The 55,475-nt window shown below is 72.3% G+C and carries 56 protein-coding genes (2 of these 56 running past the window's edge); 16 read left to right on the top strand and 40 right to left on the bottom strand.

What is annotated here, in order from left to right; genetic code table 11:
* The 5 genes from ACTWPP_RS37730 to infC all read right to left on the bottom strand — a co-directional run.
* Nucleotides 1-296, bottom strand: partial view of an STAS domain-containing protein gene (locus ACTWPP_RS37730; protein ID WP_443109227.1) — the 5' portion only. 208 nt of this gene lie to the left of the window's left edge; 296 of the gene's 504 nt are visible here — the first part of the coding sequence; its start codon is at nt 294-296; the stop codon falls past the left edge of the window.
* A 287-nt stretch (nt 297-583) separates the two neighbouring features.
* Nucleotides 584-1,399 (bottom strand): TrmH family RNA methyltransferase, encoded by an 816-nt coding sequence (locus ACTWPP_RS37725; protein ID WP_443109226.1) that lies wholly within the window; start codon nt 1,397-1,399, stop codon nt 584-586.
* 34 nt (nt 1,400-1,433) lie between these two features.
* Complete coding sequence (gene rplT / locus ACTWPP_RS37720; RefSeq protein WP_443109225.1) at nt 1,434-1,811, bottom strand: 50S ribosomal protein L20; 378 nt, start codon at nt 1,809-1,811, stop codon at nt 1,434-1,436.
* A 70-nt stretch (nt 1,812-1,881) separates the two neighbouring features.
* Nucleotides 1,882-2,076, bottom strand: a complete 195-nt coding sequence (gene rpmI / locus ACTWPP_RS37715; protein WP_443109224.1) for a 50S ribosomal protein L35 — start codon at nt 2,074-2,076, stop codon at nt 1,882-1,884.
* Nucleotides 2,077-2,268: 192 nt separating this feature from the next.
* On the bottom strand, nt 2,269-2,799 hold the full coding sequence (gene infC, locus ACTWPP_RS37710) for a translation initiation factor IF-3 (RefSeq protein ID WP_443109248.1): 531 nt from the start codon (nt 2,797-2,799) through the stop codon (nt 2,269-2,271).
* Nucleotides 2,800-3,379: 580 nt separating this feature from the next.
* On the opposite strand from infC, the gene ACTWPP_RS37705 reads away from it, so the two are divergent.
* Together ACTWPP_RS37705 and ACTWPP_RS37700 are read left to right on the top strand one after the other, a co-directional pair.
* A complete protein-coding gene (locus ACTWPP_RS37705) occupies nt 3,380-3,892 on the top strand; it encodes an NUDIX domain-containing protein (protein ID WP_443109223.1) in 513 nt (170 codons plus the stop codon).
* A 12-nt stretch (nt 3,893-3,904) separates the two neighbouring features.
* A complete protein-coding gene (locus tag ACTWPP_RS37700; RefSeq protein ID WP_443109222.1) occupies nt 3,905-4,843 on the top strand; it encodes a PfkB family carbohydrate kinase in 939 nt (312 codons plus the stop codon).
* On the opposite strand, the gene ACTWPP_RS37695 is transcribed toward ACTWPP_RS37700, so the two are convergent.
* Complete coding sequence (locus tag ACTWPP_RS37695; protein ID WP_443109221.1) at nt 4,819-5,535, bottom strand: hypothetical protein; 717 nt, start codon at nt 5,533-5,535, stop codon at nt 4,819-4,821. The genes ACTWPP_RS37700 and ACTWPP_RS37695 overlap by 25 nt on opposite strands.
* A 151-nt stretch (nt 5,536-5,686) precedes the next feature.
* Between ACTWPP_RS37695 and ACTWPP_RS37690 the strand changes: the two genes are divergently transcribed.
* Nucleotides 5,687-7,072 carry a prenyltransferase/squalene oxidase repeat-containing protein gene (locus tag ACTWPP_RS37690; RefSeq protein WP_443109220.1) on the top strand — a complete coding sequence of 462 codons (1,386 nt, stop codon included), beginning with the start codon at nt 5,687-5,689 and terminating at the stop codon, nt 7,070-7,072.
* 33 nt (nt 7,073-7,105) lie between these two features.
* Here ACTWPP_RS37690 and ACTWPP_RS37685 read toward each other — a convergent pair whose 3' ends face one another.
* The 7 genes from ACTWPP_RS37685 to ACTWPP_RS37655 all read right to left on the bottom strand — a co-directional run bounded on the left by ACTWPP_RS37685 (nt 7,106) and on the right by ACTWPP_RS37655 (nt 14,486).
* The gene (locus tag ACTWPP_RS37685) at nt 7,106-7,954 is read right to left on the bottom strand and encodes a shikimate dehydrogenase (protein ID WP_443109219.1); all 849 of its coding nucleotides are present in this window, start codon (nt 7,952-7,954) and stop codon (nt 7,106-7,108) included.
* Nucleotides 7,955-8,041: 87 nt separating this feature from the next.
* A complete protein-coding gene (gene mltG, locus ACTWPP_RS37680; protein ID WP_443109218.1) occupies nt 8,042-9,205 on the bottom strand; it encodes an endolytic transglycosylase MltG in 1,164 nt (387 codons plus the stop codon).
* Nucleotides 9,202-9,660 (bottom strand): Holliday junction resolvase RuvX, encoded by a 459-nt coding sequence (ruvX, locus tag ACTWPP_RS37675; protein ID WP_443109217.1) that lies wholly within the window; start codon nt 9,658-9,660, stop codon nt 9,202-9,204. The genes mltG and ruvX overlap by 4 nt, the downstream gene beginning before the upstream one ends.
* 37 nt (nt 9,661-9,697) lie before the next feature.
* Nucleotides 9,698-12,367 (bottom strand): alanine--tRNA ligase, encoded by a 2,670-nt coding sequence (gene alaS / locus ACTWPP_RS37670; RefSeq protein WP_443109216.1) that lies wholly within the window; start codon nt 12,365-12,367, stop codon nt 9,698-9,700.
* A gap of 1 nt (nt 12,368) precedes the next feature.
* Nucleotides 12,369-12,704, bottom strand: a complete 336-nt coding sequence (locus ACTWPP_RS37665) for a hypothetical protein (protein ID WP_443109215.1) — start codon at nt 12,702-12,704, stop codon at nt 12,369-12,371.
* Nucleotides 12,701-13,117 carry a DUF948 domain-containing protein gene (locus ACTWPP_RS37660; protein ID WP_443109214.1) on the bottom strand — a complete coding sequence of 139 codons (417 nt, stop codon included), beginning with the start codon at nt 13,115-13,117 and terminating at the stop codon, nt 12,701-12,703. The genes ACTWPP_RS37665 and ACTWPP_RS37660 overlap by 4 nt, the downstream gene beginning before the upstream one ends.
* Nucleotides 13,118-13,223: 106 nt before the next feature.
* Nucleotides 13,224-14,486 carry a replication-associated recombination protein A gene (locus ACTWPP_RS37655; RefSeq protein ID WP_443109247.1) on the bottom strand — a complete coding sequence of 421 codons (1,263 nt, stop codon included), beginning with the start codon at nt 14,484-14,486 and terminating at the stop codon, nt 13,224-13,226.
* 270 nt (nt 14,487-14,756) lie between these two features.
* Here ACTWPP_RS37655 and ACTWPP_RS37650 point away from each other — a divergent pair, with 270 nt between their 5' ends.
* The 4 genes from ACTWPP_RS37650 to ACTWPP_RS37635 all read left to right on the top strand — a co-directional run bounded on the left by ACTWPP_RS37650 (nt 14,757) and on the right by ACTWPP_RS37635 (nt 17,159).
* The gene (locus tag ACTWPP_RS37650) at nt 14,757-15,200 is read left to right on the top strand and encodes a hypothetical protein (protein WP_443109213.1); all 444 of its coding nucleotides are present in this window, start codon (nt 14,757-14,759) and stop codon (nt 15,198-15,200) included.
* Nucleotides 15,201-15,296: 96 nt separating this feature from the next.
* Nucleotides 15,297-15,914 carry a DUF3105 domain-containing protein gene (locus ACTWPP_RS37645; RefSeq protein WP_443109212.1) on the top strand — a complete coding sequence of 206 codons (618 nt, stop codon included), beginning with the start codon at nt 15,297-15,299 and terminating at the stop codon, nt 15,912-15,914.
* Complete coding sequence (locus tag ACTWPP_RS37640) at nt 15,911-16,522, top strand: DUF305 domain-containing protein (protein WP_443109211.1); 612 nt, start codon at nt 15,911-15,913, stop codon at nt 16,520-16,522. Before ACTWPP_RS37645 ends, ACTWPP_RS37640 begins: the two co-directional genes overlap by 4 nt.
* 67 nt (nt 16,523-16,589) lie before the next feature.
* Entirely contained in the window at nt 16,590-17,159 is a 570-nt protein-coding gene (locus ACTWPP_RS37635; protein WP_443109210.1) for a TIGR03086 family metal-binding protein, read from the top strand.
* 102 nt (nt 17,160-17,261) lie between these two features.
* Here ACTWPP_RS37635 and ACTWPP_RS37630 read toward each other — a convergent pair whose 3' ends face one another.
* Nucleotides 17,262-18,497, bottom strand: coding sequence for a DUF349 domain-containing protein (locus ACTWPP_RS37630; protein ID WP_443109209.1), 1,236 nt, complete (start codon nt 18,495-18,497; stop codon nt 17,262-17,264).
* Between the two features lie 73 nt (nt 18,498-18,570).
* Nucleotides 18,571-19,356, bottom strand: coding sequence for a peptidylprolyl isomerase (locus tag ACTWPP_RS37625; RefSeq protein ID WP_443109208.1), 786 nt, complete (start codon nt 19,354-19,356; stop codon nt 18,571-18,573).
* A 208-nt stretch (nt 19,357-19,564) separates the two neighbouring features.
* On the opposite strand from ACTWPP_RS37625, the gene ACTWPP_RS37620 reads away from it, so the two are divergent.
* The 3 genes from ACTWPP_RS37620 to aspS are packed head-to-tail and all read left to right on the top strand — an operon-like array spanning nt 19,565 to nt 23,391.
* A complete protein-coding gene (locus tag ACTWPP_RS37620; RefSeq protein ID WP_443109207.1) occupies nt 19,565-20,305 on the top strand; it encodes an MBL fold metallo-hydrolase in 741 nt (246 codons plus the stop codon).
* Between the two features lie 12 nt (nt 20,306-20,317).
* A complete protein-coding gene (gene hisS / locus ACTWPP_RS37615; RefSeq protein ID WP_443109206.1) occupies nt 20,318-21,598 on the top strand; it encodes a histidine--tRNA ligase in 1,281 nt (426 codons plus the stop codon).
* Complete coding sequence (gene aspS / locus ACTWPP_RS37610) at nt 21,595-23,391, top strand: aspartate--tRNA ligase (protein WP_443109205.1); 1,797 nt, start codon at nt 21,595-21,597, stop codon at nt 23,389-23,391. Before hisS ends, aspS begins: the two co-directional genes overlap by 4 nt.
* A 22-nt stretch (nt 23,392-23,413) precedes the next feature.
* Here the strand turns inward: aspS and ACTWPP_RS37605 are convergent, their stop codons facing one another.
* The 18 genes from ACTWPP_RS37605 to pgsA all read right to left on the bottom strand — a co-directional run bounded on the left by ACTWPP_RS37605 (nt 23,414) and on the right by pgsA (nt 41,951).
* Nucleotides 23,414-25,588 carry a RelA/SpoT family protein gene (locus ACTWPP_RS37605; RefSeq protein ID WP_443109246.1) on the bottom strand — a complete coding sequence of 725 codons (2,175 nt, stop codon included), beginning with the start codon at nt 25,586-25,588 and terminating at the stop codon, nt 23,414-23,416.
* 629 nt (nt 25,589-26,217) lie between these two features.
* On the bottom strand, nt 26,218-26,742 hold the full coding sequence (locus tag ACTWPP_RS37600) for an adenine phosphoribosyltransferase (protein WP_443109204.1): 525 nt from the start codon (nt 26,740-26,742) through the stop codon (nt 26,218-26,220).
* Between the two features lie 8 nt (nt 26,743-26,750).
* Nucleotides 26,751-27,914 carry a protein translocase subunit SecF gene (gene secF, locus ACTWPP_RS37595; protein ID WP_443109203.1) on the bottom strand — a complete coding sequence of 388 codons (1,164 nt, stop codon included), beginning with the start codon at nt 27,912-27,914 and terminating at the stop codon, nt 26,751-26,753.
* Between the two features lies 1 nt (nt 27,915).
* Nucleotides 27,916-29,673, bottom strand: coding sequence for a protein translocase subunit SecD (secD, locus tag ACTWPP_RS37590; protein WP_443109202.1), 1,758 nt, complete (start codon nt 29,671-29,673; stop codon nt 27,916-27,918).
* Between the two features lie 102 nt (nt 29,674-29,775).
* Nucleotides 29,776-30,309 (bottom strand): preprotein translocase subunit YajC, encoded by a 534-nt coding sequence (gene yajC / locus ACTWPP_RS37585; protein ID WP_443109201.1) that lies wholly within the window; start codon nt 30,307-30,309, stop codon nt 29,776-29,778.
* A 178-nt stretch (nt 30,310-30,487) separates the two neighbouring features.
* Complete coding sequence (gene ruvB / locus ACTWPP_RS37580) at nt 30,488-31,552, bottom strand: Holliday junction branch migration DNA helicase RuvB (protein ID WP_443109200.1); 1,065 nt, start codon at nt 31,550-31,552, stop codon at nt 30,488-30,490.
* 124 nt (nt 31,553-31,676) lie between these two features.
* Entirely contained in the window at nt 31,677-32,291 is a 615-nt protein-coding gene (ruvA, locus tag ACTWPP_RS37575) for a Holliday junction branch migration protein RuvA (RefSeq protein ID WP_443109199.1), read from the bottom strand.
* Nucleotides 32,288-32,878: a crossover junction endodeoxyribonuclease RuvC gene (ruvC, locus tag ACTWPP_RS37570; RefSeq protein ID WP_443109198.1), complete on the bottom strand. Its 591-nt coding sequence runs from the start codon at nt 32,876-32,878 to the stop codon at nt 32,288-32,290. The genes ruvA and ruvC overlap by 4 nt, the downstream gene beginning before the upstream one ends.
* Nucleotides 32,879-32,970: 92 nt before the next feature.
* On the bottom strand, nt 32,971-34,122 hold the full coding sequence (locus ACTWPP_RS37565) for a GNAT family N-acetyltransferase (protein ID WP_443109197.1): 1,152 nt from the start codon (nt 34,120-34,122) through the stop codon (nt 32,971-32,973).
* Nucleotides 34,123-34,182: 60 nt separating this feature from the next.
* On the bottom strand, nt 34,183-34,935 hold the full coding sequence (locus ACTWPP_RS37560; RefSeq protein ID WP_443109196.1) for a YebC/PmpR family DNA-binding transcriptional regulator: 753 nt from the start codon (nt 34,933-34,935) through the stop codon (nt 34,183-34,185).
* A gap of 3 nt (nt 34,936-34,938) precedes the next feature.
* Nucleotides 34,939-35,556 carry a pyridoxal 5'-phosphate synthase glutaminase subunit PdxT gene (gene pdxT, locus ACTWPP_RS37555; protein ID WP_443109195.1) on the bottom strand — a complete coding sequence of 206 codons (618 nt, stop codon included), beginning with the start codon at nt 35,554-35,556 and terminating at the stop codon, nt 34,939-34,941.
* 127 nt (nt 35,557-35,683) lie between these two features.
* Nucleotides 35,684-36,298, bottom strand: a complete 615-nt coding sequence (locus ACTWPP_RS37550; RefSeq protein WP_443109194.1) for a DUF6928 family protein — start codon at nt 36,296-36,298, stop codon at nt 35,684-35,686.
* 143 nt (nt 36,299-36,441) lie between these two features.
* On the bottom strand, nt 36,442-37,365 hold the full coding sequence (gene pdxS, locus ACTWPP_RS37545) for a pyridoxal 5'-phosphate synthase lyase subunit PdxS (protein WP_443109193.1): 924 nt from the start codon (nt 37,363-37,365) through the stop codon (nt 36,442-36,444).
* Between the two features lie 135 nt (nt 37,366-37,500).
* Nucleotides 37,501-38,538, bottom strand: coding sequence for a DUF3048 domain-containing protein (locus ACTWPP_RS37540; protein WP_443109192.1), 1,038 nt, complete (start codon nt 38,536-38,538; stop codon nt 37,501-37,503).
* A 108-nt stretch (nt 38,539-38,646) separates the two neighbouring features.
* Entirely contained in the window at nt 38,647-39,186 is a 540-nt protein-coding gene (locus ACTWPP_RS37535) for a hypothetical protein (RefSeq protein ID WP_443109191.1), read from the bottom strand.
* 10 nt (nt 39,187-39,196) lie between these two features.
* Nucleotides 39,197-40,372, bottom strand: a complete 1,176-nt coding sequence (locus ACTWPP_RS37530) for a glycosyltransferase family 4 protein (RefSeq protein WP_443109190.1) — start codon at nt 40,370-40,372, stop codon at nt 39,197-39,199.
* Complete coding sequence (locus ACTWPP_RS37525; protein WP_443109189.1) at nt 40,369-41,331, bottom strand: phosphatidylinositol mannoside acyltransferase; 963 nt, start codon at nt 41,329-41,331, stop codon at nt 40,369-40,371. The genes ACTWPP_RS37530 and ACTWPP_RS37525 overlap by 4 nt, the downstream gene beginning before the upstream one ends.
* Nucleotides 41,328-41,951 (bottom strand): phosphatidylinositol phosphate synthase, encoded by a 624-nt coding sequence (pgsA, locus tag ACTWPP_RS37520; RefSeq protein ID WP_443109188.1) that lies wholly within the window; start codon nt 41,949-41,951, stop codon nt 41,328-41,330. Before pgsA ends, ACTWPP_RS37525 begins: the two co-directional genes overlap by 4 nt.
* A gap of 322 nt (nt 41,952-42,273) precedes the next feature.
* On the opposite strand from pgsA, the gene ACTWPP_RS37515 reads away from it, so the two are divergent.
* From ACTWPP_RS37515 to ACTWPP_RS37505, 3 genes are read left to right on the top strand one after another with little or no spacing between them, the layout of a single operon-like run.
* Nucleotides 42,274-44,439 carry an elongation factor G-like protein EF-G2 gene (locus ACTWPP_RS37515; protein WP_443109187.1) on the top strand — a complete coding sequence of 722 codons (2,166 nt, stop codon included), beginning with the start codon at nt 42,274-42,276 and terminating at the stop codon, nt 44,437-44,439.
* 53 nt (nt 44,440-44,492) lie between these two features.
* Entirely contained in the window at nt 44,493-44,948 is a 456-nt protein-coding gene (locus tag ACTWPP_RS37510; RefSeq protein WP_443109186.1) for a hypothetical protein, read from the top strand.
* Nucleotides 44,945-45,871, top strand: a complete 927-nt coding sequence (locus tag ACTWPP_RS37505) for a hypothetical protein (protein WP_443109185.1) — start codon at nt 44,945-44,947, stop codon at nt 45,869-45,871. The genes ACTWPP_RS37510 and ACTWPP_RS37505 overlap by 4 nt, the downstream gene beginning before the upstream one ends.
* Before the next feature lie 43 nt (nt 45,872-45,914).
* Here the strand turns inward: ACTWPP_RS37505 and ACTWPP_RS37500 are convergent, their stop codons facing one another.
* Together ACTWPP_RS37500 and ACTWPP_RS37495 are read right to left on the bottom strand one after the other, a co-directional pair.
* Complete coding sequence (locus ACTWPP_RS37500) at nt 45,915-46,316, bottom strand: thiol-disulfide oxidoreductase DCC family protein (protein WP_443109184.1); 402 nt, start codon at nt 46,314-46,316, stop codon at nt 45,915-45,917.
* A complete protein-coding gene (locus ACTWPP_RS37495) occupies nt 46,313-46,933 on the bottom strand; it encodes an HIT family protein (RefSeq protein ID WP_443109183.1) in 621 nt (206 codons plus the stop codon). The genes ACTWPP_RS37500 and ACTWPP_RS37495 overlap by 4 nt, the downstream gene beginning before the upstream one ends.
* 165 nt (nt 46,934-47,098) lie before the next feature.
* On the opposite strand from ACTWPP_RS37495, the gene ACTWPP_RS37490 reads away from it, so the two are divergent.
* On the top strand, nt 47,099-47,734 hold the full coding sequence (locus tag ACTWPP_RS37490) for an Asp23/Gls24 family envelope stress response protein (protein ID WP_443109182.1): 636 nt from the start codon (nt 47,099-47,101) through the stop codon (nt 47,732-47,734).
* A 21-nt stretch (nt 47,735-47,755) separates the two neighbouring features.
* Here ACTWPP_RS37490 and ACTWPP_RS37485 read toward each other — a convergent pair whose 3' ends face one another.
* The 4 genes from ACTWPP_RS37485 to ACTWPP_RS37470 form a co-directional block, all read right to left on the bottom strand.
* Nucleotides 47,756-48,355, bottom strand: a complete 600-nt coding sequence (locus ACTWPP_RS37485; RefSeq protein ID WP_443109181.1) for a hypothetical protein — start codon at nt 48,353-48,355, stop codon at nt 47,756-47,758.
* A gap of 186 nt (nt 48,356-48,541) precedes the next feature.
* Nucleotides 48,542-50,527 (bottom strand): threonine--tRNA ligase, encoded by a 1,986-nt coding sequence (thrS, locus tag ACTWPP_RS37480; protein WP_443109180.1) that lies wholly within the window; start codon nt 50,525-50,527, stop codon nt 48,542-48,544.
* A 289-nt stretch (nt 50,528-50,816) separates the two neighbouring features.
* Nucleotides 50,817-52,277, bottom strand: a complete 1,461-nt coding sequence (locus ACTWPP_RS37475) for a sugar porter family MFS transporter (RefSeq protein WP_443109179.1) — start codon at nt 52,275-52,277, stop codon at nt 50,817-50,819.
* Between the two features lie 51 nt (nt 52,278-52,328).
* Nucleotides 52,329-52,958, bottom strand: coding sequence for a class I SAM-dependent methyltransferase (locus ACTWPP_RS37470; RefSeq protein WP_443109178.1), 630 nt, complete (start codon nt 52,956-52,958; stop codon nt 52,329-52,331).
* 202 nt (nt 52,959-53,160) lie between these two features.
* Between ACTWPP_RS37470 and ACTWPP_RS37465 the strand changes: the two genes are divergently transcribed.
* On the top strand, nt 53,161-54,414 hold the full coding sequence (locus ACTWPP_RS37465; RefSeq protein WP_443109177.1) for an ATP-binding protein: 1,254 nt from the start codon (nt 53,161-53,163) through the stop codon (nt 54,412-54,414).
* Between the two features lie 25 nt (nt 54,415-54,439).
* Entirely contained in the window at nt 54,440-55,114 is a 675-nt protein-coding gene (locus ACTWPP_RS37460; protein WP_443109176.1) for a response regulator, read from the top strand.
* Nucleotides 55,115-55,126: 12 nt separating this feature from the next.
* Here ACTWPP_RS37460 and ACTWPP_RS37455 read toward each other — a convergent pair whose 3' ends face one another.
* On the bottom strand, nt 55,127-55,475 hold the 3' portion of the coding sequence (locus ACTWPP_RS37455; protein ID WP_443109175.1) for a quinone oxidoreductase family protein. 608 nt of this gene lie beyond the right edge of the window; 349 of the gene's 957 nt are visible here — the last part of the coding sequence; its start codon lies beyond the right edge, outside the window; the stop codon is at nt 55,127-55,129.

Genomic DNA, 55,475 nt, shown 5'->3' with positions numbered 1-55,475 from the left:
GCGGTGAAGTCGGCCAGCAGCCGGCGCGGCCCCGAGGCGTGCAGCTCGACGAGCCGCGCCCGCAGGGTGTCGGCCGTGCGCAGATCGATCTCGCCGCTCACGACGACCACGGCCGTGTCGCCGCGCACCCGGATGATCTCGACCTCCAGCCCGTCGCCGGCCTCGGGGATCCGGGCGCCGGGGAACTCGGGGGCCGCGGCGGGCGAGCGGGACCCGGTCGTCTGAGCGGCCGTCCGGCACCTCACCTCCGGCACGCGGCGGCCCGCCCTTCTGGCCGGCCTGCTCTCGTCGGTCATCACGTTCGCCCCCACTCTGCACGGCATGGTCGCCGCCCCTGGTCAACCCACTGATCACACCGTAGGCGCGGGGGCCGGCGGGACGAATCCCTCGCCGGACCTGTATCCCGTTCCTACCTGCGAACGAGCCCCGCGCGGCGGCGGGCCCCCTGCCCTCCGTCCACGCGCAGACCATCCTCGCAGCTCAGCGGCCGGAACGCGGCGCCTGAGGCGACCGATTGCGGCCATCCGATCACGGATCGCATTGAACCACCGCGACCGGTTTCACGTGCTTCACGTGCGGTCCGTCATGTCCTGCGCTGGGCGCGGGCCGAGGCGTACAGGCATACGGCCGCGGCCGTCGCCAGGTTCAGGCTCTCGGCGCGCCCGTGGATCGGCACCCGCACGACCTCGTCTACGTGGCCGAGGATCTCGTCCGGCAGCCCCCACGCCTCGTTCCCGAACACCCAGGCGGTGGGCCGCGCCAGCTGTCCCTCGTCGATCGCGTCGTCCAGGGTGCGGCCGCCCGCGCCGTCCGCGGCGAGGACGGCGAGCCCCGCGTCCTTCAACTCCGCGATCAGCGGCCCGAACCGGGGGCCGACGACGACCGGCAGGTGGAACAGGCTGCCCGCCGAAGCGCGCACGCACTTGCCGTTGTAGGGGTCGACGGACGCGTCGGTGAACACGACCGTCTCCGAACCGGCGGCGTCGGCGGTGCGCAGGACGGTCCCCGCGTTGCCGGGGTCGCGGACGTGCGCGAGGACGGTCACCAGCCGCGGACCGGCCTTCAGCGCCTCGCCCAGCGGGACGTCGACGAACCCGCAGACCGCCAGCAGCCCCTGCGGGGTGACGGTCTGGGCGAGTTCGGCCATGATCTCGCCGCTGACGCGCAGCACCGGCGCGCCGGCGCGCTCGGCGGCGAGCACCAGTTCGGGATGGCGGGCCTCGGCCTCGGCCGTGGTGAACAGCTCGGCGAGCCGGCCGGGGATCTCCAGCGCCTCCCGCACCGCCTGCGGCCCCTCGGCGAGGAACCGGTTCTCACGGCGGCGGAACGCGCGTTTGGCGAGCCGGCGAGCGGCCTTCACCCGTGGCGATCGGAGAGAGGTCAGCTCGCGGCCCGCCATATCGCTGTGATCGCCTGTTCGCCGGGGACCCGGCTCAGGCCGCCTCCGAGCCCTCGGCCGGAAGCGCGGCCTTGGCGACCTCGACCAGGGCGGCGAACGCCGCGGCGTCGTTGACGGCCAGCTCGGCGAGCATGCGGCGGTCGACCTCGATCTCCGCCGCCTTCAGCCCCTGGATGAATCGGTTGTAGGTGATGCCGTTGGCGCGGGCGGCGGCGTTGATCCGCTGGATCCACAGCCGGCGGAACTGGCCCTTTCGGTCCTTGCGGTCCCGGAACGCGTAGGTCATCGAGTGGAGCTGCTGCTCCTTGGCCTTGCGGTACAGGCGCGAACGCTGACCGCGGTAGCCGCTCGACCGCTCCAGGACGACCCGACGCTTCTTGGCGGCGTTGACCGCCCGCTTCACGCGTGCCACGTGATGAACTCCTTCGTGGGGGCCGAGGCCATGCCGACCTCGGCCGGTCGCTGATATGGCAGATCGAGCGCTACTTGCGCAGCAGCTTCTTGATGCTCTTGGCGTCGGCGTCGGCCACCACGGCCGGGCCGGAGAGCCGCCGGGTCCGCTTGGACGGCTTGTGCTCGAGCAGGTGGTTCTTGTTGGCGCGGCGGCGCATCACCTTGCCGGAGCCGGTCACCTTGAAGCGCTTCTTGGCACCGCTGTGCGTCTTGGTCTTCGGCATGGTCGCCGTCGTCTCCCTTTTCCCGGCCCACGTGCGGACAGCACGGGGCGCGCCTGATCGGCGCATCACACGGATGTTCCGCGGACGTGTCCATGGACGCGCCAGGTCAGGCCAAATGTACGTGCGCCGTGACCTCGCCCAGACGCGAGGTCGCGGAGTCGGGACCGCCGCGTGGCCGGTCCCGGGCGGCCGTCAGGCGGTGCTCTCCGCCTCCTGCCCGCGGGCCGTCTTCTTCTTGTGCGGACCGATCACCATGATCATGTTACGGCCGTCCTGCTTGGGCCGGGACTCGACGAAGCCGAGTTCCTCGACGTCGTCGGCGAGCCGCTGCAGCAGCCGGTAACCGAGCTCGGGACGGGACTGCTCACGGCCACGGAACATGATCGTGACCTTCACCTTGTCCCCGGCCTTCAGGAACCGCACCACGTGACCCTTCTTGGTCTCGTAGTCGTGCGGGTCGATCTTCGGGCGGAGCTTGATCTCCTTGATGACCGTGTGCGCCTGGTTCTTCCGCGCTTCACGCGCCTTCATCGCGGACTCGTACTTGAACTTGCCGTAGTCCATGAGCTTGGCGACGGGCGGACGCGCGGTGGGCGCCACCTCGACGAGGTCGAGGTCCGACTCACGCGCGAGTTCAAGGGCCTTGGCGATGGGCACTATGCCCACCTGTTCGCCGTTCGGGCCGACGAGCCGGACCTCGGGCACGCGAATGCGGTCGTTGATACGCGGTTCGGCGCTGATGGGACCTCCTTGGGGCCGTTCTCAAGTTCGTTGGACCGGTCGTACCCCGAGGCTTCCACAAGAAAAGCCCCGCACGACTCACGTACGGGGCCACCTTCGGTCTCCCTGACGGCCGGGCCGCCGGGGACGACGGCGATACGAGCGCCGCGCGCCCGTTCGCCGGACCGAGAACCCACCGACCTTGCGGCCGGTCAGGTGGGAGGTGGCCTCCGCTTGAGCGCCCGATGCGCACCACCGTCGTGGTCGCGCGCACAGGGCCGGTCGGCCACTAAGACTACCACCTGCGGGAGCCTGATGCGCCGTGCGGAACAGCCCCCGCCCGACGGTGATCGGAATGGGCCTGCGTGAGGTACGCCACTGTGTCAACAGCGCGAGAGGCCCGCCCATTCCCCGGGTTCCGGTGAGCCGTGCGAGTAGCGCGGGAGGCCGCAGTGGCGGATGTGGCCGGGCCGGGAAGGTGAGGGTCTTCTGGCCCGGCGGGCCTCTCGGCGTGGCGGTCCGGGCTTGTTACGGTGGAGCGGAGACGGCCCGGTGGGGCCGGCACAGGGAGGTAGTTCCCGCGATGCCCTCGGTCGAGGCCGGCGCGGCCGGCCCCCTCACCGCCTTGTCACCGATCAGGCTGGAGTTCGCCCAGAAGGCGTTCATCGTCTCCGGCGGACGCCTGCTGCTGGTCCGCAAGTCCGCCTCGGACCCGTTCCACCCGGGCCGCTGGGAGGTGCCCGGCGGCCGGCTGGAGGTGGCGGGCGACCTGGACCTGGACGACCACATCCGCCGGGAGGTCTGGGAGGAGGTCGGCCTCAAGATCGATCCGGGGCCGCCGTTCCATCTCTGGCAGTGGTTCATGCCGGACCGCGCGGCCCCCGCCCGGGGCGGGCGGAAGCAGGGCGGGCAGATACGCGTGGTGGCGGCGGCGCGCCGCTGCCGGCCGGTGACCGTGGACACGAGCCTGGAGAACCAGGACGCGAGCGACCACCTGGACGGCTGCGCCTGGGTGCCGCTCGACGAGATCCCCGGCTACGACCTCATCCCGAGCCTGCGTCCGGTGATGCGGGCGTTCCTGCTTCCGCCCCGCTGAGCGCGCCGCGACATGGCCCCGTCCCGATCGCCGGCGGAGTGGCCGGGTTTGGAGGGCGCGGACGAGCGCCGCTTCGGACTCCTCGTCATCGGGGACGTGGGGATCGAGGTCCGCGCATCGCTCCCGGACGTCCGTTTCACGGACCTGGACGCGGACCGCCTCTCCTACGCCCCGGCGCGGGCCATGGTCGCGGGGACGGCCGTCAACCTGGCCCGGTGCGCGGCGCGCTACTTCCGCCGGGTCGGTGTACTGGGCAAGGTCGGCGACGACGACTTCACGCAGGTGATCCGCGGGGAGCTGCGGCGGATCGGCGTGGACGACCATCTGCGCGTCGAGCCCGGCACGGCGAACGGCGTCGCGGTGATGCTGCGCGACCGGCCGTGCGGCGGCGTGCCCGGGTCGCGGCTCCTGGTCGTCGGGGACGATCCGCCGGGCCGCCGCCTCGCCGAGCGGGAGGTCCGCGCCGCGGCCGCGGGGATCGAGGGCGCGGACGTGCTGGTCACCGACGGGTACTCGCTGCTGTCGCCGGTCTCGCGGGCGGCGCTGCGCGCGGCGGCCCGGACGGCCCGCGCCGCGGGGACGCGGGTCGCGTTCGACCTCGTCCCGCACGACATCGACGCGCGGCTCCCTGCGGAGGCCGTGCTGCCGATGCTGACGCTGTCGGACCTCGTCATCTCCGAGGCCCCCACGCTGGCGCGGCTGCTGGGCCGCCCGGTACCGGCCGGCGGCCAGGGGGTACGGGAACTGCTGCCGGCGCTGGACCGCGCGGTGCCGGGGTGTCCGCTGTGGCTGCTGCGTTTCGGCGCCACGTCCCTTGAGCGGGTGCTGGCGTACCAGCGGGGAGGGCTGATGCTGGAGTACGCGACCGGATACGGGGACGGTGTGCAGCGGGCGGGGTTCGGCGACCTGCTGGCCGCGGCCGAGCTCTACTGGTGGCTGTCGGGACCGTGACCGTCCTCCGGGATTCCTTGCGCCAGGACGGCCGTGGCTCCGCGCAGGGCCTGGAGGGTGCGGAGGAACCGGCGTCTGCTGTGCGGCAGCCCGAACGTCTCCTGCCAGCGCCACGTCTCGCCGCGTCCGGCGGCGGTGACGGCCCAGCGCAGGAACTGGCTTCGTACGCCGTCACCCGGATGGACGGTCGCGATGCCGTCCTCCTCTATCAGGAGGTAGGAGCGGCCGGCGCGAAGGGACGCCCGGAGGGCGGCGTGGCCGGCGGGCGCCCCGGGAAGTCCCTGCGCTTCCACCACAGCGCGTACGCCGTGTGCTCCGGGAAGGAAGTGCCAGTGCGCGTGGTCGATGCACGCGCCTCCGCCCTGGGGGCCGGCCGGACCGTGTTCGAACAGCAGCAGCTCGCCGTTCCCGTACGCCTCGCGGTAGAGGCGGGCGACGCCGTCACGCCACGACAAGGCGCGTTCCCACATGTCCCGGCCGAACGCCCCGGCGCACTGGTGGTGTTCGCGGGTCACCAGCAGCACGTGTCCGTCCGTGAGCGGCGCCACGTCCGGCATCAGGAGGAAGTCGCCGTCGCGCGCGATGACGCCCGACTCCCCCGGAAGGTCGGCCATGCCGTTGAACCGGAACCGCAGAGGCGGGCACAGCACGCACTCATGACCGGGCTCGTCCCGCACCGTCGGCTCGGCCAAGCCTCCTCCAGCACCACGGACCGCTGACCGTTCTCCTTCCAAAATGCCCGGTGCCCGATACCGGTGATCTGTACGGCCACGGCCACAGACATGGAACCCACGGGGTACAAAGCATGGCCTGACGGGAACAAAGGGAGCAGAAGGCGACATCGTGAACCAGACACCTCCGCTCCCCGCACCGGCCCCCCGCGCCGACCGTCCCCGCCGTGCCGGCGTCCGGGGCACGCCCCCGCCCGCCGACGTCCCCGCCATCGACATGGCGGTGCTGCAGACCCGCCTGAACGAGTCGCTGGACGTCCTGCGCGACACCTACGCGCCCGCGCTCGGCTCCGGCGGCGGCTGGTACCACGAGCTGACCCGGCCCGAGCCTGGCACGACCGCGACGGCCCTCGGGCTGCTGGCGTTCGTGGAGGCGGGCCGCCCGTTCGAGTACTTCGACGACGGCCTCGCCTTCCTCGCCGCCCGGCAGACCACCTCCGGCGACGCGCTCCGGGACGGCGGCTGGGCCACCAAGACCAGCCTGGGCATGCCGGTGGTGGAGGCGACCGGCTGGATCGCGCGGTTCCTCGCCCGCGCCCGCTGCGACCTGCGCGACGACGCGCCCGACCTCAAACGCGCCTACCAGTGGCTGGTGCACAACCAGAATCCCGACGGAGGCTGGGGGTCGCTGCACGGCTGCCAGTCCCGGGTGTGGCTGACGTGCCTGGCGCTCCGCGCGCTCAGCCAGCTCAACCCCTACGACCCGGCGGTCGACCGGGGCGTGGAGTGGCTGACCGCGGACCGGACCGCGCACCGTCCCGGCTGGGGACCGACGCAGGCGTCCCGGCCCACCGTCACCCACACCGCGTTCGCGCTGGTGACGCTGGCCGAGGCGCGGCCGGACCTGACGACCGAGCGGCTGCTGGACGCCTACGACTGGCTGCTGGAACACCTCGACCCCGACGACGACCACACGTGGATCGAGACCTACGACGTCTCCCCGCACGGGGCCGGGTCCAAGCCGGTGTGGCGGCTCGCCCTCTGGCACCACGGCCTGCCGATCGCGCTCACCGCGCTGCTGCGGGACCCGCGCGGTCCGCACGGGCCGGCCGTCGCCCGCACGTTCCGGACACTGGTCCGCGGCGAGATCACCGACCCGCGCTGGAACGGCTACCCGGGCAGCGGGCGCACGTCGCTGTGGACGCTGTGGTGGCGGCTGGAGACGCTGATCGCGCTCGCCCGGCTCCCGCTCGCCGGGAACGCCGACGTGCTGCACTGGCTGCCGGACGCGACCGTCGTGCAGCGCGCCCACGCGCGGGAACGTCCGCTCGGGGCGCTGCTTCCGCACCGCCGGCTCATCGATCCGGTGGCGCTCGCGCGGCGCCACTGGGCGGCGCTGCTGCTGGGCCTGGTGTGCGCCGGCAGCGCGTTCGGCGTCGCCCTCGGCGCGTGGGGCTGGAAGGACTTCTGGCTGAGCGTGATCCTGCCCGTCATCCTCACCAGCATCGACGAGTCGGTGAAGCGGCGCCGCACCCCGCGCGGACCGCCGCCGGCCTGACCGCCGCCGGCCGCACCGTGAAACGCCGGCCGGTCAGGCGCGGCGGGACAGCTCCGCCTCTCCAGCGGCGCGCATCGCCTCCACGGGCACGTCCTCGCGGCCGGTCATCAGCGTCACCTGCCGGACGGCCTGGTGCAGCAGCATCTCGAACCCGCCGACGACGGTCCCTCCGGCCCGCCCGACCGCGGTCGCGAGCGCCGTGGGCCACGGCGCGTACACCACGTCGAACAGGGCGGCGCCCGAGGCGGCGACCGGCCCGGCGAACGCGTCCGCGGCCCGTCCCGGCAGCGTCGACACCACCAGTTCGGCGGCCGGCAGGTGCGCGGGCACCCGGTCGAGCGTCACGACCCGGACCGCGAGCCCGAACCGCTCGCCCACCTCGACCGCGCCGGCGGCGCGCTCCGGTGTCCGCACCGCGAGCACCGCCTCGTCCAGGCCGAGCCCCGCGAGCGCGGCCAGCGCGGACGCCGCGGTCGCGCCGCCGCCCAGCACCAGCGCGGGCGCCCCGCCGCCCGGCCGGGACGCCTTCACGCCCGCCTCGGTCAGCGCCGTCGCGATGCCGTGCACGTCGGTGTTGCCGCCGTGGCGCCGCCCGTCCCGCAGGACGATCGTGTTGACGCCGCCGACCTTCACCGCCAGGTCCGACACCGAATCCACCAGGTCCAGCGCGACGCGCTTGAGCGGCATGGTCAGCGACAGCCCCGCCCACTCGGGACCGAGACCGTCCAGGAGCGCCGCCAGATCCTCCTCGCCGCACTCGATCGCCTCGTAGGACCACCCGTCCAGCCCCATCGCGGCGTACGCCGCCCGGTGCAGCACCGGCGACAGCGAATGCGCGATCGGCGACCCCAGGACCGCGGCACGCCGGCCCGTCTCCCCCACTGCCACTCCTCAGCACGGTCGAAGGGGCGCGGCGGAGGCCCGCCGCGCCCGCCCGTCACGTCCGGTCTCCCGGGCCGGTCACCCGGGTCAGTTGCCCGGATTCGCCCGCTGCCAGGCCCGGAACTTCTTCTCCAGTTCCAGCTGCTGGTCATAGGTCGTGGCGAACTCGGTGATCTTGCGGGTGGGGTCGGTCGTGACGAAGAACAGCCACGTCCCCTCCTTCGGCGCCAGCGCCGCCTCGATCGCCGCGCTCCCCGGGTTCCCGATCGGACCCGGCGGCAGGCCCGTGTACTTGTAGGTGTTGTACGGGGAGTCGTACTTGAGGTCCTCGTTGGTCACCGTGAGCGTCCGCTTGTTGAGCGCGTACACCACCGTGCTGTCGAACTGCAGCTTCATGCCCTTGTCGATCCGGTTGTAGATCACCCGGGAGACCTTCGGCAGGTCGCTGGGCCTGGCGCCCTCCGCCTGGATCAGGCTGGCCAGCGTGATGACGGTCCCCGGGTTCAGCCCCGCTTCGCGCGCCTTGCCGACCAGGCCGCCGCTCTCCGCCTCCTCGTTGAAGCGGGTCACCATCTGCTTGAGGATCTGCGCGGCCGACCCGTTCGGGTCGAGGTCGTAGCGGCCCGGGTACAGGTACCCCTCCACCTTGCCCTTCGCGTACGGCGGCAGCCCGAGCCCCTCCGGCTTCTTCGCGGCCGCCTGGAACTCCTTCACCGATATCCCGGTCTTCTTCGACAGCAGCTCGAAGACCTCGGTGGCCCGCCGCCCCTCCGGAATCGTGATCTGGTTGCCGGCCCGCGACTTCGGGTCCAGCAGCAGCGCCATCGCCGCCGCGGACGACATCTTCAGCCGCATCTGGTAGAAGCCCGGCTGGATGGTGGAGGCGCGCGTCTCCTTGGTGTACACCTTGACGAACGCGCGGGAGCTCTTCACGACCTTGTGCTCCTCCAGCGTCGTCCCGATCTTCACGCCGGTGGCGCCGTCCTTGATCTGGACCGTGACATTCCCGGTGCCGTCGCCGTCGTAGTCCGGTGGGTTCCGCCGGTTGTCCAGCCACGCGTACCCGAGCACCCCTCCGGTGCCGAACACCGCCACCAGGAACGCCATCGCGAACAGCGCCGCTGCCCGGCCGTTGCGCCTGCGCCGCTTCTGCCGCTTGCGGGCGCGCCGCGGGTCCCGCCCGCCGGACCGCCCGTCCGGCGGCGGCCGCCCGTCGCCGTACGGATCTGAGAAGAGGTCCAAATCGTTCATGAGCTCCCCCGGACGATCTCTCCCGGGGGGCTCCCAGTCAACCGTTCCGCGTCAAGAACCGCCTGGAGCAGTACCGCCGCGGCGGCCTGATCGACGACCTTGCGCCGGGCCCGACCATTCACCCCGCCGGCCCGCAGGCCGCTCTCGGCGGTGACGGTGGTGAGCCTCTCGTCGTGCAACCGGACCGTTCCCGGGGGGAGGCGGTCCGCGAGCCGGTCCGCGAACCTGCGCGCCGCCTGCGCCGCCGGGCCCTCCCGGCCCGACAGCGACGTCGGCAGGCCCACGACGACCTCGATCGCCTCGTGTTCGGCGACGAGCTCCACAAGCCGGTCGATGTCCCCTTTGCCGCTCTTCACGGTCTCCAGGGGAGAAGCGAGTACCCCGCCCGGATCGCACCGCGCGACCCCGACCCGCACGCTCCCCACATCAACTCCCAACCGGACGCCCCGCCTCATCGCATCGGCTCCGGTCGCCTACCCCGAAACGCCGGGCTCACGCGGCCCCTACTGCTCGTTCGACCGCCGCGAGCGCATCGCCGATGGAGGCGGGGTCCGCGCCGCCGCCCTGGGCGAGGTCGTCCTTTCCGCCTCCGCCTCCGCCGAGGGCCTTGGCGGCTAGGCCGACGAGCCCGCCCGCCTTGAGGCCGCGTTCGCGGGCGCCCTCGGTGACGGCGACGACCACGACCGGGCGGTCCTTCGGCACGCCGGCGACCATGACGACGGCGGGACGGGCGATCAGCCGGCCGCGGATGTCGACGGCGAGCTTGCGCAGGTCGTCGGCGCCGGTGCCGTCCGGGGCGCGGTGGCCCACGAACGCGATGCCGCCGACGTCCCTGGCGGCGTCGGCGAGCGACCCCGCGATGGCGAGGACCTGCTGGGAACGGAGCTTGTCCAGTTCCTTCTCGGCGTCGCGGAGCCGGGTGACGACGCCGGAGATGCGTTCGGGCAGCTCCTCCTTGCGCGCCTTCATCTGCTCGGCGAGCTGCGCGACCAGCACGCTCTCGCGGGCCAGGAAACGGAACGCGTCGATGCCGACGAGGGCCTCGACGCGGCGGACGCCGGCGCCGATCGACGACTCTCCCAGCACCTTGATCAGTCCGAGCTGCCCGGACCGGGCGACGTGGGTGCCGCCGCACAGCTCGCGGGAGTAGTCGCCGACCTCCACGACCCGGACCTCGTCGCCGTACTTCTCGCCGAACAGGGCGAGCGCGCCCATCGCGCGGGCCTCGTCGATCGAGGTGTGGAAGGCGCGGACGTCCAGGTCGCCGACGAGCACCTCGTTGACCTCGTCCTCGACGTCGCGCAGGACGCTCACGGGGACGGCGCCGGACGCGGTGAAGTCGAACCGGAACCGGCCGGGCGAGTTCTCCGACCCGGCCTGCGCCGCGGACTCGCCGAGCGTGCGGCGGAACCCGGCGTGCACCATGTGGGTGGCGGTGTGCGAGCGGGAGATCGCACGGCGCCGCTCCACGTCGACCTCGGCGTGCGCGGAGTCGCCGGCCTGCGCCTCGCCGCTGCGGACGCGCCCGCGGTGCACGATGAGGCCCTGCAGGGGCGCCTGCACGTCGGTCACCTCGATGACGGCGCCGTTACCGAGCCGGATCAGGCCGTGGTCGGCGAGCTGCCCGCCGCCCTCGGCGTAGAAGGGGGTGCGGTCGAGGACGACCTCGACCTCGGTGCCCTCCCCGGCCGCCGGCACGCCGGCGCCGCCCACCAGCAGGCCGACGAGCCGGGCGTCGCCGAGCAGGTGGCCGTAGCCGATGAAGTCGACCTCGCCGCCGGCACCGGTGAGCAGCTCGTCGAGGACGGAGACGTCCAGGTTGCCGGTCCGCTTGTCGCGGGCGTCGCGCTTGGCGCGCTCCCGCTGCTCGCGCATGAGCCGCCGGAAGCCGTCCTCGTCGACCTGGAGGCCCTGCTCGGACGCCATCTCCAGGGTGAGGTCGATCGGGAAGCCGTAGGTGTCGTGCAGCTTGAACGCCTGCTCGCCGGCCAGCGTCGCGCCGCCGGTCCGCCTGGCGTCCTCGACGGCGGTGTCGAAGATGGCGGTGCCGGTGCGCAGCGTCTGGAGGAAGGAGTCCTCCTCGGCGTCGATGACCGTGTGGATGTTCGCGGCGGTGCGCTCCAGCTCGGGATACTGCTCGCCCATCGCCTTGATCGCGACGGCGGTCAGCTCGTGCATGAGGCCCGCGTCCTGGCCGCCGAGCAGCCGCAGGTTGCGGATGGAGCGGCGCAGGATGCGGCGCAGCACGTAGCCGCGGCCCTCGTTGCCGGGGCGGATGCCGTCCGCGACCATCATCGTCCCGCTGCGGACGTGGTCGGCGATGACCCGCAGCGACACGTCGGAGCGGTGGTCGCGGCCGTACTTGGCGCCGGTCAGCCCGGCGGCGCGGTCCAGGACCCGCCACAGGGTGTCGGTCTCGTAGATGTTGTCGACGCCCTGCAGGATCGCCGCCATGCGCTCCAGGCCCATGCCGGTGTCGATGTTCTTGGCGGGCAGGTCGCCGAGGATCGGGAAGTCGGTCTTGCTGTCGCCCGGCCCCCGCTCGAACTGCATGAAGACGAGGTTCCACACCTCGAGGTAGCGGTCCTCGTCGGCGACCGGGCCGCCCTCGCGCCCGTACTCGGGGCCGCGGTCGTAGTAGATCTCCGAGCAGGGGCCGCACGGGCCGGGGACGCCCATCGACCAGAAGTTGTCCTCCATGCCGCGCCGCTGGATCCGGTCGAGGGGGACGCCGACCTTGCCGTGCCAGATGTTGCGGGCCTCATCGTCGTCGTCGAAGACGGTGACCCACAGCTTCTCCTCCGGGAACCCGAAGCCGCCCTCGTCCCGCGACCGGGTCAGCAGCTCCCAGGCGAACGGGATCGCCAGCTCCTTGAAGTAGTCCCCGATGGAGAAGTTGCCCAGCATCTGGAAGAACGTGGCGTGCCGGGTGGTCTTGCCGACCTCCTCGATGTCCGGCGTCCGCACGCACTTCTGCGCGCTGGTCATCCGCTGGGACGGCGGGGTGCGCTGGCCGAGGAAGTACGGCTTGAACGGGACCATGCCGGCGTTGACCAGCAGCAGGGTCGGGTCCTCGGCGATCAGGCTGGCCGAGGGCACCACCAGGTGCCCGCGCTCCTCGAAGAACGTGAGGAAGCGGCGTGCGACCTCTGCCGACTCCATATCAGTGGCCATCCTTGTCGTTTTCGATGATCGTGTAACGCGCCTTGAGCACCCGGCGGGGCCCTGGACCCCGGTGGCCGGGAACCTCGGCGTCCGGCGGAGCCTGGTCCATGCGGACGGCCTCGCGCAACTCCTCTTCACGGGCACGCATCTCGGTACGCACGTCGGAGGCGAAATGCCTCAATCGCTCGCCCGCGCCCTGCCCGGTCGACACGGCCCGCGCCGCGACCCCCTCGGGGGACCAGGCGCGCGCGAACCGCTCGACGCGGCGCTTGACGCGGTGCGAGACGTAGACGCCGGCGCCGGCGCCGACCGAGACCCAGAACAGCCGCCTCATCTGCGTCCCTTACCCGAGGAGCGGGCCTGCAGCTGCGGCCGGCCGGACTCGGACGGCCCGTCGCCGTCCCGGCCGCCGAGCGCCTTGCGGACCCCGTAGGAGAACGCGGCGGCCTTCACCAGCGGGCCGCCCACCACGGAGGTCATGACGGTGGTGACGGCCGAGACGTTCTGGGTGACGCCGGCGACCTGCTTGGTGATGACGTCGGTGCGGCCGAGCTGCTCGTTGGCGCTCTTCACCGTCCGGGTCATGTCGTCCATCAGCGGGCCCGCCTGGTCGCCGATGTCGTGGACGACCTTGCTCGCCTCGCCGAGGAGGCGTGAGAGCTTCAGCAGGGTGAGCGCGATGAACGAGACGAGCACCGCCCAGAACACCGCCACGATGAGACCTGCCAACTGTCCACCAGTGAGCATCAGGGCTTTCCGTTCGCGTGAGTTCGGCTCGGGGGCCGGGCATGGCGTGACAGACCTTACCGTTCCACCGGCCCGCATGCCGGGAGCACCGGCCAGGGAAGATCGGTCAGTGCCGGTCCGCCGAGCCGCGCAGGACCGAGCGGATCCGCGCGAGGACCTCGGTGAACCGGGATTCGGCGCCGTGCCTGGTCGGGCGATAGTACTCCCGCCCGTTCACCGCGTCGGGGGCGTACTGCTGTTCGACCACCCCGCCGGGATGGTCGTGCGCGTACTTGTAGCCCTCCCCGTGCCCGATCTTCGCCGCGCCCTTGTAGTGCGCGTCGCGCAGATGGCCGGGGACGGCCCCGACGAGGCCCTTGCGCACGTCGCCGAGCGCCTCGTCGACCGCCGTGATCACCGCGTTGGACTTGGGGGCCATGGACAGGTGTATCACCGCCTGGGCGAGGTTGATGCGGGCCTCGGGCAGGCCGACGAACTCGACCGCCTGCGCGGCGGCGACCGCCGTCTGCAGTGCGGTCGGGTCGGCCATGCCGACGTCCTCGCTGGCATGGACGATCAGCCGCCGGGCGATGAACCGCGGATCCTCCCCGGCCTCGATCATGCGGGCGAGGTAGTGCAGCGCCGCGTCGACGTCGCTGCCGCGAATGCTCTTGATGAACGCGCTGATCACATCGTAGTGCTGGTCGCCCTCGCGGTCATAGCGGACGGCGGCCCGGTCGACGGCCTTCTCCAGGACGCCGACGTCGATCACGCCGCCGTCCTCGACCACCAGTGAGGCGGCCTCCAGGTAGGTGAGGGCGCGCCGGGCGTCCCCGCCGGCCAGCCGGATGAGATGATCCTCGGCGGCGGGGTCGAGGCCGGCCGCGCCGTCCAGGCCGCGCTCCTCGGTGAGCGCCCGGTGGATCACCTCGCGCAGGTCGTCCTCGCCGAGCGGCTCCAGGGTGAGCAGCAGCGAGCGCGACAGCAGCGGGCTGATGACGGAGAAGAACGGATTCTCGGTGGTGGCGCCGATGAAGGAGACCCAGCGGTTCTCCACGGCGGGCAGGAGCGCGTCCTGCTGCGCCTTGTTGAACCGGTGGACCTCGTCGACGAACATGACGGTCTGCCGTCCCGTCATGCCGAGTTCGCGCCTGGCCAGGTCGATCTCCGCGCGGACGCGTTTGACGCCGTCGCTGACCGCGGAGATCTCCACGAACCGCCTGGACGTGACATGGCTGACGACCGTGGCGAGCGTGGTCTTGCCGGTGCCCGGCGGCCCCCACAGGACGAGCGACATCGGCACGTCCCGGTCGACGAGCTGCCGGATCGGGGTGCCGGGGCCGAGGAGATGGCCCTGGCCGACGACCTCATCCAGCGCGCGGGGACGCATCCGCACGGCGAGGGGACGCCCGGCCCCGCCGGTGCCGGACGCGGCCGGGGACGCCCGGTCCGGGTACGCGCCGCCCGGGGGCGCACTGCCGCCCGGAGCGGCCCCCGCCTCCGCCGGCGCGTCGAAAAGGCCCTCCGGCTCGCCCGATTCAGCCCTGCTGGTCACGCTCCGACACTATCTGCCGGTGCGGACATCCCCGGCACTCCGGCCGGGCGGGAACCCGGGGCACGGCTGTGGCGTTGGAACAGCCCGGAAGACACATTCGGGAGCGTGACGGTGTCCGGTACGACCCCGCGCCGGCGGCACGGGCTGGCAGGGCTGCTCGCGATCCTCTTCGTCGTGGGCGGGCTCATCTTCAGCTATGGGCTCGGCCATGCGCCCGTGGCGCGCGTGTGCACCGAGCACGCCGTCAGCGCGCCCTCCGGCGTCGTGGCCTCCTCCACCGGCGTTTCGCCCATCCAGGGCCTCCAAGGCCTTCAGAGCTCCGCTGAGCCCGCGCTGGCCGCGCCCCTGGAGAGGAAGCCCCCGCTGACTCCGATGAACGCGTGCCTGTGCCTGGCGGTGCTGTTCACCCTCGTCCTGCTCGGCCTGGCCACCGGTCTCAGACGTCCGGCCTTCCGCCTTCCCGCACGCGTCGGCTGGACGCTCGCCCTGCCGTCCGGCGGCACGTCCGCGCCCGCGCCCTGGCCCTCACTCCAGGTGCTCCGGCTGTAAAGGACCGGCCGCAAGGCCCGGGCACCGCCATGTCAACGCGACGTGGCGCCGCCACCATGTCCCGCACAGCCACACCACCCCTGAGAGGACCCGCTCGTGTCCAAGAGCGCCCGCAACAAGGCCGCCCGCAACAAGAACACACGCAAGAACGCACTCACCAAGCCCGAGGTGCCGTGGGGCACCATCGCCTTCTTCACCGTGATCGGCCTTGTGGCGTTCATCGCCATCGGCTACGCGTTCATGCAGTCCAGGTCGTCCGGCGGTGACTCCGCGTCCATCGCCGGGATGGTGACGAAGGACGACCTGAGCCGCGACCACGTCACCGGCGCCGTCGACTACGAGACCGACCCGCCGATGGGCGGCGAGCACGACGGCGCCTGGCAGAACTGCAACGGCCGCGTCTACGACTCACCGCTCCGCAACGAGAACGCCGTGCACTCCCTGGAGCACGGCGCCGTCTGGATCACCTACCGTCCCGGGCTCGCCTCCGACCAGCTCGACGCGCTCAAGGCCAAGGTCACCGGCACCGACTACACGTTCCTGAGCCCGTACCCGTCCCTGGACGCCCCGATCGCGCTCAACGCCTGGGGCAGGCAGGTCAAGGTCCAGGAAGCGTCCGACCCGCGCGTGGACGCGTTCCTTCGCGCCTTCGTGAAGGGCCCCCAGACGCCTGAGCCCGGCGCGCCCTGCGACGGCGCCAAGGACACACCGTGAGCGGTGAGACGCCCCGGGGACGGCGGCCCGCCGTCGTCCTCGCCGTCCTCGTCCTGCTCACCGGCGTGGCGCTGGTGGCGCTGACCATGTACCGCTCGGGCGAACCGGGCACCGGCGGCCCCGAGGCCGGGTTCGCCCGCGACATGAGCACCCACCACGCCCAGGCGGTGCGGATGTCGTTCATCGTCAGGGACCGGACGGACGACCGCGACGTCCGCCTCCTGGCCTACGACATCATCAACACCCAGTCGGCGCAGATCGGCATGATGACCGCCTGGCTGGACGAGTGGGGACTGCCCAAGGCCGACCCGGCGGGCCCCATGCGCTGGATGTCGGGGCACGCGGGCCACGGCGGCGGCGCGGCCGCGATGCCGGGGATGGCGACGCGCGAGCAGCTCGCCGGCCTGGAGAAGGCGTCCGGCCGCGCCGCCGAGGCTCTGTTCCTGCGCCTGATGATCGCCCACCATCGCGGCGGCGTCGACATGGCGGAGGCGGTGCTCACCCTCACCGGCCACGACCGGGTCCGCCGGCTCGCCCGGACGATGGTGGAGGGCCAGCGGGCGGAGATCACCCAGATGAACGCGATGCTGCGGCAGCGGGACGCCTGACGCGCCCGTGAGGCGACCTTCGCGATAGCGCTTGACAGGGCGGTCGGATCGCGCGTCACTGACCACCATGGCTCAGAACCTCAGCGGCTACCACCGGGCCCTCGACCTCTTCGAGGGCCTGGTGGCCGGCGTTCCCCGGGACGGCTGGGACGTGCCGTCGCCCTGCGAGGGGTGGACCGCCCGGGACGTCGCCGGCCACGTGACCGGCGGCCAGTACCTGATCCGGGCGCTGGCCGGCGGTGAGCCCGAGCCCGACATCGGCCGCGCCCCGGCCCGGTTCGTCCCGGGGGACGTCCTCATGAGCTGGCGGACGGCCCGCAAGGAGTGCGCCGCCGCCCTGACCCCCGCCGCGCTGAGCCGCCCCATCCCGTTCGACGGCCTGGGCGAGCTGCCGCTGGCCGACTATCTGGAGGGCTACATCCTGGAGCCGCTGGTGCACGCCTGGGACCTGGCCAGGTCGACGGGCCAGCCGTCCCGCCTGGACGCCGACCTCGTCCACCACGCGTTCGCGACCGCCCAGGTCATCGCCGCCCCGCTCCGGGCCGCGGGGCACCTGGCCCCGCCCCTCCCGTCCCCCCGAGGCGCCGACGAGCAGACGAGGATGCTCGCCTTCCTCGGGAGAAGCGCCCTCACCTGAGCCACCGCCCGCACCTGAACCGTGGCGTGAGGATCGCCTGCGTCGCAACGGGATTCCAGGGGGCGCCCGTCCTGGGCTGACACGGCCCCTGGGAGTTGGAGTTCACGAGAATTCGGCGAGGGTGCGTTCGGCCTCTTCGAGCCAGGCCCGGCGGGCGGTGAGGGCTTCCTCGGTTTCCTTGATCTCTTTTTCGCGGCCGTTGTCGCGTGCCTTGGTGAGGCGCTTCTCCAGCTGCTCGATGGAGGTGCGCAGCTGGTCGACGGTGGCCTCGGCGCGGGCGCGGGCCTCGGGGTTGGTGCGGCGCCACTCGTTCTCCTCGGCGGCGCGGACGGTCTCCTCGATCTTGCGGAGCCGGCCTTCGAGGCGGTCGCGCTGGTCGCGGGGGACCATGCCGGCGGCCTCCCAGCGTTCCTGGACGGCGCGCAGCGCCTGCCTGGCCTGCCGGACGTCCCGGACGGGCAGCAGCCGCTCGGCCTCGGCGAGGATCTTCTCCTTCTCCTCGGCGTTCCCGCGGAACTCGGCGTCGCGTTCGGCGAACGCGGCGCTGCGGGCCTGGAAGAAGGTGTCCTGGGCTCCTTTGAAGCGGGCCCAGAGGTCTTCCTCGGCGTCCCGGGAGGCGCGGCCGGCCATCTTCCAGCGGCGCATCAGGTCGCGGTAGGCGGCGGCCGTCTCGCCCCAGTCGGTGGAGCCCGACATCGCCTCGGCCTCGGCGACGAGGCGCTCCTTCTCCCTGCGGGACTCCTCGCGCTGGTCGTCCAGGGTGGCGAAGTAGACCTTGCGGCGCTTGGTGAAGGCGTTGCGGGCGGCCGACAGCCGCTTCCACAGGGCGGTCTCGGTGGGCCGGTCGATGCGGTCGGCGGCCTTCCACTCCTCGACGAGCTGGCGCAGGCGCTCGCCGCCGTTCTTCCAGTGGGTCTCCTCGACGGCGATCCGCTCGGCCTCGGCGACGATCCGCTCCTTGATCTCGCGGGCCTCGTGGCGGTGCTGCTCGCGCTGGGCCTTGACCTCCTCGCGGCGCCGCCCGACCTGCTCGGTGAGGGTGTCGAGGCGCCGCCCGAGGGAGTCGAGGTCGCCGACGGCGTGCGCCCCGGCGACGGCCTCGCGGAGCCGGTCGATGCTCTGCTGCGCCTGGGCGGGCTGCAGGTCGGTGGTGCGTATCCGCTGTTCGAGCAGGCCGATCTCGGTGACGAGCGCGTCGTACTTGCGCTTGAAGTAGGCCAGGGCCTCTTCGGGGGCGCCGGCCTGCCAGGATCCGACGACCCGCTCGCCCTCGGACGTCGTGACATACACGGTGCCGTCCTCGTCCACCCGGCCCCAGGGATCGGTCGCGCTGGACACCCTTGCCTCCTGAATCGCGGGTCCGAATGTGCTCGAAGCCACCGGACCCTCCACACCTTAGTATCCCGTTCGCCTATTTCCCGGCGATCGAGACGTCCTGGATCGTGACCTTCTTCTTGGGCGCGCCGTCGCCCTTGGGGTCCGAGCCGCCCCCGGCGATCTCCTTCACCACGTCCAGCCCCTTGGTGATCTTTCCGAACACGGTGTAGTCGGGAGGGAGCTCCGAGTCCTTGTACACCATGAAGAACTGGCTGCCGTTGGAGTCCGGGAGCCTGCTGTGCGCCATGGCGAGCGTGCCCGCCGTGTACTTGGCGCCTTCGGTGTTCTCGTTGGCGAACTGGTAGCCCGGGCCGCCCGTGCCCTTGCCCGTGGGGTCGCCGCACTGCAGGACGTTGAGTCCGCCGCTGGTGAGCCGGTGGCACTCGCTCTTGTCGTAGAAGTTCTTCTCGGCCAGGAACGCGAAGGAGTTGACGGTGCAGGGCGCGTTCTCGCCGTCCAGCTCCATCACGACCTCACCGTGGTTGGTCTTGACGGTCGCCTTCACCGTGCCCTTGTGAGCCGGCTTGACGGGCGGTGTCCCGAGGTCCTTGGGGGCCCCGGGCACCGACGCCGGCTTGTAGGCGCACTCCCCCGGCTCGGCCTGCGGCGTCGCGGACGCCTTCGCGTCCGCCGCGTCGGACTCGTCGTCCTTGCCGGTGAACGCGACGATCGCGGCGCCGCCGACGACGATGGCGGCCACCGCGGCGGCCGAGCCTATGATCTTGAGCCGGCGCGCCTTCGCCGCCTCCTGGGCCCGCCGCTGCTCCTGCCGCTCGTAACGTTGCCGCGCGAGCTGCTTCTTGCGGTCCTTCCCCGCCACGTGGCTGCTCCTCCGGTGTGATCAGGTGAACGTGCAGCGCATAGTAGCGGTCCCCGGGAGTGAACGCGTCTCCGCTTTCAGGGAGCGCTTTCCCGTCCGCAGCGCGCCCGGCGGGCGACACGGCGACCGCTATCTCGTTCGCGGTGGCCGCGGCCGCGCCGGTACCCTCGGACAAGCCCACCCGAGATGGTTCGAAGGAAGGACGACCGTGCTCGTCGCCGGGTTCCCCGCTGGATCTTTCGCCGCGAACTGCTATGTCGTGGCGCCCGCCGCGGGTGAGGAGTGCGTCATCATCGACCCCGGCCAGGACGCCGAGGCCGGGATCGAGGAGATCCTGCGCGAGCACCGGCTGAAGCCGGTCGCGGTGCTTCTGACGCACGGTCATATCGATCATGTCTGGTCGGTGGCCCCCGTCTGCGGCGCCAAGGACGTGCCCGCCTACATCCATCCGGACGACCGCGACCTGCTCACCGATCCGGCGAAGGGACTGTCGCTGGGCGCCGGGCAGCAGCTGTTCGGGGGCCTGGAGCTGTCCGAGCCGGACGACGTCGAGGAACTGGCCGACGGGGCGGCGCTGAAGCTGGCCGGGCTGAGCTTCACCGTCGACCACGCGCCCGGCCATACGCCCGGGTCGGTGACGTTCCGGACACCGAGGACGCAGGAGATCCCGGACGTGATGTTCACCGGGGACCTGCTGTTCGCGGGGTCCATCGGGCGCACCGACCTGCCGGGCGGATCCTACGAGGAGATCCTCACGAGCCTGTCCAGGGTGTGCCTCACCATGCCCGACGAGACGGCCGTCCTGCCCGGCCACGGGACGCAGACCACAATCGGCCGCGAGCGCGCCACCAACCCGTTCCTCACCGAGCTTTCGCCGGGGGGGTCAGAGGGGTCCTCCCCCCTGAGTGACTCGGGGGCTCCCGCGGACGGCCCCGGCAAGGGATTCTGAGCCTAAAAGATCATGAGTTCGAGCTTCCGGGCCCCCAAGGGGGTCAGTGAATACGTCCCGCCGCGCGCGGACCTCTTCTACGCCATCCGGGAGGCGTTCGCCGAGCAGGCGAGGCTGGCCGGTTACGGCTACCTGGAGCTGGCCGTCTTCGAGGACACCAACCTGTTCAGGCGGGGCGTCGGGGAGTCCACCGACGTGGTGTCCAAGGAGATGTACACGTTCGAGGACCGGGGCGGCCGGTCGCTGACGCTGCGTCCCGAGTTCACCGCCTCGGTGCTGCGGTCGGTGCTGGAGCACAACCTCCACAAGGGCCCGCTGCCGGCGAAGGTGTGGACGACCGGGCCCGCGTTCCGCGCCGAACGCCCCCAGCAGGGCCGCTACCGGCAGTTCTACCAGCTCGACCTGGAGGCGATCGGCACCGAGGACCCGCAGGTCGACGCGGAGACGATCGCGATCGCGTGGAACTGGTACCGGTCGCTCGGGCTGACCCGGGTGCGGCTGCTGCTGAACTCGCTCGGCTGCAAGGAGTGCCGCCCGGCCTACCGCGCCCTGCTGCAGGACTTCCTGCGCGGCCTGGACCTGGACGACGACACCCGCGCCCGCGTCGAGATCAATCCGCTGCGGGTGCTGGACGACAAGCGCCCGCGCGTGAAGGCCCAGATCGCGGACGCCCCGCTGATGGCCGACCACCTGTGCCCGGCCTGCAAGGCCTACCACGGCCGGGTCCGCGAACTGCTGGGCGATCTCGGGATTCCGTCGGAGGACACCCCCACCCTCGTCCGCGGCCTGGACTACTACACCCGGACGACCTACGAGTTCGATCACCCGCTGCTCGGCGCCCAGTCCGGCATCGGCGGCGGCGGCCGCTACGACGGGCTGTCGGAGGACATCGGCGGCCCGCCGCTGCCCGGCATCGGCTTCGGGCTCGGCCTGGACCGCACCGTCCTCGCGCTGGAGGCCGAGTCGCAGGAGGACGGCGCCGCCGCGTTCACGACCGGGCCCCGCTGCGAGGCGTTCGGGGTGGCGCTCGGCGACGCCGCCGAGCGCCGGATGTTCGCGCTGGTCGACGAGCTGCGCCGGGCCGGGGTCGCCGCGGACATGGCGTTCGGTGGAAAGCGGCTGAAGGGCGCCATGAAGGACGCGGACCGCTCGGGTGCCCGCTACGCCGTGATCCTCGGGGAGCGAGATATCGCGGACGGCGTCGCCCAGGTCAAGGATCTGGCCGAGGGCGAGCAGACAGCCGTCCCGCTCACCGGCATCGTCACGACGTTGAAGGAAAGGCTCTCCAAATGATCCGCACGCACGAGGCGGGGACGCTCCGCAAGGAGCACGCCGGGCAGCAGGTCACGCTGGCCGGCTGGGTCGGCCGCCGCCGCGACCACGGCGGCGTCACGTTCATCGACCTGCGCGACGCGTCCGGGACCGCGCAGGTCGTGTTCCGCGAGGAGGAGATGGGGTCGGGCGGTGTCATGGGCAGGGCCCACGACCTGCGCGCCGAGTTCTGCGTCAAGGTCGTCGGGGAGGTCCGCGTCCGGCCGGAGGGCAACGAGAACCCGGAGCTGCCGACCGGGGACATCGAGGTCGCCGCCGCCGAGATCGAGATCCTGTCGGACGCGGCGCCGCTGCCGTTCCCCATCGAGGGCGACGTCAACGTCAACGAGGAGATCCGGCTCAAGTACCGGTACCTCGACCTGCGCCGCGACGCCGTCGCGCGGGCCATGAAGATCCGGTCCGAGGCGTCGTTCCTGACGCACGAGGTGATGCGCGAGCACGGCTTCGTCAACGTCGAGACACCGACGCTGACCCGGTCGACGCCCGAGGGCGCCCGCGACTTCCTGGTCCCCGTCCGGCTCCAGCCGGGCCACTGGTACGCGCTGCCGCAGTCGCCGCAGCTGTTCAAGCAGCTGCTCATGGTCGGCGGGCTGGAGCGCTACTACCAGATCGCCCGCTGCTACCGCGACGAGGACTTCCGCGCCGACCGGCAGCCGGAGTTCACCCAGATCGACATCGAGATGTCGTTCGCCGACCAGGAGGACGTCCTGCAGGTCGGCGAGGACCTCGTCGCCCGGCTGTGGAAGGACGTCGCCGGGTACGACGTCCCCCGGCCGATCCCCCACCTCACCTACGCCGACGCGATGGCACGGTACGGCTCCGACAAGCCCGACCTCCGGTTCGGTCTTGAGCTGACCGACATGACCGAGTACTTCGCCGGCACGCCGTTCCGCGTGTTCCGGGCCCCGTACGTCGGCGCGGTCGTCATGCCGGGCGGCGCGTCCCAGACCCGCAAGGAGCTGGACGGCTGGCAGGACTGGGCGAAGGCGCGCGGCGCCCGCGGCCTCGCGTACGTGCTCGTCCAGGACGACGGGACGCTCGGCGGCCCGGTCGCCAAGAACCTGTCCGACACCGAGAAGGAGGGGCTGGCCGCCGCGGCCGGCGCCGGCGCCGGCGACGCGATCTTCTTCGGGGCCGGGAGGCGGCACGCGACGCAGGAACTGCTCGGCGCCGCCCGGCTGGAGATCGGCCGCCGCCGGGAACTGATCGACGAGACGGCGTGGAAGTTCGTGTGGGTCGTCGACGCGCCGGTCTTCGAGCCCGTCGAGGACGGCAACGGCGAGCAGATCGGCTGGACCGCCGTCCACCACCCGTTCACCGCGCCGAAGCCGGAGTTCGCCGGCACCTTCCAGGACGACCCGGGCGGTTCGCTCGCCAACGCCTACGACCTCGTCCTGAACGGCACGGAGATCGGCGGCGGGTCCATCCGCATCCACCGCGCGGAGATGCAGCAGCGGGTGTTCGACGTGCTGGGCCTGTCGAAGGCGGAGGCCGAGTCCAAGTTCGGGTTCCTGCTGGAGGCGTTCAAGTTCGGCCCGCCCCCGCACGGCGGCATCGCGTTCGGCTGGGACCGGATGGTGATGCTCCTGGCCCGGCAGGACTCGATCCGCGACGTGATCGCCTTCCCGAAGGCCGCGTCCGGGTACGACCCGCTGACCGCCGCGCCTACGCCGATCACGCCGCAGCAGCGCGCGGAGGCCGGTGTCGACGTGGACCCCGAGGACAAGGGCGGGGAAGAGCCCGGCGAAAGCTGAGCGGGGAAGGCGGCGCCGCCCCTTACCGGGTGGCGCCGCTGGTCACCCGGTAGACGTCGTACACGCCGTCGATGGAGCGGACGGCCTTCAGGACGTGGCCGAGGTGCTTCGGGTCGCCCATCTCGAACGTGAAGCGGCTGACGGCGACACGGTCGCGGGTCGTGGTGACCGACGCCGACAGGATGTTGACGTGCTGGTCGGACAGCACGCGGGTCACGTCCGACAGCAGCCGGGGACGGTCGAGCGCCTCCACCTGGATGGCGACCAGGAAGACCGAGTCCTCCCCCGGGGACCATTTCACGTCGATCAGCCGGTCGGGCTGCGACTTCAGGCTCTCGACGTTGGAGCAGTCGGCGCGGTGCACGGACACGCCGTGGCCGCGCGTCACGAACCCGACGATGTCGTCGCCCGGCACGGGCGTACAGCAGCGCGACAGCCGCACCCACACGTCGGGGTCGTCCGCGACGACGACGCCCGGGTCGCCCGCAGGCCGGCTCCGCTTGCGGCGGGTCGGCAGCGCGATCTCGGCGAGGTCCTCCTCGGCGCTCTCCACACCGCCGAGGGCGTCCACGAGCCGCTGGACGACGTGCTGCGCGGAGACCTGGCTCTCGCCGACCGCCGCGTACAGCGACGACACGTCCGGGTAGCGCATGTCGCGGGCGAGGGCGAGCAGCGCCTCCCCGGACATCATCCGCTGCAGCGGCATGTTCTGCTTGCGCATCGCGCGGGCGATGGCGTCCTTGCCGGACTCGATCGCGGTGTCGCGGCGCTCCTTGGAGAACCAGTGCTTGATCTTGTTGCGGGCGCGGGCGCTCTTGACGAAGCCGAGCCAGTCGCGGCTCGGGCCGGCGTCCTGCGACTTGGAGGTGAAGACCTCGACGGTGTCGCCGTTGTCGAGGGTCGATTCGAGGGGGACGAGTCGCCCGTTCACACGGGCGCCGATACATCGGTGCCCGACCTCGGTGTGGATCGCGTACGCGAAGTCGACGGGGGTCGCGCCCTGAGGCAGCGCGATCACGTCGCCCTTCGGGGTGAACACGAACACCTCGGAGACCGACAGGTCGAAGCGCAGCGACTCCAGGAACTCCGCCGGGTCGGCGGTCTCCTTCTGCCAGTCGAGGAGCTGGCGGAGCCACTGCATGTCACCGGCCTTGCGGCCGCCGACCGTCTCCTCCTTGTACTTCCAGTGCGCGGCGACGCCGTACTCGGCGCGGCGGTGCATGCCCCAGGTGCGGATCTGCAGCTCGACGGGCTTGCCCTCGGGGCCGATCACCGTGGTGTGCAGCGACTGGTACATGTTGAACTTCGGCATCGCGATGTAGTCCTTGAACCGGCCGGGGACCGGGTTCCACCGCGCGTGGATCGAGCCGAGGGCGGCGTAGCAGTCGCGGACGCTGTCGACGAGGACCCGGATGCCGACCAGGTCGTAGATGTCGTCGAAGCTGACGTCCCGCGCGATCATCTTCTGGTAGATCGAGTAGTAGTGCTTCGGCCGGCCGGTGACGGTGGCCTTGATCCGGGCCTCGCGCAGGTCGGTGGAGACGTACTCGATCACTTCCTGCAGGTAGACGTCGCGGCGCGGGGCGCGCTCGGACACCAGCCGGGCGATCTCGTCGAACCGCTTGGGGTACATCGTGGCGAACGCGAGGTCCTCCAGCTCCCACTTCAGCGTGTTCATCCCGAGGCGGTGCGCGAGCGGCGCGAACACCTCGAGGGTCTCGCGGGCCTTCTTCTCCTGCTTGTGCCGCGGCATGTAGCGCAGCGTGCGCATATTGTGCAGCCGGTCGCCGAGCTTGATCACCAGGACGCGGATGTCGCGGGACATCGCCACGACCATCTTGCGGACGGTCTCGGCCTCGGCGGCCTCCCCGTACTTGACCTTGTCGAGCTTGGTGACGCCGTCGACGAGGGCGGCGATCTCGTCGCCGAAGTCGGTCCCGAGCTGCTCGAGGGTGTAGGGGGTGTCCTCGACGGTGTCGTGCAGCAGCGCCGCGCAGAGCGTCTCGGTGTTCATGCCGAGTTCGGCGAGGATGGTGGCGACGGCGAGCGGATGCGTGATGTACGGGTCGCCGCTCTTGCGCTTCTGGTGGCGGTGGTAGTGAGCGGCGACGTCGTAAGCGCGCTCGATGAGCCGGAGGTCCGCCTTGGGGTGGGTGTTGCGGACCGTCTTGATCAGTGGTTCTAGTACCGGGTTCATAGCGGGGCCGCGCTGGGCGCCCAACCTGGCGAGCCTACGGCGCACCCGGGCGGCAGACGGTGGAATCGTGGCCGGCGTGGGCCTGGACGGAACGGCGGGCTCGGGGGTGTCTGCGGGCTCAGGGGGGCCGGCGGGCCGGGCGGAGCCGGGTCCTGCGGCGGGCGGGGCCTGCTCTCGGGGGGCCCGCTCTCGAGGGCCCCGATCTTCGGGGCCCCGCTGCTCATGGGCCTGCTCTTCAAGCTCTTCAAGGGCCTGCTCTTCGGGGGCCTGAGCGGTGGGAGCCGGTTCGGGAGAGTCCTGCGCGGGCGGGCCGGGCGTCCCCGGTTTCTCCGCGGGCGCCGCGGACCGTTCGGGGGGCGGCTCCGGCGGTTCGGCGGCGGGCCGGCCGGGCGGTGGTGAAGGCCGTGAGGCGCGGCGCGGCGGCGCGGCGGCCGCGGCCCGCACACCGCGTTCCCCCGGGGTCTCCTGCGCCTCGGGGCCCGCGGCGGCGTCGTTCACCGCGTCGGTCGATACCACCTCACCGGGCACCCAGCCTCCTTAGTCCTCCGGGCGCACCGCCCGCTCCCCGCGGGATGCGCCCGTCCCCACCGGACCCTGATGGCGCCAGTGTATCCGGCACCCATTTCCTACTAGACCGTAACCAGCGAATGGACGTCCAGATTCCCCAGTTTGCCGCGTCCGTGCAGGAACGACAGTTCGAGGAGGACCGACAGCCCGGCGACCTCGGCCCCGCCCCGGCGGACGAGTTCGGCGGCGGCCCTGGCCGTCCCCCCGGTGGCCAGGACGTCGTCGACGATCAGCACCCGGTCACCGGGTTCGAGCGCGTCGAGATGGATCTCGATCGTCTCGGTCCCGTACTCGAGATCATAGGTCTCCTCGTTCGTCCGCGACGGCAGCTTCCCCTTTTTGCGCACCGGGACGAACCCCGCGCCGAAGTGGTAGGCCACGGGAGCGGCGAGGATGAATCCACGCGCCTCGATTCCGACGATCTTGTCGATGGTGCCGCGGCCGTGATGGTTGACGATCGCGTCCACCACGCCGGCGAACGCGACATGGTCGGCCAGCAGGGGCGTGATGTCCTTGAAGACCACCCCGGGCTTGGGATAGTCGTCCACGTCGCGGATCCGCTCCTGGATCAGCTTGCCGAGGTCCACGTTCGCTCCTACCTGCCGCCGCGCCGTCGCTGCCGGGTCGCGCGCCTGGGTTGCCGCCGCGGCCCGGTCTGCACCACCTTACGGACGGTGACTGTACCGCCGAGGTCGCCGGCGTCGTCGCCCGGGCCGGTGTCGCCGGCGTCGTCCGGCGGCTCGTCCCCGGGCGCCCCCGCCGCGGCCTTCACCTTGGTGGTCTTCCTGGACTGCCGCTTGGCGCTCTGCTCACGGCGGGCGATGTTGGCCCGGATCTGCTTGTACTTCGGCTCGCGCTCCTTGAGCTGGACGAGCAGCGGCGTCGCCACGCAGATCGAGGAGTAGGTACCCACGATCATGCCGACGAACAGGGCGAGCGACAGGTCCTTCAGCGTGCCCGCGCCGAACAGCGTGGTGCCGATGAACAGGATGGCGCCGACCGGCAGGATCGCCACCAGCGAGGTGTTCAGCGAGCGGACGAGCGTGTTGCTGAGCGCCCGGTTGGCGGCCTCGCTGTAGGTGGTCTTGGAGGTCGGGCCGAGCGGCCTGGTGACCTCCTTGATCATGTCGAAGACGACGACCGCGTCGTACAGCGAGTAGCCGAGGATCGTCAGGAAGCCGAGCAGGGTGGCCGGCGTGACCTCGAAGCCGGACCAGGCGTACACGCCCGCCGTGATGACCAGGTCGTGGACCAGCGCGACCACGGCGGCAATGGCCATCCGCCACTCGAACGCCAGCGACAGATAGCCGATGATCAAGATCATGAAGACGAGCAGCGCCTGCCACGCCTTCTTCTGGATCTCGCCGCCCCACGAGGCGCCGACGACCTGGGTGCTGACCGTGTCCGCGGACACTCCCAGTGCCGCGGCGACGCTCGACTTGACCTCCGTGACCTCGGCCGAGGACAGGCTCTCGGTCGTGGCCCGCCAGTCGTCCCCGGCCTTCTGCACGATCACCTGGTGGGCGCCGCCGTCGTGGACGGCGCCGCGCACGTCCTCGATCGAGGCGGCGGGGGCCTTGAAGGTGAAGACCGAGCCGCCCTTGAACTCGACGCCGAAGTTGAGCCCCTGGACGAGCAGGCCCGCGACCGACACCGCCAGCAGCAGCCCGGAGATCGAGTACCAGATCTTCGGCCTGCCGACGATGTCGGCGCTGATCTCGCCCCGGTAGATCCTGGAGACGACCGCGCGCGACCCCATCTCAGGCCTCCTGGCTCGTCTTGCGGGCGGTGGCGGACGGCTTGCGCGCCGCGCGCTGCAGGCGTTTCGGGTCGAGCCCGGAAAGCGGGTGCCCCCGGCCGTAGAACCGCGTGTTCGACAGCAGCGCGATCAGCGGCTTGGTGAAGAAGAACACCACGATGACGTCGATGAGCGTCGTCAGGCCCATCGCGAACGCGAACCCGGCCACGCCGCCGACCGCGAGGAAATACAGCACCAGCGCGGCCAGGAACGTCACGGCGTCGGCGACCAGGATGGTGCGCCGCGCCCGTTTCCAGGCCGTCTCGACCGACGGCCGCAGCTTGCGGCCGGCACGGAGCTCGTCGCGCAGCCGCTCGAAGTAGACGATGAACGAGTCGGCGGTGATGCCGATGGACACGATCAGGCCGATGACGTGCGGCAGCGACAGCCGGAAGCCCATCCCCTCACCGAGGACGACGACCGCCAGGTAGGTGACCGCCGACGCGACGAGCAGGCTGGACACCGCCACCAGGCCGAGGCCCCGGTAGTAGAACATGCAGTAGAGCACGACCAGGCCGAGGCCGATCGCGCCGGCGATCAGCCCGCCGGTCAGCTGGTCGGAGCCGAGCGTGGACGACACCTCGTCGATGGAGCTCTGCGTGAACTCCAGCGGCAGCGCCCCGTACTTGAGCACGTTGGCGAGGTCGGTGGCGTACTGCTGGTCGAAGCTGCCGGGCGGGCCGTCGATGCTGGCGGTGCCGCCGGTGATCGCGCCCTTGTTGATGCTGGGCGCCGAGACGACCTGCCCGTCGAGGACGATCGCGACCTGCGCGCGCGGCGACGTGGGGCTCTGCTGGTAGGCGGCGGACGCCTCGGTGGTGACCTCGCCGAACTGGCGGGCGCCCGTGCCGTCGAACTCCAGCGAGACCGACCAGCTCGGCTGGCCCTGCTGCGCGTTCGGCGGCATCGCCGCGGCGTCGTCGACGCTCTCGCCCAGCACCCGCACGGGCCCGAGAATGTACTTGGCGACCTGGCCGTTCTCCTCGTCCTGGTCGCAGGCGGCGACGAACTTGCGGCCCGGGTCGCCGGACCCTTCGGCGCGCCGGTCGCCGGCGTAGCAGTCGAGCGCCTCGAACTGCTTGATGACGGCCTTGTCGGTCACGCCGGCATAGTTCTGCCCGGGGACCGGCTGGCCGGACGGCAGCCCCGCCGGGAGCGACGCCGGCGGCGGCCCCGACGGGGCGGCCGACGGGGCCGGGCCAGACGGGTTCGGCGTCGGGGCCGTCAGCGCCCCCGACAGCGCCCTCCCACGGGGGGTGGACGACGCCGAGGGGGTGGCCGAGCCGGACGGGGCCGCAGACGAAGACGGCGACGGCTTCGCGCCGTCGCCGTTCCCGTTCCCCTTGTCCCGACCTCCCGGGCCGGCGGACGGGGACGCCGCCGCCCCCGTCGACGGCCGACCGTCGGCAAGGGCGAACACCTGCCGGAACTGCAGCTTCGCCGTGGTGCCGATCAGGCCGACGACGCGGCTCTGCCCCGCACCGGGCACGTTCACCACGATGTTGCCGCTGCCCTGCTCGGTGACCTCGGCGTCCGACACCCCCAGGCCGTTGACCCGCTGGGTCATGATCTTGACGGCCTGGTCCATCTGCTCGGCCGGGGGATCGCCGCCGTCAGCGGTCTCGGCGGTGAGCGTCACCGTCGTCCCGCCCGCGAGGTCGAGCCCCAGCTTGGGAGTCGTCTGCCCCTGCCAGACCGCCACGCCGGCCAGCACGACCATGATTCCGAAGAGTGCGAGGAGGGTGCGCCCAGGCCTGGGGGCGTTCTCGGGCGGAGCCACTGATCGGTTACTTCCCGTCTTGAATCGTGGCCGGAGAAGGGATCAGCCGGTGGACTTGTTCGCCGTCTTCACCTTCAGCCTCTTGCCGGGCTTGGACTCGGGCTCCTCCGCCTCGGCGGGCTCCTCCGCCTCGGCGGACTCGTCCGGGCCGTCCTCGTCCGAGTCGTCCTCGTCCGCCGCCTCGTCGTCGGCGTCGCCGTCCTTGGAGAGGTCGACGCGGTCGCCGCCCTCGTCCTCGTCGTCGTCATCGTCATCGTGCTCGTCGTCGAGGTCCTCGGGCTCGTCCTTGAGGACCTGCATGACGGCCTGCTTGACGAAGCGAACCTCGACGCCGTCCGCGATCTCCATGACGATGCCGTCGTCGTCGACCTCCACGACGGTCGCGCGCATGCCGCTGGTCGTCAGCACCCGCACTCCGGGTTCAATGGCGTTCTGCATGTTCAGCTGCTCTTTCCGGCGCTTGCTCTGCGGCCGGATGAGCAGGAAGTAGAAGACCAGGGGAATGGCGAGGAGCAGGAGCAGGTTGAAGGCCCCGCTGCCGCCCGAATCCGCCGCGATAATCATGTCGCCGCCCATTACTGGGGCATCCTTCCGATGTCGTTTGCCCAGCCTGTGACCGGACCGGTCATGTGCAACGGGACCGCCGGCTGGAGACGGTGAACCAAGTCCCGGAGTCTAGAGAGTACGCGAGACCCCGGCAACGACGCGACGACCGGCGACGCCGGGAAGTTCCCAACCCGTTATCAGATGATCACTATTCGGGCCGGCCGGCGTCTCCGTCGACGTCGAACAGCGTTCCCGCCATCGGCGCCGTCGGCGGCTGCGCGAGCCCCAGATGCGCCCACGCGGCCGCGGTGGCGATCCGCCCCCGCGGCGTCCTCGCCAGCAGGCCCTGCCTGACGAGGAACGGCTCGGCGACGACCTCCACGGTCTCGGGTTCCTCCCCCACCGACACGGCCAGCGTCGACAACCCCACGGGGCCGCCGCCGAACTTGCGCATCAGCGACTCCAGGACGGCGCGGTCGAGCCGGTCCAGGCCCCGTTCGTCCACCTCGTACAACGCCAGCGCGGCCCGCGCTGATTCCAGCGTGACGGTCCCGTCGGCGCGCACCTCGGCGTAGTCGCGGACGCGGCGCAGCAGCCGGTTGGCGATGCGGGGGGTGCCCCGGGACCGGCCGGCGATCTCGGCGGCGGCGTCGCCGCCGATCTCCACGTCCAGCAGCGCCGCGGACCGCCGGACGATGATCTCCAGCTCGGCGGGCTCGTAGAAGTCCATGTGCGCGACGAACCCGAACCTGTCGCGGAGCGGGCCGGGCAGCATCCCGGCCCGGGTGGTGGCGCCGACCAGCGTGAACGGCGCGATGTCCAGGGGGATCGCGGTCGCGCCCGGGCCCTTGCCGACGACGACGTCGACGCGGAAGTCCTCCATCGCCATGTAGAGCATCTCCTCGGCGGGCCGCGCCAGCCGGTGGATCTCGTCCAGGAACAGCACCTCCCCCTCGGCGAGCGTGGACAGCACGGCCGCGAGGTCGCCGGCCCGTTCGATGGCCGGCCCGGAGGAGATCCGCAGCGGCTGCCCCAGCTCCCCGGCGATGATCATGGCGAGGGTGGTCTTGCCGAGGCCCGGCCCGCCCGACAGCAGCACGTGATCGGGCGTCCGGCCGCGCCGCAGCGCGCTCTGCAGCACCAGGGAGAGCTGCTCGCGCACCCGCTCCTGCCCGACGAAGTCGTCCAGCTTCCTGGGCCGCAGCGCGGCCTCGATCCGCTGCTCCTCGGCCCCGTCGGCCTCCGCCGACACCAGCCGTTCGGGGTCGCTCATCGCCTCACCTCCGCTCGGCGGCGAGCGGCCGCTCTACGCGACCGCCTCCCTCGTCGCTCCGGTCGCAAGCTCCCCGCGCTCCTCGCGCTCCTCGGCCCGGCCGCCGCGCGGCCGCTCGCTCCGCTCATTTGCTCAGCTTCTTCAGGGCGGACTTCAGGAGGGCCGCGACCGGGGGCGCCTCGGCGCCGTCCGTCCCGGTGGCGAGGTCGGCGGCGACGGCGTCCACGGCGGCGTCGGCGTCCTTGGCGGACCAGCCCAGGTTGATCAGGCCCATCTGGACCTGCTCGCGCCACGGCTCGGCGCGGGCGGGCGCGCGGACGCCGCCGCCGTCCCCGACCGGGCCGCCGAGGCGGTCCCTGAGCTCCAGGACGATGCGCTGGGCCCCCTTCTTGCCGATGCCGGGGACCCTGGTGAGGGCGGTGAGGTCCTCGCTCGCCACGGCATGGCGCAGCGCGTCGGGCGTGTGGACGGCGAGCATCGCCAGCGCGAGCTTGGGCCCCACCCCGCTGGCCGTCTGCAGCATCTCGAACACCGTGCGCTCGTCGTCGTCGGCGAACCCGAACAGGGTGAGGGAGTCCTCGCGGACGACGAGGGAGGTCGGCACCTTCGCCTGGTCGCCGACCCGCAGCCCGGCCAGGGTGGCGGGGGTGCACTGCACCGCCAGGCCGACGCCGTGCACGTCGATCACCGCGCCGTCGGGTCCGGCGGCGGCCACCCGGCCGCTGACGAAGGCGATCACTGGACGGTTCCTCCTCTGTTCCGGGCGGTGCTCGTCCGGGCGGCGAGGCGTTCGCGTTCGGCCCTGGCCGCCTCCTCGACCCGCGACCGCTGGGCCGTGGCGAGCCGCCGCTGCGCTCCCCCGCGCCACACGTGGCAGATGGCCAGCGCGAGCGCGTCGGCCGCGTCCGCCGGCTTCGGGGCCGCTTCCAGGGACAGCAGCCGGGTCACCATCGTGGTCACCTGGGCCTTGTCGGCGCGTCCGTTCCCGGTGACGGCGGCCTTGGCCTCGCTCGGGGTGTGCAGCGCGACGGGCAGGCCGCGGCGGGCCGCCACCAGCATCGCGACCCCGGCCGCCTGCGCGGTGCCCATCACGGTGCGGACGTTGTGCTGGGAGAACACGCGCTCGACGGCGACGGCGTCGGGACGGAACTCGTCCATCAGCGACTCGATTCCCGACTCGATGCCCAGCAGGCGCAGGGCGATGTCGTCGTCGGGCGCGGTCCGCACGACGGACACGTGCACCAGGTGGAGCCGTTTGCCCGGGGCGCCCTCGACGACCCCCACCCCGCACCGGGTGAGCCCGGGGTCCACCCCCATCACCCGCAAGACCACTCCTTCGATCACCTGTTCGGCCGCCAACGCTATCAATCGGGCCTCGCATCGTGGAGGGTGCGGCGGCGTGTCCTTGAAGTAATCCCCTAGAAGTAGTCCAACGAGAAGGGCGTGGCCGCGAACGCGGGTGACAGCGCTTCCGCGTCCCCGCCCTGGAGCAGGCCTGAGCGGCGCAGCGTGGAGACCGGGACGCCCGCGTAGAGCGCCGACAGGCCGCGGGGACCGAGCCGCACGGGGTCGCCGGCGCCGGCGGACGGCTCCAGGCGCCCCTCCCCGCCCTCGATCTCCAGCCGCCAGTGGCCGGAGTTCGCGGGACGCTGCGGGTCGTCGATCAGCAGGGGCGCCCCGGCGGTCACTCCGGGCGGGTAGCCGCGCGTCCCGATCGCGGCGGGGGCGTCCACGACCCGCAGCATCCACTGGGTCCGGTGGACGATCTCGTGCTCGCGTTCGCGCGGCAGCCACAGGACCGGGTCCAGCGGGGAAACGCACGCGCGGACGGTCTTGGCGGTCGACGAGCCCGTCCCGACGATGGCCCACAGCGCCCGGAGCGTCCGCTCGGAGGACGCGACGAGCCGGGAGACCTCGAGCCCGGTGTTCCCTTCCGCCCAGCGGTAGGAGAGGAACCCGTCCTCGGCCAGGTAGGCGTAGTCGTCTCGCTGCGCGAGCAGGCCCCGCCACCTCGCCTCGCCCCATCCGACGGGGCCGCTGTCGCGTGCCTGCGCGTGCACGCGGCCGATGACGGCCGCCACCTCCGCGGCATCCTCGGGCCCCGCCCTGCGGACGGGCACCCGTTCGGCGGCGATCGTGCGCAGCGCCTCCGCCGGCAGGTCGATGTGGTGCTGGGCGCCCGCGTGCTCCCAGCCGAGCGACCGGTAGATCCGCGTCGTCGCGGGATACAGCATCGCCAGCGGGTGCCCGAACTCGGCGCACCGGTCCAGCAGATCGGTCATCAGCCGGCGGCCGAGCCCCCGGCCGCGCTCCTCGGGCGCGACGGTGACCCCGCCGACGCCCGCCATGGACACGGCCCGCCCGTGCCACCACTGCGTCATGTCGTGCAGGGCGCCCGAGGCGACGATCCCGCCGCCGTCGAACCCGGCGAACCACCGCCCGGCCTCCCACGTCGGCCGGGCGGCCTCGGCGCTGCGCTCCCACGCCTCGTCCGGCATCGGCCCGAAGGCGCGTGCCCCGTTGTCGCGAACGGTGTCCCGCTCATCTGCGCCGAGCGCCCGGATCTCCATGATCCAGACCGTATGCCATGCCCGCGTCGCGGCCTCGCCCGGTACGGGGGCGCCGCGGGCTCAGTCCAAGGTGGCCAGGACGTCGTCCGAGACGTCGAAGTTCGCGTAGACGTCCTGGACGTCGTCGGAGTCTTCGAGGGCGTCCAGGAGACGGAAGACCTTCTTGGCGTTGTCCTCGTCCAGGGGGACGGTGACGGTCGGCAGGAACTTGCTCTCGGCCGACTCGTAGTCGATCCCGGCGTCCACGAGCGCGCTGCGGACCGCGACGAGGTCGCCCGCCTCGCTGACGACCTCGAAGTTCTCCTCGTCGAGCTCGTTGACCTCCTCGGCGCCGGCGTCCAGGACGGCGAGCATCACGTCGTCCTCGCTGGTGCCGCCCTTGGGGACGATCACGACGCCCTTGCGGTTGAACATGTAGGAGACCGAGCCGGGGTCGGCGAGGGAGCCGCCGTTGCGGGTGAGGGCGACGCGGACCTCGGAGGCCGCGCGGTTGCGGTTGTCGGTCAGGCACTCGATGAGGACGGCGACACCGCCCGGGGCGTAGCCCTCGTAGGTGATGTTCTGCCAGTCCGCGCCCCCGGCCTCCTCGCCGGCGCCGCGCTTGCGCGCGCGCTCGATGTTGTCGTTGGGGACGGAGTTCTTCTTCGCCTTGTAGATGGCGTCGTAGAGGGTCGGGTTGGCGTCCGGGTCGCCGCCGCCGGTGCGCGCCGCCACCTCGATGTTCTTGATCAGCTTGGCGAAGAGCTTGCCCCGCTTGGCGTCGAGGGCCGCCTTCTTGTGCTTGGTCGTCGCCCACTTGGAATGGCCGGACATCTGTCACTCCTCCTCTGTCGTCCGGCGCACCAGATCGGCGAAGTAGTGGTGCACGCGGAAATCGCCTGTCAACTCCGGATGGAACGCGGTCGCCATGAGGCGCCCCTGGCGGACGGCGACGATCCTACCGGCGTTCGGGCCGCCCTCGGCGCGTCCGAGGATCTCGACGGCGTCACCGACGGACTCCACCCAGGGCGCGCGGATGAAAACGGCGTGGTACGGCGTGTCCCCCATACCGGTCAGCGGGACGTCGGACTCGAACGAGTCGACCTGCCTGCCGAAGGCGTTGCGCCGCACGGTCATGTCGATCCCGCCGACCGTCTCCTGGCCCGCCACGCCGTCCCGGATCCGGTCCGCCAGCATGATCATCCCGGCGCAGGAGCCGTAGACGGGCAGCCCCGCCTCGATCCGCTTGCGCAGCGGCTCCAGCAGCTCGAACGAGCGCGCCAGCCGCCACATGGTGGTGGACTCCCCGCCGGGCAGGACGAGGCCGTCGACCCGCTCCAGCTCCTCGGGGCGGCGCACGTTCAGGGTGCGCGCCCCGGCCGCCTCCAAGGCCGTCGCGTGCTCGCGCACGTCACCTTGCAGGGCCAGGACACCGATCGTCGGCACAGCGGTCACGTAAGAACCTTCCGGGGGTTCGCTGGGTCGTTCAAGCCTAGATGTTCACTACAACGCCCCCGGACCTCGCCGACCTTCCCGGGATCATTCCGGGGGACGCCCCCCGGAACCCGGTCAGGCGCCTCGTTCAGACGTGCTTGAACCGGCGCAGCGGAAGCTCCAGCGGCAGGAACCCGTCCTTGCCGCGGTCGGCGATGCCGCGGCCGAACATGTGCTCCTCGGCGAGCGCGAGCCCGAACTCCTCCGGGTCGAACGGCAGCGGGACGTCGGCCGCGCCGGCGTCGATGGCCCGCCAGAACGGCCGCTCGGCCGGGAGCCGCTCGCCCTGGTCGACGACGACGCCGTCCTCGGCGGTGACGAACACGTCGCGGAGCAGCTCCCCGGACTCGTACCACCGGAACCAGCAGCCGCGGATGACGGTGTGCAGGACGAGGACGCCGCAGTGCGAGCCGGGCAGCGCCGCCGCCGCGGTGTCGGCGATGCGGCGGGCGTCGTCGTCGAGGCAGAACAGCCTTCGGTCGCACAGGAGGAGCGCCCGTTCGAACGCCCCGACGAACAACTCGTCCTCGTAGGGCCAGAGCGCGAAGTCCAGCACCGTGTCACCGGTCTCCGTCAGGGTGTCCGCCGGGTAAAGGCCGCGCGCGATCGTCGCGGCGGCGTCCGGATCGGGCACCAGGCCCGGCCGGAACACCTCGGTGGGTTCACCCGCGCTCGCGCACGCCAGCGCGACCGACCAAGCCATGCTCTCCCCTCCCGCGGCCGGGCACCGCCCAGGGGCCCGCGTGCCCCTCACCGGCCGCGCCGCCAGCGTAAACCCTGTAAGGGCGCGGTGTGGAGTGGGGACGGCCCGTTTATCGCGACGCCGTCCTCACCGGCCCGCCCGCGTCACCAGCCGCGGCCGGCGAACTTCTCGTCCTCGCCGAGGACGGCGGCGTTGATGCCGACCATGGCCTCGCCGAGGCCGCGGGACACCTTGGCGAGGACGCCGGGGTCGTCGTGGAAGGTGGTGGCCTTGACGATGGCCTCGGCGCGCTGCGCCGGGTTGCCGGACTTGAAGATCCCGGAGCCGACGAAGACCCCCTCGGCGCCGAGCTGCATCATCATGGCGGCGTCGGCCGGGGTGGCGATGCCGCCGGCGGTGAACAGCACGACGGGCAGCCTGCCGGCGGACGCGACCTCCTTGACCAGCTCGTAGGGGGCCTGCAGCTCCTTGGCGGCGACGTACAGCTCGTCCTCGGGCAGGGACCGCAGCCTGCGGATCTGCTGCCTGATCTGGCGCATGTGCGTGGTGGCGTTGGACACGTCGCCGGTGCCGGCCTCGCCCTTGGAGCGGATCATCGCCGCACCCTCGGTGATGCGGCGCAGCGCCTCGCCGAGGCTGGTGGCGCCGCAGACGAACGGGACGGTGAACGCCCACTTGTCGATGTGGTTGTCGTAGTCGGCCGGGGTGAGCACCTCCGACTCGTCGACGTAGTCGACGCCGAGGGCCTGCAGCACCTGCGCCTCGACGAAGTGGCCGATGCGGGCCTTGGCCATCACCGGGATGGAGACCGCGGAGATGATCTCGTCGATCATGTCGGGGTCGCTCATCCGGGAGATGCCGCCCTCGGCGCGGATGTCTGCGGGCACCCGCTCCAGGGCCATGACGGCGACCGCGCCCGCGTCTTCGGCGATCTTCGCCTGATCGGGCGTGACGACGTCCATAATCACGCCGCCCTTGAGCATCTCCGCCATGCCGCGCTTGACGCGGGCGGTCCCGGTCTCGGGCGCGGCGTTCTCGGGGGCGGGACTGGAAGTGGACACGGGCATTCCTCACGTGGACGGACGATAAGTCCTTTCCATGGTATTGCCTGCTCGTGGGACCTCTCGACCCGCCACAGTGTCAATGCGCGGCGGGCCACGCTTACAAAGTGGCGGTTGACGTGGCGGCCGGGGGGGCCGCGCCTACGGAATGTAGGGCTTGCCGTCGTTGACGAGGACCACCCAGACCTGCCCGGGGGCGAAGGTCATCGGCTCGCCCCCGGCCGTGGTGAAGGTGGTCCCCTCCTTCTCGGACGGCCGCGACCACTTGGCCTTGTAGGACTTCCCGTCGCGCAGGACGAGGGCCCGTCCGGTGCCGGTGGTGTCGATCAGCGGCGTGTAGCTGCCGAGGAAGTCGTGGAACTTCGACCGGGTGGTCTCGGCGTACTGGACGACGATCGTCCGGCCGCCGAGACGCCCGCCCTCGGCGGCGCGGTCGGGCCGCCCGCCGAAGCTGGCGAGCCACCGCTCCTGCTTCTTCGACCAGGTGAACCCCATGCTGGCGGACGGCCACCGCGCGGTGAAGGACTTCGTGGGCTCGCCGCCGGGCGGGGCGTCGCCGAAGCGGAAGCCGATGTCGCGGGGCTTGGCGGCCTTGGGCGCCTTCTTCAGCAGGTCCTTCGGGTCGGCGTAGAGGTTGTACGGGATGGGCTTGCTCCCGGACCGGAAGTAGGCGCCTCCGGCGTTCTGCTGGGAGAGGTCGTAGACCGGCGCCTCGCGGACGTACTTCTTCATCTTGCTCTGGACGCCGGAGAACGCGAAGGCGGGCCGGCCGAACTGCGGCAGGATGTGCAGGTCGGAGATGCGGGCGCTGCGGACGGGCCCGACCCGTTTCGGCAGCTCGGACGAGTACACCGCCATCAGCCGGGTCTCGCCGCCCTCGACCTGCTCGACGTAGACGATGTCGGCCGCCTTCACCCCGCTCTGCGGGAGCGCGGGCCTGGTGTTCTCGATCTTGACGGCGAGGACGGGGTTGTCCAGGCCCTTCCGCTCGCCGGTGAACGGGTGCGTCGGGGGCGGGGGCGGCGGCTCGGTCCGCTGGGGTCCGCCCGTGCTGCGCGGCGGCGGCGCCGTCTCCGGGCCTTCCGAATCCGAGCAGGCCGACAGGCTGACGCCGATGACGAGGGCCCCGAGACCTGCGGCCGCACGGCCCCTGCCGGTGGTGTCCCAGGCGGATCGCACGATGAACCCTCCCTTTACCTTCTGCCAGAGGGTAGCGAACGCGGACGGATGCGCCCGCCCGCTCAGCGGTACGGCCGCGCGGCCGGAAAGTGATCAATTCGGGGGCGGTCAGATCCCGGGCGGGTCGTCGTCGATCTCGAAGAAGTCAGGGAGCGGGGCGCGGCCGGCGAGCGGCAGGATCCGGATGAGGAGCTTGCGGCGGGCGATCCTGGCCTGGGAGACGGCGTCGTTGTAGAAACGGCGGGCGTAGGCGACCTTCGCGGCGGACGAGGACAGCTCGTCCAGCACCGCCTTGCCCTCGCCGGCGCCGCCGGCGGTGAGCGTGCCGACGAACTCGGGCTGGTCGACGACGGCGCGCAGCGCCCGGGACAGGTCGCTCTCGGCGAACTCGCGGTTGTCGGCGTCGGCGGTGCGGGCCTCGTGCGCGGCGGTGGCGAGGACCAGGCTGGCGGCCGGGTCCAGCAGCCGGGACGCGGCCAGCTCCAGCGCGGCGGCGGCCCGCCTGACCAGCGCGGCGTCCAGCGCGGCGCGGGCGGTCTCGACGCGGACGTGCAGCCGGTCGAGCCGGGTGGCGCGCCACGACACGTACACGCCGGCGAGGAAGACGACGGCGATCCAGAACAGGACGTCGATGATCCAGTCGTACATCCGGGGTCTCCTAGGCGCCGAGGCCGGATTCGACGACGCCGGCGCCGGCGAAGGCGACGGTCTCGTACACCCGCAGGACGTCGCGGGCCACCGACGACCAGTCGTAGTCGCGGACGGCGGCGCGGGCCTCCGCCGACAGCTGCTTGCGCCGGGCCGGGTCGTCGAGCAGTTCGCCGGCCGCCGCCGCGAGGGCCTCGTGGTCGCCGGCGGGGAACAGCGCCCCGGCGCGCCCGCCGCGCAGCACCCGGTCGAACGCCTCGATGTCGCTGGCCAGGATGGGGGCGCCCGCCGACATCGCCTCGGCGAGCACGATTCCGAAGCTCTCGCCGCCGAGGTTGGGCGCGACGAACACGTCCACCGAGTGGTAGGCGCGGACCTTGTCCTGCTCGCTGACCAGGCCGAGGACGACGACGCGGTCGCGCAGGCCGGGCGAGACCCGCGCCACCGCGTCGTCGGCGTCGCCGGGCCCGGCGAGCAGCAGCCGCAGGCCGGGCCGCCGCCGGCCGAGGATCTCGAAGGCGCGCAGCAGCACGTGCAGGCCCTTGCGGGGTTCGTCCATCCGCCCGAGGAACCCGAGGGCGCCGCCGTCGCCGGGTCCGCGCGGGACGCCTCCGACCGACGCGGCGCGCCCCGGCCAGCCGGGCAGCGGGTCGGCCATGGCGTACCGCTCGGTCGCGACGCCGTTGGGGATCAGCACGGCGTCGCCGCCGAGGTGCTCGACGAGCGTGGTGCGGGCCGCCTCGGACACCGCGATCCGGCCGGTGATCTTCTCCAGGGCGCTCTGCAGGATCGGCGCGGTCACCGACACCATGCGCGACTTCTCGTAGGACGCGTGGAAGGTGCCGACGATCGGCCCGTCCGCGGCCCAGCAGGCGAGGAGCCCCAGGGAGGGCGCGGCGGGCTCGTGGACGTGCAGGACGTCGAAGCCGCCCTCGTTGATCCAGCGCCGGACGCGGCCCGCCGACAGGAACCCGAACGCCAGCCGGGCCACCGAGCCGTTGTAGGGGACGGGGACGGCGCGTCCGGCCGACACGACGTAGGGCGGAAGGTCCGCGTCGTCGTCCGCGGGGGTGATCACCGACACGTGGTGGCCGAGGGCGATCAGCGCCTCGGCGAGGTCGCCGATGTGCTGCTGGACGCCGCCCGGGACGTCCCAGGTGTAGGGGCAGACGATGCCGACCTTCATGGGCCGCCGTCCGCCAGGTCGTCCAACCAGACCTTCTGCAGCATGTGCCAGTCCTCGGGGTGGGCGGCGATGCCCGCCTCGAAGACGTGCGCGAGCTCCTGGGTCATGGCCTGGATCTTCTCCTGTCTGCCGCCCTCGCCCGGGACCGGTATCTCGTCGTGGACGCGCGCCGCCCAGTACTCGCCCTCATACCAGAGTGTCACGGGAATGAGGGCGGCACCGGTCTGGATCGCCAGCGCGGCGGAGACGGCGGGCATCCGGGCGGTGGCGCCGAAGAATTCGACGTCGATGCCGCTCTCGGTCAGGTCGCGGTCGACGACCAGGCACACCGGCCGGCCCGCGCGGAGCCGCTGGGCCATCCGCCCGTACGCGGAGGCGCCCTTGTGGGCGAGGACCTCCATGCCGAGCCCCTGCCGGAATTCGACGAACCGGTCGAACAGCGACTCGGGCTTGAGCCGTTCCGCGACAGTGGTGAACGGGTACCCGCAGTGCACCAGCCATGCGCCGGCGTGCTCGTAGTTGCCCATGTGGGGAAGGGCGAGGATGACGCCGCGGCCGGCGTCGAGGTTGTTGAAGATCTTCTTCTCGCCGGTCACCCGCATCCGGCCGACGATCCGCGCCCGGCTGTACTCGGGCAGCCGGAAAACCTCCAGCCAGTAGCGGAAGTAGGAGCGCAGCACCTTCTTGCTGAGGATGCGGACCTCGTCGTCGACGGCGTCCTTGCCGAGGACGCGGCACAGGTTCTTCTCCAGTTGCCGGACGCCGGTGCCGTAGCGGTGCCAGGTGCGGTCGGCGAGGGCGGTGAACGCCAGCCGGGCCGCCGGCTCGGGCATCTTGCGGACCACGGTCCAGCCCGCCGCGTACGCGGCGTCGGTCACTTCATCGCGCAGCGACAGGCGGTCGGGGCCGCGCGGCGATGTGCGGTCCGCGCCGTCCCCCGGCGGGCGGGGTGCGCTCATGGGCGCGGCTCCGGGGCGGCGGCGCCCTCCTTCGCCTGGGCGTGGACGGTGGCGAACCGCTGCCCGACCGTGACGGTGCTCAGCCCGGCGAGGACCCACAGCGCGACGGCGAGGATGTAGGGGACGCCGAGGCCGTCGAGGCCGGCGGCGACGAGGGCGACGATGAGGCGCTCCGCGCGTTCGGCGATGCCGACGTCGCAGGTGTAGCCGAGCCCCTCGGCGCGGGCCTTGGCGTAGGACACCACGACCCCGGCGACCAGGCAGTACAGGGCGACTCCGGCGAGCGTCTCCTGCCCGCCCCGGTACAGCCCGATCATCAGCCCGGCGAAGATCGCGGCGTCGGCGACCCGGTCCATCGTGGAGTCCAGGAACGCGCCGAACTTGGAGATCTTCCCGGTGACCCGGGCCACCGCGCCGTCCAGCATGTCGAACAGCACGAACGCCGTGATGACGAGCGTGCCCCAGAAGAACTCGCCGCGCGGGAACAGCACGAGCGCGCCGGCGGCGACGCCCAGCGTCCCGATGACGGTGATGGCGTTGGGCGACACCCCGGTCCGCGCGACCGCCTGTCCGACCGGGGTGAGGACGCGCCCCAGCACGGGCCTGATCTTGTTGAGCATCGCCGTCCGTTCTCGTGTCTCGGGGAGAAGGCCCCCCGGGGGCCGGGCCGCCGCAGCGCGCCCATCGTAGTGCGGATGCCGCGCACAGGGTGGTCAGGGCGGGTTTGGGCGGCGTGCGCCGCGGACAGATCACGGTTGATTGCCCTTCACCCCTTGTGGTCCCGCGCGTCACGGGAAAAGGTGGTGGTACGGGTGTGACGTCGGTCACGCACGTTGGACGAGGTCGGACGCCGCACTCGGACGTCAGGGCCGGCCCCTCGCCTGGGCCGGGCCCCAACCGCACGCGGGCCTCCGCGCGGAGACCCGTCCGAGGAGGTAGTCAATGGCGGACAAGGGAGGCCACCCGGGTGCCCCCGGCAGGGCACCGGAGGCCGGCGGGTGTGACAAGGTGCGCAATGTCGCGCTGGTCGGCCATTCCGGGGCCGGGAAGACGACGCTCGTGGAGGGGCTTCTCGCCGCCACGGGCACGCTGCAGCGGGCGGGACGGGTCGAGGACGGCACCACGGTCAGCGACTTCGACGAGGTGGAGGTACGCCAGCAGCGCTCGGTCAACCTCTCCCTCGCCCCGCTCGCCTACGGCGACATCAAGGTCAATCTCATCGACACACCGGGGTACGCCGACTTCGTGGGCGACCTGCGGGCCGGGCTGCGCGCCGCAGACGCGGCACTGTTCGTGATCTCGGCGGTGGACGGCATCGACGGCCTCACCCGGATGCTCTGGGAGGAGTGCGCGGCGGTGCAGATGCCGCGCGCGGTCGTCATCACCAAGATCGACCAGCAGCGCGGCGACTTCGACGACGTGGTCATGACCTGCCAGGACGTCTTCGGTGAGGGCGTCGCGCCGCTGTACTTCCCGGCGGGCGGCGGGGACGGCCTGAAGGGCCTGATCGGGCTGCTGAGCCAGCGCTGCCTCGACTACTCCACCGGGCGGCGGACCGAGTGCGACCCCGATCCGGAGTACCTGGACCAGATCGCCGAGCAGCGCGCGTCGCTGATCGAGGGCATCATCCAGGAGAGCGAGGACGAGACCCTCATGGACAGGTACCTGTCCGGTGAGGACCTCGACGTCAAGGCGCTCATCGAAGACCTGGAGACCGCGGTCGCGCGCGGCAGCTTCTACCCCGTCCTGGCGACGTCGGTCCCGCACGGCGACCATCCCGGCCCGGTCATCGGCATGCTGGAGCTGCTGGAGGTCGTCACCCAGGCGTTCCCCTCTCCCCTCGAACACGGCATTCCCCCCGTGACCCCGGTGCGGGGCGGGCCGCCGAGGGAGCTGACCTGCGACCCCGAGGGGCCGCTGGTCGCCGAGGTGATCAAGACGACGTCCGACCCGTACGTCGGGCGGATCTCCCTGGTCCGGATGTTCTCCGGGACGCTGCGCCCGGACACGACGGTGCACGTCTCCGGGCACGGCATGGAGGACCGCGGGCACGAGGACCACGACGTCGACGAGCGGGTCGGCGCGCTCACCTCGCCGCTGGGCAAGACGCAGCGCAGCGCGTCGTCCTGCATCGCGGGCGACATCTGCGCGGTGGCGAAGCTCACCCGCGCCGAGAGCGGCGACACCCTGTCCGATCCCGGCTCGCCGGTGGTGATGGCCCCCTGGTCGATGCCCGACCCGCTGCTGCCGGTGGCGATCCGCGCCAAGTCCAAGGCCGACGAGGACAAACTCAGCCAGGCGCTCGGCCGCCTCGTCGCCGAGGACCCCACGCTGCGGCTGGAGAACAACTCCGAGACGCGGCAGCTGGTGCTGTGGTGCATGGGCGAGGCCCACGCCGACGTGCTGATCGATCGGCTCAAGACCCGGTACGGCGTCGAGGTGGAGCGGATCGAGCTGCGGGTGCCGCTGCGGGAGACGTTCGGCGGGACGGCCAAGGGCCTCGGCCGGCACGTCAAGCAGAGCGGCGGTCACGGCCAGTACGGCATCTGCCACATCGACGTGGAGCCGCTGCCGTCCGGTGAGGGCTTCGAGTTCGTCGACAAGATCGTCGGCGGGGTGGTGCCGCGGCAGTTCATCCCGTCGGTCGAGAAGGGCGTCCGGCAGCAGATGGAGCGCGGCGTGTCCGCCGGGTACCCGCTGGTCGACATCAAGGTCACCCTGCACGACGGCAAGGCCCACTCGGTCGACTCGTCCGACATGGCGTTCCAGGCCGCCGGGGCGCTGGCGCTCAAGGACGCGGCGGGCCAGGTGCCGATCCTGCTGCTGGAGCCGGTCGACGAGGTGGACGTCCTGATCGCCGACGAGTACGTGGGCCCGATCATGTCCGATCTGACCTCCCGGCGCGGCCGGGTACAGGGCTCCCAGGCGGTGCCCGGCGGCCGCACGATGATCAAGGCGGAGGTGCCGCAGCTGGAGATCATCCGCTACGCGATCGACCTGCGGTCGATGTCGCAGGGCACCGGCACCTTCAGCCGCGCGTTCCTGCGCTACGAGCCGCTCCCGTCGCACCTGGCCGACAAGGTCGCCGCCGAGTCCAAGGAGTCGTAGGGCGTTCCCAGGGTCCCGCCCGATCCCGCCGGGCGGGACCCTAGGCTTGCGCTGTGGATCTTCCTCCCCTCCGGCTGGGGCCCCGCGCGCGGCTCTGGCGCTCCCTCTCCGGCGCCGCCGTCGTCGGCGCGCTGTTCTACACCAGCGCGTACGGGAGCAACGACCATTTCCCGCTGGGGCCGATGACGCAGTTCGCCTTTTCGGTGCAGGACGACGGCGGCACGATCAGCTCGTTCTGGCTGGAGGCCGACACCGTGGACGGCAGGCACATCGAGCTGTCGCGGTCCGCGGTCGGGACGGGCATGAAGCGTGCCGAGATCGAAGGCCAGATGAGCCGGATCGTCCGCGATCCGTCCCTGTTGCAGGGAATCGCCGAGGGGCAGCACAGATTGCATCCGGGCGGGCCGAGGCTGGCCAGAATCTACGTCGTGCAGGAGATCAAGACGCTGAGGCAGGGCAAGGTCGTGTCGACAATGAGACAGAACCGCGTCGTCTGGGACGTGCGGTGACCGCGGCGGCGACACCGGAGGCGCCGCGTCCCGTCCAGGCGGCGGCGGACGCGCCCGGTCCGGCCCGGACCGTGTGGGGCCGCTGGTGGTTCGGGCCGGTGCCCCGCGCCCGGATCGCCTGGCTGCGGATCATCGGCTACGTGTTCCTCCCGTTCGACATGCTGCTGCTGACCGGCAGCTCGATGGCGCACGCGCGGCTGCCCGCCGACCTGTACCAGCCGGTCCTGCTCGGCCGGCTGCTGCATCTGCCGGCGCCCACGCCGTGGTCCATGTACACGCTGCTGGTCGTGACCGTCGCCGCCGGGCTCGTCGCGGCGACCGGCCGGGCGCTGCCGAGGGCGAGCGGCTACATCGCCGCCTGCGGGTACCTGTGGTGGGTCACCATCAGCATGTCCTACGGCAAGGTCGACCACGATCATCTGGCGCTCGTCGTGGCCCTGTTCGTCCTGCCGAGCGTGGGACGCGCGCGGATCGGCGACACCCGGGGCTGCGAGGCGTCGGCGTGGTCGGTGCGCTGCGTCCAGATCGGGGTGGTGGCGGCCTACTTCCTGTCCGCGTGGGCGAAGGTGCGCATCGGCGGGTTCCCGGCGTGGCCGAACGGCTCGACCGTGCAGTGGGCGCTGAGCCGGCGCGGGACCGGGCTCGGTCGCGAGCTCATCGGGTTCCCGCTGCTGCTGAAGGCCAGCCAGTGGATCATGTTCTCCGCCGAGGCGCTCTCGCCCGTGATGCTGTTCCTGCGCGGGCGGCCGCTGTACCTGCTGGTGCTGTTCTTCGCGGTCTTCCACGCCGTCACCTACGCGCTGATGACGATCCACTTCCTGCCGCACGCGATCTGGCTGGCGGCCTTCCTGCCGCTGGAGCGGCTCACCGGGCTGCTGCCCGGCCGGCCGGCGCGGGAGGAACCCGCCGCGGACCCGAGGTGACTCGGCCGCCGGCGCCGTTGGCACGGCCGCGGGCGCCAGTGGCTCAGCGGCGGGCGCCGGGACGCTCGGCGGCGGGGAGCATGCACGCCGCCGTCCCGCCCGGCATCCGGTGCCGGTTGTTCGCGATGAGCCGGTAGGCGGCGTGCGCGGCCCAGCTCACCGGCGCCACCCGCATGATCACCCCGAGCGCGCGCCAGGGACCGCCGGCCTCGGTGAGCAGCCGCCCGACGGCCTCCGCGCCGCCGCTGACGCGCCCGGCCCGGTCGATCCACAGCACCTCGTACTCCGCCCGCCCGGCGGTGGTGCCCAGCTCGTCGAGGTCGGCGAACTGGAAGGCGACGACCGTGGCCCGGACGGGGATGCGCCGTTCGAGGAACCGCACCGAGGACGTGCAGAAACCGCAGTCGCCGTCGTAGACCAGCACCGGCCGTTCCCGCCGGCTCATGTGGCGGGCCAGGCGTCGGCGAGCATCTGCCGGGTGTCGCGCAGCAGCTGCGGCAGCACCTTGGTGTGCCCGACGACCGGCATGAAGTTGGTGTCGCCGCCCCAGCGCGGGACGACGTGCTGGTGCAGGTGCGCCGCGATCCCGGCGCCGGCGACGAGGCCGAGGTTCATGCCGACGTTGAAGCCCTGTGCGCCGCTGCACTTGCGCAGCGCCGTGAGGGACCGCTGGGTGAACGTGGCCAGCTCCAGGTACTCCGGCCGGTCCAGGTCGGCGTAGTCGGCGACGTGCCGGTACGGGACGACCATCAGGTGCCCGGAGTTGTAGGGGTAGAGGTTCAGCACCGTGAACACCGACTCGCCGCGGGACACGACGAGGCCGTCCTCGTCGGACATGTCCGGGATCTCGCAGAAAGGGCAGCCTTCGCCGGAGTCCGCCCCCGTCGGCCGGCCCTCGCCCTTGATGTAGGCCATCCGGTGCGGGGTCCACAGCCGCTGGAAGTTGTCGGGCGTGCCCGCGCCGCCCCTCTCCTCCTCGAAGCGGGGCCTGCGCTCCTTCCCTGCCCCGGACGCGCCCTCGCGCCCCTGCTGCACCACGGACTCCTCCGGCTCTGCGCTCAAGGCGGCGGTCTCCTTTTGTTCACGGCCTGACCAGCAGCATAGAGAGAGACGCCTGCGGGGCTGTAGCCGGGATGCCACCGGGACGCGCCCGCGAACACCCCTTCCGTGACGTCTCGCGGGTGGCTCCGACACCATGGTCGTCCAACCGAACCGTGGGGAGCGATCATGACCGGGCTCGACAAGGGCCGTACCGGGAACGGCGAGCCGGGACCCGGGGCGGGTGGCGCGGACTCCGGGTCCATGCCGTTCTTCCCCGGTCCGGCCGGCCACCAGGGCACGGTGCCACCGCCGGGAACGCCGCTTCCGGCGCCGCCCGCCGCCCCCGCGGGACCGTCCGCTCCGGCGAAGCGGCCGGGCGCCGGGCCGCCGCCGGGTGCCGCCACGGCGGTGCAGGCGAACGCGCTGCCGATGACGCTGCAGGGCTCGGCGTCCGACGTCACCACGGCTGTGGAGGGGCGCATCACGATCGAGGACGAGGTCATCGAGAAGATCGCCGCGCTGGCCGCGCTCGAGGTGACCGGGGTCGCCGCCCTCGTCGCGCGACCCGATCCGGCGGTCCCCGGACAGGCCCCGGGACCGGCCGCCGGACGGGCCGGGACGGGCGTGCGCGTCGTCCTGGACGAAGACGAGGTGACGCTCGACCTCGTCATCGCGGTCGAGTACGGCAGCGTGGTCAAGGACGTGGCCAAGGTCGTGAAGAACAACGTGGCGCGGGTGGCGGGCGTGATGCTCGGGGCGCGGGTCGCGGCGGTCAACGTGTCCGTCGGAGACGTCCGCATGCCCGCCGGGTCGCACCGGTGACCGCTCGCCGGGCGGTCCTCGTCACGCCGCGGCGCGGGCGTAGCACGTCTGCATGGACACCCCGACGGAGACCGTGGTGACCTTGACGCGCTCGACGAGCTGCGGTGAGACGCCCTTGAAGCGGAACGTGTGCGGCCTGCCGCCCGTGACGGTGGTCTGCTGCGACTCCGGTGACCGCCCGCGCAGGGACAGCTCCGCCCGGATCGCCCCGCTGGAGGCCACGGTGATCACGACGTCCACGCCGGTGCGCGTGGCGCGGTAGTACGCCGTGCCCTCCGGGCACCACGTGAGACCGCCGTCGCCGCCCTGGCGGGGGATCTGCGGCCCGCCGGCCCCGCCGCCGGCGGGGTCCGGCCGGCCGCTCCCGGTCTGCTGCGGCGCGGGGCCGGTGGGGGCCGAGGGGAGGCCGGGACCTCCCGGGACGCCGGCCTGCCCGCCGGGCGACGTGGGCGACGGGCTCGCCGAACCCTGGGCGCCCGCGGTGCCGCCGCTCGTCCCGTCGTCCAGCAGCGGCACGAGCAGCACCACGATGGCGGCCGCCACCAGCAGCGTGGTGCCGGCGTAGCCGGCGGCCCGGGCCAAGGTCGACCGGGTCCGCCGCGACGGCCTCCTGGACTTCATCTCCGCCATCTCCCCGGTCGCACGTGCGCGATGAGGCTACCAACTCCGGGCGGCGCCCACTCCCCGTCCCGGCGCCCGAGCCCGGCGGCCGAGCCCGGCGGCCGGGCGGCGCCGAGCCCGCGGGCGCCCACCGGACCGGCGAGCGGCCGGGACGGAGAGCGAGGCCGGGGGCGGCCGGCCGCCTGCTCAGATCTGGACGCGGGCCTCGACGGCCTTGACGATCTCGTCGACCGCCTCGGTGATCGGGACCCCGTTCCTCTGCTCGCCGTTGCGGTACCGGAACGACACCGCGTCCTTGGCGACGTCGTCGTCGCCCGCGAGCAGCATGTACGGGATCTTCTGCTTCTGCGCGTTGCGGATCTTCTTCTGCATGCGGTCGGAGGAGGTGTCGACCTCGACGCGGACGCCGCGCTCGCGCAGCCGCGCCGCGACCTTGTCCAGGTGCGGGACGTGGGCGTCGCCGATCGGGATGCCGACGGCCTGCACCGGCGCCAGCCACGGCGGCATCGCGCCCGCGTAGTGCTCCAGCAGCACGCCGAAGAACCGCTCGATCGACCCGAACAGCGCCCGGTGCAGCATCATGGGCCGCTGCCGGGTGCCGTCCGCCGCCTGGTACTCCAGGCCGAACCGCTCGGGCTGGTTCGGGTCGACCTGGATGGTGGACAGCTGCCAGGTGCGGCCGATCGCGTCCTTGGCCTGCACGGAGATCTTGGGGCCGTAGAAGGCGGCGCCGCCCGGATCGGGGACGAGGTCGAGCCCGGTGGACTCCGCCGCCCCGCGCAGGGCCGCGGTGGCCTTCTCCCACATGTCGTTCGGGCCGATGAACTTGTCGGAGTCGTCGCGGGTGGACAGCTCCAGGTAGAACTCGTTCAGCCCGTAGTCGCGCAGCAGGCCGAGGACGAAGTCGAGGAGCCGCTTGATCTCCTCGCCCATCTGCTCCTCGGTGCAGTAGATGTGCGCGTCGTCCTGGGTCATGCCGCGGACGCGGGTGAGGCCGTGCACCACCCCCGACTTCTCGAACCGGTACACCGACCCGAACTCGAACAGCCGCAGCGGCAGCTCCCGGTAGGACCGCCCGCGCGCCCGGAAGATCAGGTTGTGCATCGGGCAGTTCATCGGCTTGAGGTAGTAGTCGCCCCCGTCGACCTCCATGGGCGGGAACATGTCGTCCCTGTACCAGCCGAGGTGCCCGGAGGTGTCGAACAGGTGGCCCTTGGTGATGTGGGGGGTGTTGACGAACTCGTACCCCTCCTCCTCGTGCCGGCGGCGCGAGTAGTCCTCCATCACCTTGCGGACGACGCCGCCCTTCGGGTGGAAGACGGCGAGGCCGCTGCCGATCTCGCTCGGGAACGAGAACAGGTCGAGTTCGGCGCCGAGCCTGCGGTGGTCGCGCTTCTCGGCCTCCTCGAGGAACCTCAGGTACTCGTCCTGCTTGTCCCTGGACTCCCAGGCGGTGCCGTAGATCCGCTGGAGCTGCGGGTTCCTCTCGCTGCCGCGCCAGTACGCGCCGCCGGAGCGCATCAGCTTGAACGCGGGGATGACGCGGGTGGACGGCAGGTGCGGGCCGCGGCACAGGTCCTTCCAGCGCAGCTCTCCGGACTTGGCGTCGAGGTTGTCGTAGATGGTCAGCTCGCCGCCGCCGACCTCGACGTCCGCGCCGTCGGCGGCGTCCTCGACGGGGCCGGAGCCCTTGAGGCCGATCAGCTCCAGCTTGTACGGCTCGGCGGCGAGCTCGGCGCGCGCGTCCTCGTCGGAGACGGGACGGCGGGAGAACCGCTGCCCCTGCTTGACGATCTCGCGCATCCGCTTCTCGATGCGCTTCAGGTCGTCGGGGGTGAACGGCTCGGCGACGTCGAAGTCGTAGTAGAAGCCGTTCTCCACCGGTGGGCCGATGCCCAGCTTCGCCTCGGGGAACAGCTCCTGCACGGCCTGCGCCATCACGTGCGCGGCGGAATGCCGCATGATCGCCCGGCCGTCGGCGGAGCCGATCTCGACCGGCTCGACCGCGTCCCCGTCGCGCAGCCCGCCGGCGAGGTCGCGCAGCTCGCCGTTCACCCGGGCGGCGATCACGGTGCGGCCGTCGGCGTCCAGTGCCTGGCCCGCGGTGGTGCCCGCCGGCACCGCCCGCTCGCTCCCGTCGAGGGTGATGCGCAGCTCAGACACGGTGGACACGGGTACTCCTCGCGATGGTGGGTCGGGGTCAGCGGGTTCTGATGCTATCGACTCGGGGTGCCGCCCGGACGCATCCGGCTCCATCGGCCGCTCCTCTCGTGGTGGAGGGCCCGGGAGGTCCCGGAGGGCCGCCCCGAAAAAGCGGCAGGGCCCCGGGATCGCTCCCGGGGCCCTGCCGCGTGCAATGTCAGGACATGCCGCAGTCTCGCCGGGAGTGACCCGGCGTCGTCGTCTCGAATACCTGCGGCATGGTCCCACTGTATCCGACGGATCCGGGCCCCGCAGGGGGTTATGCGCGGGCTCTGGGGGAGGCGAGCTCGTCCATGTCCTCCAGTTCGCGTCCCTTGGTCTCGGGGACGGCGCGGTACACGAACACGAACGCCAGGACGGCGAACAGCGTGTACAGGCTGTAGGCCAGGCCGAGGGAGACACCGGAGATCGTGGGGAACGTCGTGGTGATGACCCAGTTGGCGAGCCACTGCGCGGCGGCGGCGACGGCGAGGGCGGAGGCCCGGATGAAGTTGTTGAACATCTCGCCGAGCATCACCCACACCACCGGGCCCCATGTGGCGGCGAACGAGGCGACGAACGTGTTGGCGGCCACGAGCGCGATCGAGCCGGTGACGGCGCCGAGGTCCGGCTCGCCGTTCACCACGGGGGCGGAGGTGAAGCAGACGGTGAGGGTCGCGAGGGAGACCGCCATGCCCGCCGCGCCGCCGAACAGCAGCCGGCGCCGCCCGATCCGGTCGATGAGGGCGATGGCGACCAGCGTGAACACGACGTTGACGAGCGAGTTGATCACCGAGGTGAACATCGCGTCGCTCTCGGAGAACCCGACCGCCTGCCAGAGCGAGGTCGAGTAGTAGAAGATCACGTTGATGCCGACGAACTGCTGGAACACCGACAGCAGGATGCCGACCCACACGATCGGCAGCAGGCCGAGCCGGGGGCCGCGCAGGTCGCGCAGGCGGACCGGCCGGTCCTCGGCGAGCGAGCGGGAGATGTCGTCGATCTTGGCGTCCACCTCGGCGGGGGCCATGAGCCGCTTGAGCACGTCCCGGGCTTCGTCCGTCCGGTGCCTCTTCACCAGGTAGCGGGGCGACTCGGGGATGATCAGGGCGATCACCCCGTACAGCACGGCGGGCAGGAGCTCGCTGGCGAACATCCACCGCCAGGCGGTCCCGCCCAGGGGGAACGTCCCGGACGCCCCGCCCTCGGACACGCGGGCGATGACGTAGTCGACGACGAGGGCCGTGAAGATGCCGAGGACGATCGCCATCTGCTGGAGCGAGCCGAGCCGGCCGCGCAGCCGGGCGGGCGCGATCTCGGCGATGTAGGCGGGCGCGATCACCGACGCGGCGCCGATGGCCAGGCCGCCGACCAGCCGCCAGACGATCAGATCGACCGCGCCGAAGGCCAGTGCCGAGCCGATCGCGCTGGTCACGAACAGCGCCGACACGACCAGCATCACCCGCACCCGGCCGATCCTGTCGCCGAGGGGGCCCGCGAACCAGGCCCCGGCGGCGCAGCCGAGCAGCGCCGACGAGACGACGAAGCCGACGACGAAGGAGCTGAGGCCGAAATCCGCCTCGATCGCGTCGACCGCCCCGTTGATCACCGAGGAGTCGAAGCCGAACAGGAATCCGCCGACGGCGGCGGCGGTCGCGAGGAACAGGGCGATGACCGCCGGGTTGGCGGGCCCGTCCCGCCGGCTGCCTGGGGGTGGCGCACCGCCGCCGGATGTCGTCATGAAGCACGATCTTCCCGAGAGGGAAGACCCTATGCGGGCCTCCGCCGTCGGTCAGTCGCGTATCGCGACTCCGATGATGTGCGGCGAGGCCGGGTTGGCTCCGGACGCCGGGAACTCGAAGCGCCGCTCGTCCCGCACGGTGAACCCGGAGCCGGGGATCCACTCGTCGGTCGGGCGGGACACGTGGCATCCGGCGGCGAGGAACGGCCACACCACGTCGGCGCAGCGCTGGAACCGCACCTTCCCCGGGGTGCGCCCCCGGACGTGCTCGTAGTAGCGGAACTCGCCGCCGGGCCTGAGGACCCGCCTCACCTCGGCCAGCGCACGGACGGGGTCGCGCACCGAGCACAGCACGAGCGACGCCACCGCCACGTCGAAGGAGGCGTCGTCGAGGTCGAGGTCCTCGGCGACGCCGGGCCGCACCGTGACGGGGACGGGCGCGCGGGCGGCGACGCGGCCCGCCTCGGCGCGCAGCCGCGGCTCCGGTTCGACGGCGACGACCTCGGTGACCTCCGGCGGGTAGTGCGCGAAGTTGGCCCCGTGCCCGGCGCCCACCTCCAGCACGCGGCCGGACGTCCCGGCGAGCAGCTCGGCGCGGTGCGCGTCGCCGCCCGCCCTGGCGGAGGCGGCGTCCAGCCGCGGATAGAGCCGGGCGAAGATCGGATGGCTCAGGTCGGTCATCCCCGCATCCTCCGTCGCCCCGCCGATCACCGCAAGATCGCCGGGTGCCGGGAGCGCGGCCCCGCGGGCGCGCCGCGACCGGGACCCCGGGCCGCGGAGGGCCGCGGAAAGCGCTGCTCAGACCTGATACCAAGGGGCCGGTTCACATCTCCCCCGCCGGGATCAGGCCTTCCCGGCCCCCGGCGTTTTAGGCTTCGGTCAAATGAACGAACACGACCGCTTCGCGCCCGGGGGCCGTCCCCGGCTGCTCGCCGGGGTCCGCTCCGCGCTCATGCCGGGCGGGGACGACCCGGCCGTCACGCTGCTGCCCGGACGGTTGGCGCTGCGCCTGCCGATCCTGGCGGTCATGCTCGCGATGACGATCGGCTTCACGGCCGGGTCGATCGCGATCGCCATCGTGCAGTACGACGTCCGCGCCGGGCTCGCCTGGCCGCTCGGGGTGCTGCAGGCGACGCCGCTCATCTTCGCGGCGCGCTGGCCCCTCGCCGCGTGGCGGGTCGCCGCGGCCGGTCTGCTTCTGACGGTCTTCGTCCGGCACGGGGACGGCTTCATGCCGTGGCCGGTCACGGCGATCCTGGCGCTGATCGTCATCCTGTTCTTCACCGGGGTCGGCGCCGACCGGCAGACCACCCTCGGCGTCGGCGCGGTCACCATCGCGGCGGTGCTGACGCCCGCCGTGGTGCTCGGCATGCCCGGCTGGTTCGGCATGATCCTGGCCGGGGTCGCGGCGATCGCGCTGACGTTCGGCGACGCGGTCGGCGGGCGGCACTCGGCCGTGGAGGAGCTGCGCCGGCGCGAGGAGCAGCACCGGCAGGACCTCGCCCGGCAGGCGGTGCTGGAGGAACGCGCCCGCATCGCCCGCGAGCTGCACGACGTGGTGGCGCACCACATGTCGGTGATCGCGATGCAGGCGGAGGCCGCCCCCTACCGGATCCCGGACCTGCCGGACGCGGCCCGGCAGACGTTCGGGGTGGTGCGGGACGCGGCGCGCGAGGCGCTCACCGAGACGCGCCGGGTCGTCGGCCTGCTGCGCTCGGAGAACGACGACGCCGAGCGCTCGCCCCAGCCCGGTCTCGACCGGCTGGACGACCTGGTCGGCGCGGCCCGCCGTTCCGGGCTGTCGGTCGCGAGCGTCGTCGTCGGGATGCCGCGGCCGCTGGACGCGGGCGTCGACCTGTCGGCGTACCGGATCGTCCAGGAGTCGCTGAGCAACGCGTCGCGGTACGCGCCGGGCTCCCAGGTCCACATCGAGATCAGGTACGGCCCCGGGTCGCTGGCGGTGTCGGTCACCGACGACGGCGCCCGCAGCACGCCGGAGGAGTCGCACGGCGGCGGGCACGGGCTCGTCGGGATGCGCGAGCGGGTGACGATGCTCGGCGGCGGCCTGACCGCGGGTCCGCGGGACGGCGCCGGCTGGTCGGTCGCCGCGGAGTTGCCCTACGGGGATCCGGACTGATCTTCGATGCCCGTAAGGTTGGCTCGTGACGATTCGGGTGCTCATCGCCGACGACCAGGTCATGATCCGCGACGGGCTCGCGGCGCTGCTGTCCTCCGATCCCGGGATCGAGGTGATCGGGCAGGCGGGCAACGGCCGTGAGGCGGTGGAGATGGCCCGCCGGCTCGATCCGGACGTGATCGTGATGGACATCCGGATGCCGGAGATGGACGGTCTCGCCGCCACCGCCGAGGTGATCGGGGACCCGGATCCGGACGCCGACCCCGCCGGGGCGCGCCCCAAGGTGCTCGTCCTCACCACGTTCGACCTGGACGAGTACGTCTACGAGGCGCTCGGCGCGGGGGCCAGCGGGTTCCTGCTGAAGGACGCGTCGGCGGCCGACCTGGTGAACGGCGTGCGGGTGGTGGCGGCCGGCGACGCGCTGCTCGCCCCGTCCATCACCCGCCGGCTGATCGGCGACTTCGCGCGCCGGCGCCGCCACCAGCGGCCGAGCCCGAAGGCGACCGCGGGCCTGACCCCGCGCGAGCTGGACGTGCTGCGGCAGATCGCGCGGGGCCTGTCCAACGCCGAGATCGCCGCGGAGCTGGTGCTGGCCGAGCAGACGGTCAAGACGCATGTCGGGCATGTGCTGACCAAGCTCGGGCTGCGCGACCGCACCCAGGCCGTCGTCTACGCCTACGAGAACGGCCTCGTCGGCTGATCGGGACGCGGCTCAGCGCGACGGGTCGAGGACGAGCTTGCCGGTGGTGCGGCGCGCCCGCAGGTCCTCATGGGCCCGCCTGACGTCGGCGAGCCCGTACTCGCCGCCGCCGATCACGCGGAGCCGCCCGTCCGCGGCGAGGCCGAACAGCTCGCCGAGGGCGGCGCCCATCACGTCGCCGGGAAGCTGGAAGACGTGCGCGAGCCACATGCCCGCGATCGTGGTGGAGTGCGCCATCAGCGTGGCGGGACGGACGGGCGAGGGCTCCTTCCGCGACGCCATGCCGTAGAAGGCGAGGCGCCCGAACGGGGCGAGGGCGCGCAGGCTCTGGTCGGTGACCGTCCCGCCCGTCATCTCCAGG

This window comes from Actinomadura sp. 3N407 (genome assembly GCF_052245875.1).
GTDB lineage: Bacteria > Actinomycetota > Actinomycetes > Streptosporangiales > Streptosporangiaceae > Spirillospora.
This window is presented reverse-complemented; position numbering and strand designations above follow the sequence as displayed.

Bases quoted from the DNA above. Each gene is read 5' to 3' on its own strand.
- ACTWPP_RS37665 (WP_443109215.1), bottom strand. From the start codon at position 12,704: ATGAGGCGGCTGTTCTGGGTCTCGGTCGGCGCCGGCGCCGGCGTCTAC.
- alaS (WP_443109216.1), bottom strand. From the start codon at position 12,367: ATGGAGTCGGCAGAGGTCGCACGCCGCTTCCTCACGTTCTTCGAGGAG.
- ACTWPP_RS37700 (WP_443109222.1), top strand. From the start codon at position 3,905: ATGGCCCCGTCCCGATCGCCGGCGGAGTGGCCGGGTTTGGAGGGCGCG.
- ACTWPP_RS37560 (WP_443109196.1), bottom strand. From the start codon at position 34,935: ATGTCCGGCCATTCCAAGTGGGCGACGACCAAGCACAAGAAGGCGGCC.
- yajC (WP_443109201.1), bottom strand. From the start codon at position 30,309: ATGGGCGGCGACATGATTATCGCGGCGGATTCGGGCGGCAGCGGGGCC.
- ACTWPP_RS37705 (WP_443109223.1), top strand. From the start codon at position 3,380: ATGCCCTCGGTCGAGGCCGGCGCGGCCGGCCCCCTCACCGCCTTGTCA.
- ACTWPP_RS37550 (WP_443109194.1), bottom strand. From the start codon at position 36,298: ATGGCTTGGTCGGTCGCGCTGGCGTGCGCGAGCGCGGGTGAACCCACC.
- ACTWPP_RS37660 (WP_443109214.1), bottom strand. From the start codon at position 13,117: ATGCTCACTGGTGGACAGTTGGCAGGTCTCATCGTGGCGGTGTTCTGG.
- hisS (WP_443109206.1), top strand. From the start codon at position 20,318: ATGAGTTCGAGCTTCCGGGCCCCCAAGGGGGTCAGTGAATACGTCCCG.
- ACTWPP_RS37530 (WP_443109190.1), bottom strand. From the start codon at position 40,372: ATGAAGGTCGGCATCGTCTGCCCCTACACCTGGGACGTCCCGGGCGGC.
- rpmI (WP_443109224.1), bottom strand. From the start codon at position 2,076: ATGCCGAAGACCAAGACGCACAGCGGTGCCAAGAAGCGCTTCAAGGTG.
- ACTWPP_RS37525 (WP_443109189.1), bottom strand. From the start codon at position 41,331: ATGAGCGCACCCCGCCCGCCGGGGGACGGCGCGGACCGCACATCGCCG.
- ACTWPP_RS37515 (WP_443109187.1), top strand. From the start codon at position 42,274: ATGGCGGACAAGGGAGGCCACCCGGGTGCCCCCGGCAGGGCACCGGAG.
- ACTWPP_RS37500 (WP_443109184.1), bottom strand. From the start codon at position 46,316: ATGAGCCGGCGGGAACGGCCGGTGCTGGTCTACGACGGCGACTGCGGT.
- mltG (WP_443109218.1), bottom strand. From the start codon at position 9,205: ATGAACGATTTGGACCTCTTCTCAGATCCGTACGGCGACGGGCGGCCG.
- ACTWPP_RS37605 (WP_443109246.1), bottom strand. From the start codon at position 25,588: ATGAACCCGGTACTAGAACCACTGATCAAGACGGTCCGCAACACCCAC.
- ACTWPP_RS37655 (WP_443109247.1), bottom strand. From the start codon at position 14,486: ATGCGTCCCCGCGCGCTGGATGAGGTCGTCGGCCAGGGCCATCTCCTC.
- ACTWPP_RS37465 (WP_443109177.1), top strand. From the start codon at position 53,161: ATGAACGAACACGACCGCTTCGCGCCCGGGGGCCGTCCCCGGCTGCTC.
- ACTWPP_RS37490 (WP_443109182.1), top strand. From the start codon at position 47,099: ATGACCGGGCTCGACAAGGGCCGTACCGGGAACGGCGAGCCGGGACCC.
- ACTWPP_RS37485 (WP_443109181.1), bottom strand. From the start codon at position 48,355: ATGAAGTCCAGGAGGCCGTCGCGGCGGACCCGGTCGACCTTGGCCCGG.
- ACTWPP_RS37470 (WP_443109178.1), bottom strand. From the start codon at position 52,958: ATGACCGACCTGAGCCATCCGATCTTCGCCCGGCTCTATCCGCGGCTG.
- ACTWPP_RS37565 (WP_443109197.1), bottom strand. From the start codon at position 34,122: ATGGAGATCCGGGCGCTCGGCGCAGATGAGCGGGACACCGTTCGCGAC.
- ruvX (WP_443109217.1), bottom strand. From the start codon at position 9,660: ATGAGGCGGGGCGTCCGGTTGGGAGTTGATGTGGGGAGCGTGCGGGTC.
- pdxS (WP_443109193.1), bottom strand. From the start codon at position 37,365: ATGCCCGTGTCCACTTCCAGTCCCGCCCCCGAGAACGCCGCGCCCGAG.
- pgsA (WP_443109188.1), bottom strand. From the start codon at position 41,951: ATGCTCAACAAGATCAGGCCCGTGCTGGGGCGCGTCCTCACCCCGGTC.
- secF (WP_443109203.1), bottom strand. From the start codon at position 27,914: ATGGGGTCGCGCGCGGTCGTCTCCAGGATCTACCGGGGCGAGATCAGC.
- ACTWPP_RS37635 (WP_443109210.1), top strand. From the start codon at position 16,590: ATGGCTCAGAACCTCAGCGGCTACCACCGGGCCCTCGACCTCTTCGAG.
- secD (WP_443109202.1), bottom strand. From the start codon at position 29,673: ATGGTCGTGCTGGCCGGCGTGGCGGTCTGGCAGGGGCAGACGACTCCC.
- ACTWPP_RS37725 (WP_443109226.1), bottom strand. From the start codon at position 1,399: ATGGCGGGCCGCGAGCTGACCTCTCTCCGATCGCCACGGGTGAAGGCC.
- ACTWPP_RS37535 (WP_443109191.1), bottom strand. From the start codon at position 39,186: ATGTACGACTGGATCATCGACGTCCTGTTCTGGATCGCCGTCGTCTTC.
- ruvB (WP_443109200.1), bottom strand. From the start codon at position 31,552: ATGAGCGACCCCGAACGGCTGGTGTCGGCGGAGGCCGACGGGGCCGAG.
- ACTWPP_RS37475 (WP_443109179.1), bottom strand. From the start codon at position 52,277: ATGACGACATCCGGCGGCGGTGCGCCACCCCCAGGCAGCCGGCGGGAC.
- aspS (WP_443109205.1), top strand. From the start codon at position 21,595: ATGATCCGCACGCACGAGGCGGGGACGCTCCGCAAGGAGCACGCCGGG.